The 57,671-nt window shown below is 39.5% G+C and carries 55 protein-coding genes, 1 tRNA gene, 6 pseudogenes and 2 riboswitches (1 of these 64 running past the window's edge); of the genes and pseudogenes, 47 read left to right on the top strand and 15 right to left on the bottom strand.

What is annotated here, in order from left to right; genetic code table 11:
* From E4K68_RS06780 to E4K68_RS21000, 4 genes are all read left to right on the top strand, one after another.
* Positions 1-103, top strand: partial view of a hypothetical protein gene (locus tag E4K68_RS06780; RefSeq protein WP_135378189.1) — the 3' portion only. 482 nt of this gene lie to the left of the window's left edge; the window shows 103 of its 585 coding nt (coding positions 483-585); its start codon lies beyond the left edge, outside the window; its stop codon occupies positions 101-103.
* 902 nt (positions 104-1,005) lie between these two features.
* A complete protein-coding gene (locus E4K68_RS06770) occupies positions 1,006-1,956 on the top strand; it encodes an ADP-ribosylglycohydrolase family protein (protein ID WP_243450287.1) in 951 nt (316 codons plus the stop codon).
* 281 nt (positions 1,957-2,237) lie between these two features.
* A tRNA-Pro gene (locus E4K68_RS06765) sits at positions 2,238-2,315 on the top strand.
* Positions 2,316-2,828: 513 nt separating this feature from the next.
* Complete coding sequence (locus E4K68_RS21000; protein WP_243450286.1) at positions 2,829-3,161, top strand: IS110 family transposase; 333 nt, start codon at positions 2,829-2,831, stop codon at positions 3,159-3,161.
* A gap of 380 nt (positions 3,162-3,541) precedes the next feature.
* Here E4K68_RS21000 and E4K68_RS06755 read toward each other — a convergent pair whose 3' ends face one another.
* Positions 3,542-4,114 carry a GNAT family N-acetyltransferase gene (locus E4K68_RS06755; protein WP_135378186.1) on the bottom strand — a complete coding sequence of 191 codons (573 nt, stop codon included), beginning with the start codon at positions 4,112-4,114 and terminating at the stop codon, positions 3,542-3,544.
* 779 nt (positions 4,115-4,893) lie between these two features.
* On the opposite strand from E4K68_RS06755, the gene E4K68_RS06750 reads away from it, so the two are divergent.
* From E4K68_RS06750 to E4K68_RS06730, 4 genes are all read left to right on the top strand, one after another.
* The gene (locus E4K68_RS06750) at positions 4,894-6,048 is read left to right on the top strand and encodes a DUF4317 family protein (RefSeq protein WP_135378185.1); all 1,155 of its coding nucleotides are present in this window, start codon (positions 4,894-4,896) and stop codon (positions 6,046-6,048) included.
* 1,593 nt (positions 6,049-7,641) lie between these two features.
* Positions 7,642-9,561: an OPT/YSL family transporter gene (locus E4K68_RS06740; protein WP_135378184.1), complete on the top strand. Its 1,920-nt coding sequence runs from the start codon at positions 7,642-7,644 to the stop codon at positions 9,559-9,561.
* Positions 9,551-9,901 (top strand): PqqD family peptide modification chaperone, encoded by a 351-nt coding sequence (locus E4K68_RS06735; RefSeq protein WP_135378183.1) that lies wholly within the window; start codon positions 9,551-9,553, stop codon positions 9,899-9,901. Before E4K68_RS06740 ends, E4K68_RS06735 begins: the two co-directional genes overlap by 11 nt.
* 506 nt (positions 9,902-10,407) lie before the next feature.
* Positions 10,408-10,626, top strand: coding sequence for a hypothetical protein (locus tag E4K68_RS06730; protein WP_199241709.1), 219 nt, complete (start codon positions 10,408-10,410; stop codon positions 10,624-10,626).
* Between the two features lie 384 nt (positions 10,627-11,010).
* On the opposite strand, the gene E4K68_RS06725 is transcribed toward E4K68_RS06730, so the two are convergent.
* Positions 11,011-11,913 carry an RluA family pseudouridine synthase gene (locus E4K68_RS06725; protein WP_158291379.1) on the bottom strand — a complete coding sequence of 301 codons (903 nt, stop codon included), beginning with the start codon at positions 11,911-11,913 and terminating at the stop codon, positions 11,011-11,013.
* 134 nt (positions 11,914-12,047) lie between these two features.
* Here E4K68_RS06725 and E4K68_RS06720 point away from each other — a divergent pair, with 134 nt between their 5' ends.
* The 8 genes and pseudogenes from E4K68_RS06720 (at position 12,048) to E4K68_RS06690 (ending at position 18,248) form a co-directional block, all read left to right on the top strand.
* Complete coding sequence (locus E4K68_RS06720) at positions 12,048-12,419, top strand: hypothetical protein (RefSeq protein WP_135378181.1); 372 nt, start codon at positions 12,048-12,050, stop codon at positions 12,417-12,419.
* On the top strand, positions 12,409-12,837 hold the full coding sequence (locus E4K68_RS06715; protein ID WP_158291378.1) for a transposase: 429 nt from the start codon (positions 12,409-12,411) through the stop codon (positions 12,835-12,837). Before E4K68_RS06720 ends, E4K68_RS06715 begins: the two co-directional genes overlap by 11 nt.
* Before the next feature lie 344 nt (positions 12,838-13,181).
* On the top strand, positions 13,182-13,703 hold the full coding sequence (locus E4K68_RS06710; RefSeq protein ID WP_135378179.1) for a DUF1456 family protein: 522 nt from the start codon (positions 13,182-13,184) through the stop codon (positions 13,701-13,703).
* A 287-nt stretch (positions 13,704-13,990) separates the two neighbouring features.
* A complete protein-coding gene (locus E4K68_RS06705; protein WP_135378178.1) occupies positions 13,991-15,115 on the top strand; it encodes an iron-containing alcohol dehydrogenase family protein in 1,125 nt (374 codons plus the stop codon).
* Positions 15,116-15,398: 283 nt separating this feature from the next.
* Positions 15,399-15,617 (top strand): annotated as a pseudogene (locus E4K68_RS06700) (YjbQ family protein); the annotation flags it as partial.
* A gap of 27 nt (positions 15,618-15,644) precedes the next feature.
* Complete coding sequence (locus E4K68_RS20300) at positions 15,645-15,782, top strand: hypothetical protein (RefSeq protein ID WP_158291377.1); 138 nt, start codon at positions 15,645-15,647, stop codon at positions 15,780-15,782.
* 549 nt (positions 15,783-16,331) lie between these two features.
* Positions 16,332-17,120, top strand: coding sequence for a TIM barrel protein (locus tag E4K68_RS06695; protein WP_135378177.1), 789 nt, complete (start codon positions 16,332-16,334; stop codon positions 17,118-17,120).
* 564 nt (positions 17,121-17,684) lie between these two features.
* Entirely contained in the window at positions 17,685-18,248 is a 564-nt protein-coding gene (locus tag E4K68_RS06690; protein ID WP_135378176.1) for a flavin reductase family protein, read from the top strand.
* Between the two features lie 492 nt (positions 18,249-18,740).
* On the opposite strand, the gene E4K68_RS21385 is transcribed toward E4K68_RS06690, so the two are convergent.
* The gene (locus E4K68_RS21385; protein WP_282432974.1) at positions 18,741-18,869 is read right to left on the bottom strand and encodes a hypothetical protein; all 129 of its coding nucleotides are present in this window, start codon (positions 18,867-18,869) and stop codon (positions 18,741-18,743) included.
* On the opposite strand from E4K68_RS21385, the gene E4K68_RS06685 reads away from it, so the two are divergent.
* From E4K68_RS06685 to E4K68_RS06675, 3 genes are all read left to right on the top strand, one after another.
* Positions 18,822-18,983 (top strand): hypothetical protein, encoded by a 162-nt coding sequence (locus E4K68_RS06685; RefSeq protein WP_243450285.1) that lies wholly within the window; start codon positions 18,822-18,824, stop codon positions 18,981-18,983. The genes E4K68_RS21385 and E4K68_RS06685 overlap by 48 nt on opposite strands.
* A gap of 110 nt (positions 18,984-19,093) precedes the next feature.
* Positions 19,094-19,291, top strand: coding sequence for a hypothetical protein (locus tag E4K68_RS06680; protein ID WP_135378174.1), 198 nt, complete (start codon positions 19,094-19,096; stop codon positions 19,289-19,291).
* 61 nt (positions 19,292-19,352) lie between these two features.
* Positions 19,353-19,604, top strand: coding sequence for a hypothetical protein (locus E4K68_RS06675; RefSeq protein ID WP_135378173.1), 252 nt, complete (start codon positions 19,353-19,355; stop codon positions 19,602-19,604).
* A gap of 220 nt (positions 19,605-19,824) precedes the next feature.
* On the opposite strand, the gene E4K68_RS06670 is transcribed toward E4K68_RS06675, so the two are convergent.
* Positions 19,825-20,277, bottom strand: coding sequence for a hypothetical protein (locus tag E4K68_RS06670; RefSeq protein ID WP_135378172.1), 453 nt, complete (start codon positions 20,275-20,277; stop codon positions 19,825-19,827).
* A gap of 168 nt (positions 20,278-20,445) precedes the next feature.
* A riboswitch (cyclic di-GMP riboswitch) is annotated at positions 20,446-20,535 on the top strand.
* Between the two features lie 306 nt (positions 20,536-20,841).
* Positions 20,842-20,925: riboswitch (cyclic di-GMP riboswitch) on the top strand.
* A 24-nt stretch (positions 20,926-20,949) separates the two neighbouring features.
* Here E4K68_RS06670 and E4K68_RS06665 point away from each other — a divergent pair.
* The gene (locus E4K68_RS06665; RefSeq protein ID WP_158291376.1) at positions 20,950-22,062 is read left to right on the top strand and encodes a hypothetical protein; all 1,113 of its coding nucleotides are present in this window, start codon (positions 20,950-20,952) and stop codon (positions 22,060-22,062) included.
* 909 nt (positions 22,063-22,971) lie between these two features.
* Here the strand turns inward: E4K68_RS06665 and E4K68_RS20995 are convergent.
* Positions 22,972-23,814, bottom strand: a pseudogene (locus E4K68_RS20995) (sulfite exporter TauE/SafE family protein).
* A 51-nt stretch (positions 23,815-23,865) separates the two neighbouring features.
* Positions 23,866-24,783 (bottom strand): annotated as a pseudogene (selD, locus tag E4K68_RS06645) (selenide, water dikinase SelD); the annotation flags it as partial.
* A gap of 34 nt (positions 24,784-24,817) precedes the next feature.
* Here selD and E4K68_RS06640 point away from each other — a divergent pair.
* The 6 genes and pseudogenes from E4K68_RS06640 to E4K68_RS06610 all read left to right on the top strand — a co-directional run bounded on the left by E4K68_RS06640 (position 24,818) and on the right by E4K68_RS06610 (position 30,210).
* On the top strand, positions 24,818-25,255 hold the full coding sequence (locus tag E4K68_RS06640; RefSeq protein ID WP_135378166.1) for a LysR substrate-binding domain-containing protein: 438 nt from the start codon (positions 24,818-24,820) through the stop codon (positions 25,253-25,255).
* Complete coding sequence (locus E4K68_RS06635; RefSeq protein ID WP_135378165.1) at positions 25,252-25,485, top strand: LysR substrate-binding domain-containing protein; 234 nt, start codon at positions 25,252-25,254, stop codon at positions 25,483-25,485. Before E4K68_RS06640 ends, E4K68_RS06635 begins: the two co-directional genes overlap by 4 nt.
* Before the next feature lie 952 nt (positions 25,486-26,437).
* Complete coding sequence (locus tag E4K68_RS06625) at positions 26,438-28,705, top strand: PAS domain-containing protein (protein ID WP_158291375.1); 2,268 nt, start codon at positions 26,438-26,440, stop codon at positions 28,703-28,705.
* Between the two features lie 279 nt (positions 28,706-28,984).
* Positions 28,985-29,197, top strand: coding sequence for an Lrp/AsnC ligand binding domain-containing protein (locus tag E4K68_RS06620; RefSeq protein ID WP_282432971.1), 213 nt, complete (start codon positions 28,985-28,987; stop codon positions 29,195-29,197).
* Between the two features lie 12 nt (positions 29,198-29,209).
* Positions 29,210-29,888, top strand: a pseudogene (locus E4K68_RS06615) (AzlC family ABC transporter permease).
* A gap of 13 nt (positions 29,889-29,901) precedes the next feature.
* Positions 29,902-30,210 (top strand): AzlD domain-containing protein, encoded by a 309-nt coding sequence (locus tag E4K68_RS06610; protein WP_348982846.1) that lies wholly within the window; start codon positions 29,902-29,904, stop codon positions 30,208-30,210.
* 265 nt (positions 30,211-30,475) lie between these two features.
* Here the strand turns inward: E4K68_RS06610 and E4K68_RS06605 are convergent, their stop codons facing one another.
* Positions 30,476-30,850 (bottom strand): pyridoxamine 5'-phosphate oxidase family protein, encoded by a 375-nt coding sequence (locus E4K68_RS06605; RefSeq protein ID WP_135378161.1) that lies wholly within the window; start codon positions 30,848-30,850, stop codon positions 30,476-30,478.
* Positions 30,851-31,065: 215 nt separating this feature from the next.
* Between E4K68_RS06605 and E4K68_RS06600 the strand changes: the two genes are divergently transcribed.
* The 3 genes from E4K68_RS06600 to E4K68_RS06590 all read left to right on the top strand — a co-directional run bounded on the left by E4K68_RS06600 (position 31,066) and on the right by E4K68_RS06590 (position 33,439).
* The gene (locus E4K68_RS06600; RefSeq protein WP_135378160.1) at positions 31,066-31,569 is read left to right on the top strand and encodes an Rrf2 family transcriptional regulator; all 504 of its coding nucleotides are present in this window, start codon (positions 31,066-31,068) and stop codon (positions 31,567-31,569) included.
* A 663-nt stretch (positions 31,570-32,232) separates the two neighbouring features.
* The gene (locus E4K68_RS06595; RefSeq protein WP_135378159.1) at positions 32,233-32,769 is read left to right on the top strand and encodes a hypothetical protein; all 537 of its coding nucleotides are present in this window, start codon (positions 32,233-32,235) and stop codon (positions 32,767-32,769) included.
* Between the two features lie 148 nt (positions 32,770-32,917).
* Positions 32,918-33,439 carry a phage head closure protein gene (locus E4K68_RS06590; protein WP_135378158.1) on the top strand — a complete coding sequence of 174 codons (522 nt, stop codon included), beginning with the start codon at positions 32,918-32,920 and terminating at the stop codon, positions 33,437-33,439.
* Positions 33,440-34,357: 918 nt separating this feature from the next.
* Here the strand turns inward: E4K68_RS06590 and E4K68_RS21635 are convergent.
* Positions 34,358-34,582, bottom strand: coding sequence for a DUF2935 domain-containing protein (locus tag E4K68_RS21635; RefSeq protein ID WP_348982845.1), 225 nt, complete (start codon positions 34,580-34,582; stop codon positions 34,358-34,360).
* A 55-nt stretch (positions 34,583-34,637) separates the two neighbouring features.
* Positions 34,638-35,168, bottom strand: a pseudogene (locus E4K68_RS21630) (DUF2935 domain-containing protein).
* A gap of 842 nt (positions 35,169-36,010) precedes the next feature.
* On the opposite strand from E4K68_RS21630, the gene E4K68_RS20595 reads away from it, so the two are divergent.
* Positions 36,011-36,616, top strand: coding sequence for a hypothetical protein (locus E4K68_RS20595; protein WP_199241708.1), 606 nt, complete (start codon positions 36,011-36,013; stop codon positions 36,614-36,616).
* A gap of 234 nt (positions 36,617-36,850) precedes the next feature.
* Here the strand turns inward: E4K68_RS20595 and E4K68_RS06570 are convergent, their stop codons facing one another.
* The gene (locus E4K68_RS06570) at positions 36,851-38,056 is read right to left on the bottom strand and encodes a multidrug efflux MFS transporter (RefSeq protein WP_135378156.1); all 1,206 of its coding nucleotides are present in this window, start codon (positions 38,054-38,056) and stop codon (positions 36,851-36,853) included.
* Between the two features lie 220 nt (positions 38,057-38,276).
* On the bottom strand, positions 38,277-38,843 hold the full coding sequence (locus tag E4K68_RS06565; protein ID WP_135378155.1) for a cysteine hydrolase: 567 nt from the start codon (positions 38,841-38,843) through the stop codon (positions 38,277-38,279).
* 122 nt (positions 38,844-38,965) lie between these two features.
* On the opposite strand from E4K68_RS06565, the gene E4K68_RS06560 reads away from it, so the two are divergent.
* A complete protein-coding gene (locus tag E4K68_RS06560; RefSeq protein WP_135378154.1) occupies positions 38,966-39,574 on the top strand; it encodes a TetR/AcrR family transcriptional regulator in 609 nt (202 codons plus the stop codon).
* A 256-nt stretch (positions 39,575-39,830) separates the two neighbouring features.
* Here the strand turns inward: E4K68_RS06560 and E4K68_RS21380 are convergent, their stop codons facing one another.
* The gene (locus E4K68_RS21380) at positions 39,831-39,962 is read right to left on the bottom strand and encodes a hypothetical protein (RefSeq protein ID WP_282432973.1); all 132 of its coding nucleotides are present in this window, start codon (positions 39,960-39,962) and stop codon (positions 39,831-39,833) included.
* Between E4K68_RS21380 and E4K68_RS06555 the strand changes: the two are divergent.
* The 10 genes and pseudogenes from E4K68_RS06555 (at position 39,938) to E4K68_RS20295 (ending at position 47,452) form a co-directional block, all read left to right on the top strand.
* A pseudogene (locus tag E4K68_RS06555) lies at positions 39,938-41,097 on the top strand (iron-containing alcohol dehydrogenase). The gene E4K68_RS21380 and the pseudogene E4K68_RS06555 sit on opposite strands and share 25 nt — an antisense overlap.
* Before the next feature lie 266 nt (positions 41,098-41,363).
* A complete protein-coding gene (locus E4K68_RS20990) occupies positions 41,364-41,687 on the top strand; it encodes a hypothetical protein (RefSeq protein WP_243450283.1) in 324 nt (107 codons plus the stop codon).
* A gap of 60 nt (positions 41,688-41,747) precedes the next feature.
* Positions 41,748-42,002, top strand: coding sequence for a transposase (locus E4K68_RS20985; protein WP_243450282.1), 255 nt, complete (start codon positions 41,748-41,750; stop codon positions 42,000-42,002).
* Positions 42,003-42,182: 180 nt separating this feature from the next.
* Positions 42,183-42,389: a hypothetical protein gene (locus E4K68_RS06545; protein WP_135378153.1), complete on the top strand. Its 207-nt coding sequence runs from the start codon at positions 42,183-42,185 to the stop codon at positions 42,387-42,389.
* A gap of 81 nt (positions 42,390-42,470) precedes the next feature.
* The gene (locus E4K68_RS06540) at positions 42,471-42,788 is read left to right on the top strand and encodes a metalloregulator ArsR/SmtB family transcription factor (protein ID WP_135378152.1); all 318 of its coding nucleotides are present in this window, start codon (positions 42,471-42,473) and stop codon (positions 42,786-42,788) included.
* 67 nt (positions 42,789-42,855) lie between these two features.
* Positions 42,856-43,248, top strand: coding sequence for an arsenite efflux transporter metallochaperone ArsD (arsD, locus tag E4K68_RS06535; protein ID WP_135378151.1), 393 nt, complete (start codon positions 42,856-42,858; stop codon positions 43,246-43,248).
* 40 nt (positions 43,249-43,288) lie between these two features.
* Positions 43,289-45,025, top strand: coding sequence for an arsenical pump-driving ATPase (gene arsA / locus E4K68_RS06530; protein WP_135378150.1), 1,737 nt, complete (start codon positions 43,289-43,291; stop codon positions 45,023-45,025).
* Positions 45,026-45,068: 43 nt separating this feature from the next.
* Positions 45,069-45,785 (top strand): metallophosphoesterase family protein, encoded by a 717-nt coding sequence (locus E4K68_RS06525; protein WP_135378149.1) that lies wholly within the window; start codon positions 45,069-45,071, stop codon positions 45,783-45,785.
* Between the two features lie 48 nt (positions 45,786-45,833).
* Complete coding sequence (arsB, locus tag E4K68_RS06520; RefSeq protein ID WP_135378148.1) at positions 45,834-46,910, top strand: ACR3 family arsenite efflux transporter; 1,077 nt, start codon at positions 45,834-45,836, stop codon at positions 46,908-46,910.
* Positions 46,911-47,314: 404 nt separating this feature from the next.
* Complete coding sequence (locus E4K68_RS20295) at positions 47,315-47,452, top strand: hypothetical protein (RefSeq protein WP_158291374.1); 138 nt, start codon at positions 47,315-47,317, stop codon at positions 47,450-47,452.
* Positions 47,453-48,099: 647 nt separating this feature from the next.
* Here E4K68_RS20295 and E4K68_RS06515 read toward each other — a convergent pair.
* Positions 48,100-48,678: a hypothetical protein gene (locus tag E4K68_RS06515; protein WP_199241707.1), complete on the bottom strand. Its 579-nt coding sequence runs from the start codon at positions 48,676-48,678 to the stop codon at positions 48,100-48,102.
* A 268-nt stretch (positions 48,679-48,946) separates the two neighbouring features.
* Here E4K68_RS06515 and E4K68_RS20980 point away from each other — a divergent pair, with 268 nt between their 5' ends.
* Positions 48,947-49,453 (top strand): CBO0543 family protein, encoded by a 507-nt coding sequence (locus tag E4K68_RS20980; protein ID WP_135378147.1) that lies wholly within the window; start codon positions 48,947-48,949, stop codon positions 49,451-49,453.
* 455 nt (positions 49,454-49,908) lie between these two features.
* Here the strand turns inward: E4K68_RS20980 and E4K68_RS06505 are convergent, their stop codons facing one another.
* Positions 49,909-51,204, bottom strand: a complete 1,296-nt coding sequence (locus tag E4K68_RS06505) for an Ig-like domain-containing protein (protein ID WP_135378146.1) — start codon at positions 51,202-51,204, stop codon at positions 49,909-49,911.
* 308 nt (positions 51,205-51,512) lie between these two features.
* Between E4K68_RS06505 and E4K68_RS06500 the strand changes: the two genes are divergently transcribed.
* The gene (locus E4K68_RS06500) at positions 51,513-51,692 is read left to right on the top strand and encodes a hypothetical protein (RefSeq protein ID WP_135378145.1); all 180 of its coding nucleotides are present in this window, start codon (positions 51,513-51,515) and stop codon (positions 51,690-51,692) included.
* A gap of 422 nt (positions 51,693-52,114) precedes the next feature.
* Here the strand turns inward: E4K68_RS06500 and E4K68_RS06495 are convergent, their stop codons facing one another.
* Positions 52,115-52,672, bottom strand: a complete 558-nt coding sequence (locus E4K68_RS06495; protein ID WP_135378144.1) for a flavodoxin family protein — start codon at positions 52,670-52,672, stop codon at positions 52,115-52,117.
* Between the two features lie 244 nt (positions 52,673-52,916).
* On the opposite strand from E4K68_RS06495, the gene E4K68_RS21625 reads away from it, so the two are divergent.
* The 4 genes from E4K68_RS21625 to E4K68_RS06475 all read left to right on the top strand — a co-directional run bounded on the left by E4K68_RS21625 (position 52,917) and on the right by E4K68_RS06475 (position 56,939).
* Positions 52,917-53,018: an SHOCT domain-containing protein gene (locus E4K68_RS21625; RefSeq protein WP_348982842.1), complete on the top strand. Its 102-nt coding sequence runs from the start codon at positions 52,917-52,919 to the stop codon at positions 53,016-53,018.
* Positions 53,019-53,991: 973 nt separating this feature from the next.
* Positions 53,992-54,378: a GntR family transcriptional regulator gene (locus E4K68_RS06485; RefSeq protein ID WP_135378143.1), complete on the top strand. Its 387-nt coding sequence runs from the start codon at positions 53,992-53,994 to the stop codon at positions 54,376-54,378.
* Positions 54,371-55,234: an ABC transporter ATP-binding protein gene (locus tag E4K68_RS06480; RefSeq protein WP_135378142.1), complete on the top strand. Its 864-nt coding sequence runs from the start codon at positions 54,371-54,373 to the stop codon at positions 55,232-55,234. Before E4K68_RS06485 ends, E4K68_RS06480 begins: the two co-directional genes overlap by 8 nt.
* On the top strand, positions 55,227-56,939 hold the full coding sequence (locus E4K68_RS06475; RefSeq protein ID WP_135378141.1) for an acyltransferase family protein: 1,713 nt from the start codon (positions 55,227-55,229) through the stop codon (positions 56,937-56,939). The genes E4K68_RS06480 and E4K68_RS06475 overlap by 8 nt, the downstream gene beginning before the upstream one ends.
* Positions 56,940-57,671 lie beyond the last annotated feature (732 nt).

Below are 57,671 nucleotides of genomic sequence, written 5' to 3'. Positions count from 1 at the left end.
TAGCACAGCTTATACTCTTTCCGTTAAAAAGGAGAGGGAAACTTGGAAGATAGGCAAGTTTGAAGCTTCTGAGGGAAATATAAAAACGGGAACGAATTTATAGTCATTTACTGCAAAAGTCTAATAAATAAGTTAAAGCATTTATAGCTAGCCACAAGGCATAAATGTCCATTTTGCAGATTTGGTGTATTGGCCAGATTTCGCTAAATCATCGGATAACCAAATGGAAGTAGTTAAGCCAGCCAGCAATGTTACTTCCGACCAACAATAATAGGCCGCCTACTTGTGGTCAGGCGGCCTTTGCTAAATTAATTGTCTGGGATGTTGTCGGATTGTCTACCTGAGTTGAAAACATTGCGTGCTGATAAGGTTTGACAAGTCAGGTCAAGTTATTCTGCCTGTGCTTTTTGGTTTTTTGCTTAGGATAAAAAGCTTTAATAAGTTGAGTTCCATGATAAAGAATCATGAGTTTAGTAAACTGGTTCCCCGAGGAACAAAGCTGGCGCAGGTTGATGCAATAAGTGATACACTTAAAGTAATTGATAGAAACAGACTAATAATTGGAAAAAAGCCTGTCCCCTACGTGCTTCATAAAGCAGAACCTTTAACTATTATAGCTACGCTGATGCACAAAGACGGGGAATTATGAATGAATCAAATGGGTCTTGTTAAATTTCTTTATTCCGTTTATTGGGGCACTAATTTGTCTATGGAGGCGACCCAAGCAAGTAGTTACCACGGAATATCAAAAACGAATCCTCATGGAAAAAGGAAAGTTTTTAGAGGAGATGAACTCAATGGATGCAAATAAAACGAAGTCCGGACTCGAAAGGTGTAGTGGAATGTTTGCTAAATCGTAAACTCTGCTTAGTGAAAAGTCCTAAAGATGGATATAATTGATGGAATAATACTGAATCAATAATAGTCTGTTGTTAGAGGGTTCGACTAAAGAATGAAAGTAAACAAAACATGTCTCAGAACAATAAAGGGAGGGGATTCAAAATTTTGAAACAAGATGCAATAAATGGTGGAGTCATGGGGGTTATTATCGGTGACGCTTTAGGATTACCTGTCCAGTTCATGACGAAAACAGAAATAAGGAAAAACCCAATCACGGATATGACGGGAGGAGGTGCTTTCGGACTTGAACCGGGTGCGTGGTCGGACGATAGTTCTCTTACATTATGTCTGGCTGAAAGTCTGTACGAGGTAGGTTATAATCCTGCAGATATTGCTCGGCGATTTGTGGAGTGGTATCGTGATGGCTATATGACCCCGTTGGGTGAGTCCTTTGATATAGGCGGTACTACAGCAATAGCCATGAAGAGATTAATCCATGGGGTTGCTCCATTTAAAGCGGGTCCCACTGATGCTGAGAGTAATGGAAATGGAAGCCTGATGCGAATTCTCCCAGCAACCCTATTTTTTGCCCATGAATCCGATTACACTATGATTCAAAGGATATGTGAAGTTTCCAAGATAACGCACGGACATCCGCGTAGTCAATTAGCGTGTAGTCTTTATTCTCTGTTCGTGAAGGAATTGTTAAGAGGGAGTAGTCCCCAAAAAGCCTATGACACTATGAGATTGAAATCTCAAACCGTTTTTTTTGTAAACCCCAAAATAGGTAAGCAGTTACGTCATTTCAAGCGTATTATTAGCGGCGAACTTCCCAATCTTCCTGAGAGTGAAATAAAATCTGGGGGCTATGTAGTTGAATCCTTGGAAGCTGCTCTCTGGAGCTTTCTCACCACATCGTCGTTTAAGGACGCTGTGCTGAAAGCAGTTAACTTGGGCTGGGATACCGATACAGTGGGAGCCATCACTGGTAGTATGGCTGGCGTTTATTATGGGTTTTCTAACATTCCTGCTCAGTGGCTTAGTAAATTATTAGACTATGAAAAAGTACTAAGTCTAACCAACCGTTTTGCTGAACGGGTGCTGCAAACGAAGTAATTAACTCAAGGCTTGAGTGGCGCGAACAGAGCTTAACCTATTAAGGTGGTTTTTGCATGGCAAAGTACGAGCATCCATCTATTGTATTAAAAAGTCTAATACAATGCGAAGAGATGTAGCGGCAAACTGATTGTATTAGAAGCGAAAAAGCGAGAGGTGAAAATCGCCGAAAGTATAAGTCGGGTAAGGTGATCGCCAGCGCCTGAAGGCTCGGCGCTCTTTATGTCTTCTTGACGAATAGACTGAAATGAGCTATACTTGTGTTCGATCAAATTATCAATCGGGGCATAGCGCAGCTTGGCTAGCGCGCCTGCCTTGGGAGCAGGAGGCCGGGGGTTCGAATCCCTCTGCCCCGACCATGATTTCCCAATCTTCCTCGGTTGAAATGGTAACTTGGGTTGACAATCGTAATCCTTGAACTGCGCCTGAGCTCAGTTGGATACAGCATCTGCCTTAGAAGTAGGTTATCGGGGTTTCGAAGTTAACACGCTGGTATGTGGTCCAGCATTCGTGGGCTTGAGACCCATCATCCACCCCCAATACTCGCACTAATTATGTAACCAAATGTTCTACATATACGATTACATACAAAAATAACGCGCAAGGCCTTCTGTTTTAGTCAGGAGGCCTTGCGCGTTTATAATGATATGGATATTGTTATTGAATTGATAGCCGGGAAACATTATCAAACATACGCATGAAACTTGGCGCAAGGTCGCCGTCAAATAGGGCTTGGGCGTCCTTTATCGGATCTCATGTGCCCTGAGAAAGCAGCACTTTAGCCTCCAGCACAGTCAAGCCATTCGTGTCATAACATTTTTACACAAAACGAAAAACTAAATCAACTATCCGAAACGAGTATTGTCATCGGCGTGGACATAGCCAGCGAACTTCATTATGCCAGAGTGTTCGACTGGTGGGGAGAAGAGTTAGGCAAAGTCTTTAAGTTTGCAAACAGTGCAGAGAGATTCAAGGATTTATCCGCATGGATTGGACGGCTAAAAAAGCAGACAAAAAAGGACATCATTGTAATCGGAGTAGAGCCAACTGGTCATTACTGGTTTGGCCTAGCATCCTACCTGAAAGAACACAGTATAAAGCTAGTCCTGGTCAACCCATTCCATGTAAAGCGGAATATAAAATTTGATGACAATCACCCGAGCAAAACTGATGCCAAAGATCCCAAAACCATTGCCAAGCTGTAATCGAGGGCAGATACAATGAGCCCTATATTCCATAAGGCATCTATGCAGAACTGCGAATAGCAACGGCTTGCAGACTGCGCATCCAGAAGGAAATGAACAGCATAAAGAATCGCATACAAAGGTGGCTGAAATATACTTTCGCAATTTTTTGATTTTTGATTAAGATGCTGTAAAATTCATACAGAGGCCAAATTGCTGCAAAATACCCAATTGTGATACCGTGACGTGACTGTAAGTGTCGAATGAGTTGCACTTAATTCCATAGTTTCCAAATGAAGGCCCATCGAACACAGTTCTCATACAACCATAAGCTGGCTTATTCCGGACAACATCATCGAGGGTGAATAAGCTGTTTACAATACTCCTTACACTCAGGTTTCTTATTCCATAGCTTCATTTAATAGAACCATATGAATATGGTCTTCCCATGCTCCGTTAATTCGAAGGTATTTTTTTGCTAAGCCTTCGTTATAAAATCCAAGCTTTTCAACTACCCTCATTGACCGTACATTTCGAGGCAAGATATTGGCCTCAATACGATGAAGTCCTAAAGTGACGAAGGCAAATTCAACAACTTTATTTAAAGCCTCCGTCATATAGCCTTGATTTATTTCATTCGTGTCTAGTTTATAGCCAAGATGGCATGAGAGAAAAGCGCCACGGATGATATTGTTTAAACCAATTGATCCAATAGTTCTGGAAAAGGCATTCTCCTTTTTAAAAATCCAGACTCTAAATGCCCCACCATCAGTCATTTTGGACAACTCCTTGCGAAGTGTTTCCCGATGGTAATCAACTGTATAGAATTCACGATCTTTTAATGCCTCCCATTCTTTGAGAAACTCATCATTTCGATCATAATAATCCAAAACTAAACCCGCAGAGTTCTCATCCAACAATCTTAATACCAATCGTTCGGTTTCCAGCTGAAGTAATTTAAAGTCAAGTACCATTTCTCCTACCTCCACTTCTGAGTTTGAGAGAATAAGTATATCACTCAACCCTGCTTGTACAAAAGGAAATCCTTAATATAGCGCTATTTAAATTGAAATTTACATAGCCCCTAGCTTCAAGTGTTTTAATTAAATACTTGAATTCCCTGCTTTCCAATGGAAGACCCCTTTTGAAGTTGGAGAGTTGGTTGGGGTAAAACTATACAGGTACACTTGAGCTGGATTGATGGGACGGTGGCGAAAGTATGCGAATGTCCAAAAAGTGAGTATTCGCCAGGAAAAATTTGATCCACTAACACCAGTATAAAAGTGATCCATATTAGTGAAAACGCTGGAAGAATATTGAGCCACTTACTGGTATAGATATGCGCTGTAAATCGGAAAATGGGCGTAGCCCGAATGGAGATTTTACAGGCGCGCGCGGCTTGGTTGCATGCCTGTATTCACTTATTTTGCTTTGGCGCGAGATGGTTAGGCTGCTGAGACTTTGTGTTGACCATGGAGAGTATAAGGTTCTGATAGCTATAGGCTTTCTGAAAAACCCTGAACTATCGAGCAGATACGAGCCTTTCTAAAACCGTCAATACACCGGGAAAGATACCTGTAGAAATAGATATCCAGGTGCCAAAGCCTCAGTTTGATAAGTATAACGCTCTGATGAACAGGGGGATTTGACAGAACGAGTATTTTAATTACGATTATGACCAATTTGTATGTTAAAATAGAAACCGTCTACGGAAAATCACCAGTTATACCACTGATAAAAGGGAGATAGATGAATGAACAAAGAAGATATTGCTAGTATTCGCAGAGAACTTAAAACAAACAACTCGAAATTGAAGATTCAAGAAATTTGCAGTTATTATATCAAACAAGATAGCAAGGCCATCCTTTGTTCGGAAGAATTGTATTTTGACGTGATGGATGAAGAAAGAAAAGAATTGTATTTAGAAAACTTTAAAAAGGTATTGTCAGGAAAGATTGATTCTAAGATTTTTGAGTTAGAGTTCAAAGACAATAAACTGGGTGAAAATGTAACACAAAAGCATATGTTTCATACCTTAAGTACCAAGGATTTTAGAGAGGCAACCTTAACTATTGTGAATAAAATTCTGGAAGAAACGTGTGAGACTTATGAGAAGGATTTTATGATCAGCTTTGTACGCGGTGAGGCTTATAAATCTAAAAAGAGAGATAGCGAACTTGATGATGATGCCGAAGCCTATGTACTACAATTTTTCATAGGTAGTATCAGTCCTATCATTATTCCTAAAAAGTCACTTAAATTTGATTTTGAGGAAAGGGAGTTCAAAACAAGCGTTCCTATGAACGTAATTATTAATACAGAGGCTCCTTCTGAGGGCTTTATGTTTCCTTCGTTTAGTGAAAATGCAGCAGATACTGATAAGGTTGTTTATTATACCAAAACTGAAAACAAGCCCAATTCGTTGTTTGTAGAAAATATTCTTGATTGTGAATTGAAGTCGACAGCGAAGGATGACAAAGAGCGTTTTCTAGAAGTTGTGCGAGATGTTGCAGGAGCAGAAATTCAGCCAGAAGTTGTTTCGAACATTTATGAGGAACTTGGTCGTCGGCTTGAAGAAGAGGCTGAAAGCGGAGAAGTTTCTATGATCGGTTTGAAAGATATGGAGAGAATCTTAGAAAATAGCGGAGTTAACACCGCAGATAAGTTAAGATCCTCTTATTTGGGAATTATGGGTCGGGAAAACTACGAGTTTAAAGCATCGAGTATTACCCCTAATCAGGCAACGAAGTCGATTAAAATTGATACTAACACAGCGGCAATTTCGATCTACCCTCAAGAACTGAAAAATATTAAGCAAGTAACCAAGGATGGTATACGATATTTGATGATTCGAATTGATGACACGGCTATGCTAGAAGGCTTTGATTTGGTAACTGAGAAGTTGTGATGACGCAACAGCGAGGGAATTGTAGGGTTATCATAATTCGATAAGTTATAGATAGGGAATGTAGTAGCAATAACTAGACGATATTTCTTAAGCGCATGTCCGATTGCTCTCGCTTGAACAATAACCCAGTCACAAGCAGAACTTTAGCTTCTACCACAGCCGGATCATTAATTTATCTGGTATCAACTTTCCCGATTTCTAAAGCGTATCAAATTCGGAGATTTTCAAGCTTCTGTCAGACCTTCTTTCTGCTAAAATCAGAGGGAAAGAGCGGAATAACATGAGAAATAGCTACTTTGCTAAATTGGTAAGGTATATAAAGTATGTTTATCAAATTGAACGAGGGTTGAATAAGCTTTCAGATGGAAGAGTTAACCCCACTTATAGCACAGGCGAATTTATTCTGCCTGTGTTTTTGGTTTTCTGCTTAGGATAAAAAGCTTTAATGAGCTAAATTCTATGATTAAGAATAATGAGTTTAGTAAACTTTTTCCCCAAGGAACAAAACTACCTCAAATCGATGCGATCAGGGATACACTTAAAGTAATTGATATGAACGGACTAAGCCAAATAAATTATTACATCGTAAAAAAAAGTAAGTTGAGAATAAGGTTTTTGGAAACGGTACAATCGACGGATATACTGTGACTGCAATCGATAGAACAAAATTCTTCGGGAGCAATAAGAAAAGCTGCCAGAATGCCTGAAGAATACCAAAGGTGAAAAGACTCAGTACTTCCATAGTGGCGCTGTCAAGTCAACAGTAGGGATCGGTCCAAAACAGATGATTGGCTTTGAGCAGACATAACAAAACCTCCTACTGTAGATTTTAAAATTCTACAATAGGAGGTCTATTTCTTTCAATGTCCGTTTTTAGGGGTAGTTCACTTGGAACTGCTTTGACTTTTCTAGCGGTAACGGGCTCAAAATGATTCTGAGACTATTCATGGAGAAAAATAACTAAAAAAACTTGCTACTTTGTAAAAACCTGTGCAGAAGCGAGTGAATAGAGTTAAGAAAAAACGAAGATTTAGTATAAGTAGTACATATTACTGGCTAAGCCAGATATATCAAGGTATAAGATAGAAATAAAATAGGATTAAGAATTAGGTTTCCTTACTCCTATTTTTATACTTTTTTCATGGGGAAGCTAGGATAAGAAGATATAAAAAAATAAATAAAATCATCAGTTTCTACTAATAATGTATATGTTAGTAGTTATTAATATGTTATTGATGAATCACAAATGGTTACAAATGGGTATCGAGTGCATACTAAGCTTATTCAGTAACTTAATTGATCAAATTTATTGCTGTACATAAATGAATTTGTGGTATAGATGTTTGCGGACAATATCCATATAGCCCAATAGCAAACTTTGGTGGGCCATTGAAGCAATACACAGAATGATAGAGCTAATTTTAAGATTTTAAACACAATGAGTATTGAGTGCGTAATAATTAGAGATAAAAAATTAAAATTAATGATGTCTTTTTAGGGAATAATGAGTATGCTCAATAATTTAAGCGGTCGGCTACAGAATTCTAAAAGCGACTAACACTATAAAAAAATATAAAAGGAGGTACACGTCTTATGGATAATAAATTATCTAAAGATGCATATGGTGGCGTGGCTGGTAAAGACTACGTTCCTTACGTTTCCAGTGGTTCTAAATCTGGTGGAAACGTTGCCGTATTAATAATAGGTATTATTTTGGCTGCGTTATTCGCAGCATCTACTGCTTATTCAGGTATGAAATCAGGGCTTACAGTTGCAGCTGGTATACCTGGTTCTATAATAGGTTCAGCTTTTATAGCAGCATTTGCTAAACAAAAAAGTATCCTTGGCAAAAACTTAGTTCAAGGTATGTCAAGTGGAGGAGAATCAGTTGCTAGCGGTATGATATTCGTTTTACCAGCAGTTCTTTTAATAGGCTCCAAAGTTTCTTTCTTTGAAGGCTTTGCTATTGGTGTAGGTGGAGTTTTATTCGGCATAGGAATAGCTTCTCTTGTTTACAATTACTTATTAGTTGAAGAACATGGTAAATTAATGTACCCTGAGTCAATGGCTATATCTGAAACACTTGTTGCTTCAGAGGGTGCTGGAGAATCAATGAAGTATATGGGAATCGGGTTCGGAGTAAGTGGTGTTATTACTGTTATAACTGGTTCATTTTTAAATGTGGCTAACAACGTAATAAGCTATATAAACGAATCTTTCTTCAAGTGGAAATTTGAAATTGAAGTTAATCCTCTATTATTAGGTATAGGTTTCATAGTTGGTTCGGAAGTTTCTTTAACTATGTTTGCTGGTTCTTTATTAGCTAACTTCGGTATTATGCCTTTAATAGGTTACTTCTCTTCTTTTGCAAAAGACGGTGCAACTGTATGGAATAATCCTAATGTTGCTATAAATGTTATGCACGTTAAAAATATAGCTGGTAGTTATGTAAAATATATTGGCGCTGGTATGATGCTTTCTGGTGGTCTAATAGGTGCTATAAGGCTCATACCCACTATAATATCTTCTATAAAAGAAACTCTTAATGCTAAGTCTTCAAATAGTTCTAGTAATTCATCTTATACGAACTTAATATTAATTAGTGGTGTAATAGTAGGTTTTATTGCAGGATTCTTGATATCTGGTGGTAATATATTTATGGCAATAACTGCTTCTATTTTATCATTATTCTTATCATTACTATTTGTTATAGTTTCTGGTCGTTTAACTGGTACTATAGGAACTTCAAACCTTCCTGTATCAGGTATGACTATAGCTTCTTTAGTTCTTGTAACATCATTATTCGTTGTAATGGGATGGAAAAATCCTGAAAACAACAGATCTTTACTTTTATTCGGTACATTTATAGTTATTGCTATATCTATAGCTGGTGGTTACTGTCAATCCCAAAAAGTTGCTTTCATCATAGGTGGTAACAAAAACGAAATGGATAAATACTTCGCTATAGCTAGTATAGTTGGTGTTGCGGTAGTTGTTGGTGTTATATTATTACTTTCTAGCCAACTAGCAATGACAGGTGATAACGTTCCATTTGCACTACCTCAAGCTAACTTAATGTCAACATTAACTGCTGGTATAATGTCAGGTCAATTACCTTGGCCTATGATAATTGTTGGTGCTGTTATGGGCGTTGTTTTATACTTATTAAACCTTCCTATAATGACAGTTGCTATAGGATTCTACTTACCAATATCTACAACTTCTATAATATTAATAGGTGCATTAGTTCGTTTATTTATAGAAAGAAGTTCTAAATCTAAACAAGAAAAAGAAGTTAAAGTTGCTAATGGTATAAGCTTATCTTCTGGACTTGTTGCTGGTGGTTCTATAATAGGACTTGTCGGTATAATACTTCAAATATCAGGTGTTATAAAAGGAAGTGGCCCAAGTGGATTCACTGCTTCTAATGGTATGGCATTTGTACTATTAGTAGCTCTAATAATAGCTACTATACTACCTTTACTAAACAGTAAGGTGAAAGATGCCAAATAACAACGAAGAAGTTCTAAATATAGTATTTAAAACTTCTGATAATTTAGAGTATGAAGTTGATAAAGACAATATTGTGATTATACTTAAAAAACAAGATCATAAAGTTCAAAAGTTCTTTAGAAAACTTAAATTTAGAATTCCAGAATATACAAAAATTTCCCTAGATGAATATGGAAGTTGTGTATTTTTACAAATAGATGGCATGAAAACTATAAAAGATATTGGAGAAAATCTAGAAACAAAGTATGGTGATAAAGCTCACCCACTTTATGAAAGATTATTGTTATTCTTAAACCATATCAACGTTAATTGTCACTATATAGAAAAAACAAATTTCTAAATACAAAAGATGGCACTGCACTGTAGTTTCAGCACTTTAGCCCCTACCACAGTCAGACCATTGATTCCACTTGTATTTTTTCCGATTTCAAAAGGGTATCAAATTCGAAGTTTTTCAGAGTCTATGTCAGCCCTCTCTTTCTGCTAAAATCAGAGGGAAGAGAGGATAAAATGAGAAATAACTACTTTGCAAAATTAGTTAGCTATATGAAAAATGTTTACCACATGAACGTGGTTTGAATGAACTCTCTGACGGAAGAGTTAACCAACTTATAGCACGGGTTAAGTAATTCTATCTGTGCGTTTTGGTTTTTGCTTAGGCCAAAAAGCTTTATAATAAAACCTGTCCAGAATGCTTGAATAATACCAAAGGTGAAAAGACCCATTGCTTCCATAGTGGAACTGTCATGTCAACAGTAGGGATTGGTCCAAAACTAGTGTTTGGCTTTTGAGATGTACAAGCCCTGACAAGATTCCACGTCAAAGAATGAAGGCGAGTTGAACGTAGTGAAAAGACTAATTTCAAGCGTCGTGAAGAGTCAGAGAAACTTGATGGATGTTGTAGTTTATGATCTGGCCTGTAATTCCATCTGGATTAACCACTGCAATAATTTGGGTATTGAAACAATTGTCCAAGCAAAAAACAATAACAGTTTACGGTTAGCAAGAAAGACAGTAAATAAGACGGAGGCAGTAGAGGTTTGGGAGTGCGAAAAGGGATTTTGAGCATTGCTTTGTGCATAGAGGGAAGGCAGTTGAAGCTGTGCTTTATTTGATCTTCATTGCATCGAATATCATGCAATTTTTTTAGTTAGAGTACTGAGAAAACATTTTACAACTCAACGAGAAATCGTAAGGCTTTTATTAAAAGGACTATATCTGCTGAAGTATAAAACCGAATTGGTTTTTAGCAGCTTATAGAAATGAGCAATAAATAAGCATATACAATTTGGGGGTAGGGGAAGGTGTATCCAAAATGAGATAAATGGGAGGATGATTCACAAAATAAATGGATTTAACAATAAGAGGCTGTGAAATTCTTACAGAGGTTAAATTGCTGTTTGAGACTGGAATGATCGTTAATGGGCACATCAAAAACAATATCAATAATTATACCCGGTTAACCAGATAGTCAACAGCTGTTTGAATGTCTTCCGCTAAGGGGATATCTAAAATTACTTCTTTGCCGCTACGGGGGTGGGTGAAACGTATCCTGTCGGCGTGCAGAGCTTGTCGTTTTATTAAAGGCGAAGCAAATCCGTACAGGAGGTCACCGCATACCGGGTGACCGATAAAACTTAGATGAACCCTTATCTGATGGGTGCGACCGGTCTCTAACTTTAGTGACAAGAGGGTGTGGTCAGGATACTTGTCAAGTACCTGATAATGGGTTGTTGCTGACTGACCAGTTGGATGGACAATTCGCTGGCGCTTTTTATCATCCAGCCGGGCGATTGGTTGGTCAATATGACCATTATCTTTTGCCATCGATCTCTCTACCAAAGCAACATACCTTCGGTCAATTGTGTGTTGCTTTAGCTGATTGAAGATGCCTTGGTGGGCAAACTGACTTTTCCCTATGAGGACCAAGCCGGAAGTGTCCTTATCAAGGCGGTTAATCGGGCGGAAAAGGATGTTCCTTCCCAACCCTTGCCAGTAATAAGTTACCGCATTAGCCAAGGTTCCGGTGCCCCCCAGGCGGGATGGGTGAGTGGACATGCCCGCAGGCTTGTTCACCACCATAAAGTCCTCATCTTCGTAAACGATGTCTAGAGAAATCGACTCTGGAATGATATTGCTCTCCTCAATGAGGTCAATATCTATGGTGACAAAATCTCCCGCTTGGATGCGATAGTTGGTATGAACCAATTGCCCGTTCACGTGTATTTTGTTCTGGTGCTTAAGGTGAACAACCAAAGAATGGGACAACAAAAGTTTTGAGGCGAGTAGGTCACGCAAAAAAGTATTCTCATCTTGTGCACCTGCTGTGTATGATAGCTGTGTATTATTCAATTTCCCCTCACTGCTTATGATTAATTATTTTAATGCAATAATAACACAAAGCCAGGCAGAGGGACAGGAACTTATATACCAAGTCAAATCCGTTGATATAACACAACAAAGTAAAGGGAAATTAAGCCGCCTATTTGAGATCAGGCTGTCTTGCGAATCTGTCGGTTTGTCCATCCGTCCTGACGCTCCTAATAACGATGTTGCCGGGCACACCCGGTGGATTTGAAGGAATGTTGGCGGATTGGGTGTCCACTAGAATTGGGAAGACGTCTTATGAGGTAGGCTTAGTATTTTTAAAAAAGTCCGTTGAGAATAAGGTTTTTGAAAATAGTACTATTGACGGATATACTGTGGTTGCTATCGATAGAACAAAATTCTTCGGGAGCAATAAGAAAAGCTGTCCAAAATGCTTGAAGAATTCAAAAGGTGAAAGGACCCATTGCTTCCATAGTGGCGCTGTCATGTCAACAGTAGGGATTGGTCCAAAACTAGTGTTTGGCTTTTGAGAAAGTAGAAGTTTACGAGTCAACCTTTACTATGGACAACGTGGAACAACCGTTGCGATTTATGAAATTTGCGATGAAACATAAGAACAAGAAACGCACACAGATTATGACTGTAACGACTTGTATGGACATGACGCTTAAAACATTGTTTAAAATAATCAGAGCACGTTGGAATATTGAGAACTCGATTTTTAATAACGTGAAACGCGAATGTGGCTCAGAGCATTGCTTTGTGCATGGAGGGAAGGCAGTTGAAGCTGTGCTTTATTTGATCTTCATTGCGTCGAATACCATGCAATTATTTTTAGTTAGACGATTGAAAAAACGTTTTACAACTCAACGAGAAATCGTAAGGCTTTTATTAAAAGGACTATATCTGCGGAAGTATATAGCCGAATTGGTTTTTAGCAGCTCGTAGAAATTAGTCAATTTAATATGGATCTATGATTTTGGGGTAGGGGGAGGTGTATCCAAAATGGGACAAATGGGAGGATAATTCACAAAATAAATGAATTTAAATAATAAGAGGCTGTGAGATTAATACAAAGGCTAAATTGCTGACATTGGGGTTAAGTGAAAGCCTTGATTATTGACCCAGCCTCTATATCTAGTTTTGATTAGCATTAGAATTGCAAATTTTACCCGTTTCCCTCTTTAGAGCAGCTATATATACCATATTGAATGGCTGTCCCCGCCTCTGCCACGCCAAGCTATTCATGCTATAATGAAAATATATTTTAGAAAGGCATAGGAGGATTACAAATGGATAACAACGATATATTAATCAGATTAAGATATGCACTAGACATCCGGGACGTAGATATGCAGAAGATATTTAAACTTGGTGGCGCTGATTTCACACAAGAAGAAGTGAGAAAGCTACTCATAAAATCAAAAGAAACTTACCGTTACGATAATGAAGTTGTCGACAAAATAAATGAAAAAGATGAGAATATAAAATGCAAGAATAGTACATTTGAGGCTTTTTTAAATGGCTTTATTATCTTGAAAAGAGGAAAACAAGAGCCCAAACCAGGGCTGCCTGAAACACTAGAACTGACTAATAATGATAAGCCAAATAATATGCTGCTTAAGAAATTGAAAATAGCTCTATCATTGACAAGTGAGGATATGCTGGATATATTCCAAAAAGCAGGAGTCATTATAACAAAGGGAGAATTGAGCGCTCTCTTAAGAAAAGTAGGTCACAACAATTATAAAGAGTGTGGGGATAAATTCGCTAGAAATTTCTTAAAGGGATTAGCTATAAAAATCAGGGGATAGCTTTCTAAAGATGAATCAGCTCAAGGATAGTGTTTGCCAACTGGGTAACCAGGAGGAGCGTTCAACTTTCTTAGTCGTCTTGTGGACGTGAGGCCGCAAGAGAATGACGGGTATCCTTCCATCGACGATAAAAGATATCGTATCAAAACTCAATCCTTCCACCTCGACACATTTCTACTCCCGCCAAATCCCGCCGGAGTAAAGTCTACGAAACTGGGGGGATATAGGCGAAGTGACTGGTGAGAGGTATTCAGATCTTACAACGATAGGTTTAATAAGGAGGAAACATGATGAACAAATATTATATGCCAACCAGGGTCATCATGGGGAATGACTGCATCGCCATGAACAGCGAATTATTCATAACCCTTGGGAAGAAAGCGTTGATCGTGACCGGAGCCCAATCGGCGAAAAGAAACGGTGCGGAAAAAGACGTTAGAACCGCCTTAGAATCTGTAGGTATCCCCTATCTGGTATTTGATAAGGTTATGAGCAATCCGACCATCGCCTGTGTCTACGAAGGTGCCACATTTGCCAAGGAAAATAGAGCGGATTTCATTATCGCCATTGGTGGGGGCTCACCAATGGATGCTGGTAAAGCCATTGCCTTACTGGCTTCCCAAGATATTATGGAGGGGAGCTTATTTTCAGGAAATTATGAAAAAAAGGTGTTGCCCATGGCCTTTGTCCCAACTACGGCAGGGACAGGGTCAGAAGTGACGCAGTATTCAATTTTAACCAATAATAAGGCCCAGACTAAAACAAGTATTGCCTCTGATTTATTGTTTCCAACTATCGCTTTCCTGGATGCCAAATATACGGAGCATTTGGGGATAATTACCACAATATATACCACGATTGACGCCTTATCCCATGCCGTGGAAGGCATGTTGTCCGCAAGAGCATCAATTGTTTCCGATGCTTTGGCGGTTACCAGTATCCAGATGATCATAAACTGTGTGCCCGACATGCTGCAGGCTTTAAAATCAGGGTCTAAGGTTGTCTTTAACATGAAGCAAAGGGAGCAATTGTTGCAGGCCTCCTTCTTGGCAGGAATGGTTATTGCCCAAACCGGAACAACGGCAGTACACTCGATGGGGTATTCCCTTACTTACTTTAAGAATATTGAACATGGCCGCGCCAACGGGCTTCTCTTGGGCGAGTACCTGAAACTTGTGGAAAAAGTACAGCCAGATTTAGCTGGAAGGATATTAGAAACGATGAACTTTTCAGAAGCAGAGCAATTCCAAGAATTACTGAACAAACTTTTGGGCGAAAAAGAAGAAATTAGTTCCGAAGAAATTAGGCAATATAGCAAGATGGCCATCCAAACTAAAAACATTGCCAATTGTGTGGTCAAACCGACAGAAGAAGATATAATCACGATGTTTGCACTGTCATTTACAAAATAACCATGGAGGGTTTCTTGTGTCGTGGGTATCGTAGTATCGGAAATACACCTTGACCCAAGCTTGGTTACAGGGTTAACTGGAATAGTTAATTTCATCACATAATTGTTGTTTTCTACTTGGATAAGTCTAGTTTTAACTGAAAAAAGATTTAGTAGCGACCACAGGGACGTTCAGACATGCAAGAGGTAGGCTTATTATTCAATCCTAAAAGCTCTCTAAATTCCACCCCTACCATAACCTGCTGGGAGGGCTTGTGCCAAGAACGTGCTCGAAGAGCACATGTCTGGAAGGATTTGCACCAGAGAAGCCATACGATCGCTACCGACACAACGATTACAAAGACAATGCTGACGCTCATCTGAAACGTTCAGTTATGGGCAGGGAAGTGGTTGTAGCGATTACGCAAGGAAAATTGGACTTCGGACCTTGGGAACAGACTTTTTACGGCGAATTTGATGGTGGTCGCCGTAAACGTGTATTGATCAAGATTATTGGCGAATAATGGTAGAATAGTAGAATGCAGTTGCAGATGCTATACGCAAAAAAGACGGCCGATAAGACCGAGGCTGTTGAGGTTTGGGTAGATGAAAAAGGATTTGAGAAAGTAGAAGTTTACCAGTCAACGTTCACAATGGACAACGTGGAGCAACCGTTGAGTTTTGTATAGTTTGCAATTAAGCATAAGAACAAGCAGCGCACACAGATTATGATTGTAACGATTTGCACGGATATGGCGCTGAAAACATTATTTAAAGTAATAAGAGCACGCTGGGATATTGAGAACTCAATTTCAACTACTTGAAACGCGAATGTGGCTTAGAGCATTGCTTTGTGCATGGAGGGAAAGCAGTCGAAGCTGTGCTTTATTTGATATTTATTGCATCGAATATCATGCAATTACTTTTAGTTTGACGATTGAAAAAACGTTTTACTAATCAACGAGAAATCGTAAGGCTTTTATTGAAAGGACCATATCTGCTAAAGTATATAGCCGAATTGGTTTTTAGTAGCGCATAGAGACCAGACAACTTAATAAGGAGATTGGAGTAGAGGAGGTGCACGCTTTTTTACGGAAAATCAGGCAAATGGGAGGATAATTCACTAAGTAATTGAATTTAACGATAAGTGGCTAATCATACAAAGGCTAAAGTGCTGCGGATAGAACGATAACGGGTATTCTCGAACTTGCGTAATTTTTGATTGGGGGAAAATGGGTATGCTAATCGAAAAAGAAAAACTGGTTGCGAATTTGTCCTTTCTTTTTCTAGAAAAACCGTTCATGGAACGTTTTGCTGAGGTAAAAAAAGCAGGGCTTAAACGTGTCGAATTTATGTTTCCTTATGACTATAACCTTGACGAAATTGAGTTTCAGCTCAAGACTTACGACTTAGAATTCATACTCTTCAATTTGCCGGCTGGGGATTGGGACAACGGAGAACGTGGAATTGCTGTTGACCCCCGTCGTAAGGACGAGTTTCGTGCAGGAGTAGCTCAAGCAATTGAGGCCGCTCGCAAGTTTAAGGTGAAGCAAGTCAATTCTCTCGTAGGTAAGGTTTTACCTGAGATTCCACGGGAGGAACAATGGTCGACTTTAATTCAAAATATTCGCTATGCTGCTGAGCAACTTCAACCTGAGGGAATCCGGCTTCTTCTTGAACCACTAAATCACCTAGATAACCCTAGTTTCTTTCTCAATACGACCGATGATGTACTTAAGCTAATCGCTGAAGTCAATCACGAAAATGTTTATCTGCAATATGATGTTTACCATGCAGCTCGTGAAGGCGAGGATATCCTAAACGTTCTCCACGAAGCTTTGCCTAAGATTGCTCACATTCAAATCGCAGATAACCCGGGTCGACATCAACCAGGCTCAGGGTCGATCGACTACAAGTCCTTTTTCGCAGCTTTAAAAGAGGTTGGGTACTCTAATGCCGTTGCCATGGAATATGTTCCAGATCCAAGCACAGTTGCTTCTTTAGAATGGATTAAAGATTTTGAGTAACTTTTTAGGACCTTAACGAAACGGTGTGATAATCTTGAGTAAAATAGGATTTATTGGCTTAGGAATCATGGGAAAACCATAAACAGCCGTAAGCTGTTTCAGTCCGAAAGGCTGCGGTGTTGAATGTCACGGTAAAAGCCGAGGAAAATCTCGGGTACGTATGAATTAGGGGGACAACGACGCTTATATCGAAAGGTCTATTCACTGTTCTATAGGCGGCTGGTGGTGAAATTCCTGCGTCCGACTTGTTGTCTGCCGTAACATGTTCATTTGCATATATTTTGGTTACCAGTATTTCTACTACATAGTTCGTTTTTGTATATTTTTGTTACTAGTTTCTCTACATTTAGATAAAAAGACATCCAGTCCATGGCGTAGCCTAAGCCGGGGTGGCCGTTCTCCGAACTGTATTGCTATGAACGAACATAACATATCAATCAGTGTGTATTTTGGGGATAATGTGGATAAAGTTTAAACGATTGCCTAATAAAATTAGTTATTTTTGTTGCGATTAACGAAGAAAACCTGGAGGAAGACTAGGTCAATAATTTAAGAGGTGAAAATATGAAGAAAAGTTTGGGCGCCAAAACTTTGGTTTACCCTACACCGGTTTTGGTTATATGTACCTATGATAATGAAGGCAATCCAAATGCCATGACTGCTGCATGGGGAGGTATTTGCTGCTCATCTCCGCCTTGTGTAGCGATTTCATTACGCAAAGCCACTTATACGTATGGTAACCTTATGGACAAAAAGGCTTTCACAATAAATATTCCTTCAGAAAACTATGTTAGAGAAGCCGACTATTTTGGAATAGTATCTGGAAAAATGGAAGATAAATTTGCTAAGACTGGTCTTACACCGGTAAAAAGTGATACTGTTGATGCCCCATATATTAGAGAATTTCCAGTTAATTTAGAGTGTAAAATTATACAGGTTATTGAAATTGGCCTACACACCCAGTTTATCGGAGAGGTTATGGATGTTAAAATTGATGATACCATACAAGAAGATCAGCCGATTATAGAACAAATACAACCTTTAATATTTGCCCCCGACAGTAGAAATTACTATGTTATTGGGAAACAAATTGCCAAGGCATTTTCTATTGGCAATGAAATAGGGTAAGGAATTTATGATGCCCATATGTAGGCTACGGGCCTAATGAACACCTCGCCTCCAACCCGTATTAGAAGTACTATCTTGGCAAAGAAGAACTGCGGCAAGTTAAGGGATGTTTTGGGTGGGGTGAATCTGAAATCATTACTGTGGCAAACTGTCAATTATATTTGTAAACAGGGTTCTCCCCTATACTCATGAAGTGTGGGGGTGTTTTTTGTCCCTAATTCACTTTATCGACATGTTTCGCCATCAAACCGGAATATAGTTATCGTAAGCACAACTTTGCTTGGCGATTTAAGCGTGAAAAGAAAATTCCTATGAGAAATAACTATGAGAAATAACTACTTATAGAATTGGTCAGGTATATGAAGAATGTTTACCACATAGAACGTGGTTTGAATAAACTCTCCGACGAAAGAGTAAACCCAACGCATAGCACAGGGCAAGTAATTCTGACTGTGCTTTTTGGTTTTCTTAAAAGCCTTAATGAACTAAATTTCATGATAAAGAATAATGAGTCCAACGCTCGATCAGGTCATCGTCGAAGATTGTTTCCGGGTTGCCATCCAGAAGTTCGGTTTGCCGGAATCGGTATACTTCGACAATGGCAAACAATATCGTACCCACTGGATGGCGCGAACCTGCTCAGAATTAGGTATTCGGCTTCTTTATGCTAAACCGTATTCCCCCGGGCCACTGGAAAGATTGAGCGTTTTAACCGAGTGGTTGATGCTTTCATAAGTAAAGCCTCGCTGGAAAAACCAAAAACGCTAAACCATCTCAACGAACTTTTTTAAGTATGACTTACCGAATGCTACCAAAACAAGCTCCACTCAGCCTTCGAAAACAAAATGAATTCGGAAACAGCCTTTCGCAGTGGCAATCAGGCTCTTCGTTTTGCGGACCTGGAGGTACTAAAGAATGCTTTCCTCCATTGTGAGTCACACCAAGTGGACAAATTCGGCTGCATTAGTTTCATGGGTAAAAAATATGAAGTCGGATTAACCTTCATCGGTTGTGTGGAAGAACAGAATATGTTGCCCCATTAGATAATGGTGAGGAATTAAGGAAAATGAATCCTTGGATTCTTTTCTCAGAATGGTGGGAGGAATGAATGTTTTATCTGATGGAAATATAAAGTTTAATAGAAGAACACTGATATTATCTCTAGCCGATCAAGATGGTGGTGCTCATGTAGACCCTACCTTAGATGAAGCATATGTCAATCTCTCAAGAAATAATTCATTGAATGTTTTCCACGAGTATAAGCCTGTAAAAGGAGTTGTACTTGCAAGTGTTAGGCAAATAGCTTTTGATATTACTAGAACCTTGAAGGACAAATATCCATTATGCTTTCAATGATCACTTTGGCTACATAAATGGAATGCACCACCTTCCTTCATTAAAGGCTTATTTGCTGCGTAACCACCAGCGCTTAAGCCTCTGGCAACATTCAACCCATTAAATTCACTGGTATTATAGTAATTTGCGATAACCCGCCGGGGTGGCTGTCTTGGAAAACTGGTTTGTTTTTCTGGATAGGCTAACAAAATAAATTAGCCATTATCATTTTGGCCAAGAGCTATCGACCAATTCCAGTCTCTTTACTTCGGAGGATTACAGATACTACATGGCCCGTATCCTTAACTTTCTGCATCCGATAGACTAATGAGATTTTACTCTTTGATAAGTACTGACATCCATCTCGATAATACTTTTTGCCAGTTTTAGTTATGTATACCGTCAAAGTTTGAAGAGTTTGTTTGGGGGGAGACGAATTCACAACATGGGGCGTGACTGTAGGGGCAGCGGTAACGGCAGGCTTAGGATCTGGTATGGCGTTTGAGTAACGGTGGTAGGCGTAACTACTGAAGTTGGTGTGGGAGCTTGACTTACGGCAGGAACGAAACTGTGGTAGTTTGGACCTGTTTTGATTCCTCTGCTTTTGTGGGACTTGTTGCAGGAATAGAATTACTAGAGCATTCGCTAAAGCTATTAAGAGTGCAATGAATATACGAGCAATTTTATGTTTCATGGGGTTTTCAAAATTTATCTAACTCCTTTATAAAATGTTTATATCGAACATATGTTATTCTTAGAACTTTGGTTTTAGAATTAGAGAAGCGCAAAATTTGTCGCAATACAAGGAGAGGTTTATATGGATTTTTTTGACTATTTGAAGTAAAATACAAATGCACACACTGAGAATGATTAGCAAACTCATCGAAAGATGGGGACGCAAAGCTACGGGCCTAATCTCTTGCTAAGGGGGAATGGCAGCCGGGTTACCTAGTTTATAACTAGATAGCCCGGCTTTTTTGTCATTATCAAACACAAAGGGGGCTGATAAGACGTCTAATGCTGATTACCCCAGATAAAAAGTAGGCGAGAGATGAACTCTTAGAAGGTGTAGGAATTGAATCCTTTTGATTCACTCTGTGGCAATCATGGTCAATCAAAAAGGTAAGGGAAAGGACCCTTGCCCTCAAGTGCAAATAATCACTTGGGTTACCAATCTTAGTCGGAGGGAGAGTCAGTCTTGAAGCTGAATATCTCTTAGACACACGAAAGAATCGTAGTTCCACGCCGACTGGTTTCGGTAAATTAGGGGAGCTGAGAAGTGTGGTCTGTACGTGGACACTTAGACCACATGGAGCTATTAGTGTAACCGACCCTCTTAAACAAATAAATTTAAGAGGTGCAAAGAATGAAATTAAAGAAAACGTTAGTAGCAACCCTATCAACCACATTATTATTGACTGGAATGGTTCAATCAGTTATGGCAGCAAAACCTGCGGAAAAGACCGCGCCAAGTGTAAGCATTACGGCTCAACGCTGGACCAACTGCCAAACCATACCTGTTTCGTGGAAAACAGCCACTACTTCCGGTAGCCCTGCTGCCATTCTATCCTCTTGGAAGTTAGATAAAGGTGTATGGTCAGATTATGACCCTAAAATAACATCTACGTCATACCTTCTAACTGAAGGCGACCATATGTTTTCTCTTCAGGCGAAGCAAGAAGGAGTAGTTTCAGCTGTTGCTACACAACAATTAGGGGTTGATTTGACAGCTCCTGTTGTAACAGCGACTCCTATTAGTGCTAGTCAACTTAATGCTAATGGATGGTATAACAAAGATGTTACCGTAAGGTTTAATGGTACCGATGCTTTATCAGGTATAGCGAAGACTGACGATGCTGTCACAAAGAGTGAAGGCATCAACTCCGATATTAAAGGCTCAGCTACCGATAATGCAGGTAATATCGGCTATAGCGATGCTCTTACAGTTAAAGTTGATGAGACAGCCCCGACTATTGATATAAGCGGAATTGCTACAGCATATACTGTTGGGGATGCGCAACCTACAGTTACTTGGACTGCAACGGACGCTTTATCAGGTATTGACACCTCTTCAGGAACACTTCCAACGGGTTCGCAAATTGATATCAGCACTCCTGGAGATAAGACATTTACAGTTATTGCAACAGATAACGCAGGAAATACCGCTTCAAAAACCGTAAGTTATGCGGTTGCACCTAAACCTATTTTAGACCCAACCCCTATCGTTATTAAGGAAATTAATGGAGCTTCTGTCATAATTAAAGGCGGTTGGATTCCTACGTACAGCAATGGAAGAACACCAGAACTTAACGGTTACGATGCAACTGGAGAAGTTTATGCTCTTTACAATATCGGAGATCCAGTTAACACCGGCGATACAATGCAAATCCATTTTAGTCTTCCAAATTGGAATACTGGAAGTAAAACCGTCGATGTAACTATAGCTGGTACTCCTTATAAAGTACTAGTAACCAAATAAATATTCTCATCTGGGGTGATTCCCTCGAGTTTTGCCCCCCTCAAGAACCGACAATTTTAAAAAAATCATTTAAAATCCCTGGAAGCAGATATATTAAGCATTCCAGGGATTCTTTTATGCATATTGTAATAAAATCAAAATTTTAATAATAGGGAATAAAGCAAACTAGGGAATAGCAATCAAAAAACAATAACCATTTAAATTTTATTGGTTGTATTAAGGACATAGGCCATTGGACACAGTTTACAGGATTATCGTCTCATTTATTAACCATTTGTGTTTACTAAAAATGTAAGTTAGCATATAGTAAAATATAAATAAAAATAAAAATGTCAAGGGCAAAGTCACTGAAAGGTGATGACGCTGAATATTTCGATGTGGCAGCACCACCATTTTACAACTCAACGGGGAATAGTAAGGCCCTTATTAAAAGGGCTATATCTGCAGTAATAATTTAATTATGCTTAAAATTTTAAAGAAATGATTTTTGTCATGGTATTTTCAGCAAGAGATGATAATGAGTGTGCACTACTTTTATATGAATATTTTATATAATCACTGAGCAAATATATTATTAAATGGCTATGGCGTAAGAAAATGTAAGGATGGACCGCACTACCTAGTTAATCCCACTTCAGCTAGAATGGCTTATTAAAAGTCTAGCCAAACCTACATAAAGAGCTGGCACAAACACTGCCAGCTCTTTATGTAGGTTTGGCTTTTAATAGTTATTTCTTGAGTAATCTCCCGAGGTTTTTTCGTGTTTTGCGGTAACTCTAAAGAAAAGGAAGGGCATGCACCAACACATAGGCCACATTGAGTACAGTGGGTAGAACCTTTGTGAAACCGACATAGGTCACTCTCGAAAAGTGGATGGATTATCTGGATGAGACGAGTTCCATTGTCCACTCAAGTTTTGGTTGTTAGTTTATTTATCTCTTTTTGTTTCCTTTTTGCATTAAGGAATACTAGCATCAAAAGTGCTAACCCTATCGTGAAAAGGTAGCCTACAATGGGGCTTAATTCAAACCACATCTTTAAAGCCGTAAAAGCAATAAGTAGACTTAAAATTATTCGAAGACTTGCCGTTTTTAACCGGCTACTTAAACGTCCCCCCAGTTGCGCCCCCATCAATGCACCGGCAACCAGGACTGTAGCCATTACGAAGGGGATTTGTCCCGTTCCCCACTTTCCAATGAATCCTGCCAATGCGGAAAGAAACGTTATTGCCACTGAAGTGCCAAGTGCAATCCTTGTAGGTATTTTAAGAACATAGAGCATCAGCGGAATTAAAATAAACGCACCGCCTTGGCCAACAATTCCTCCTTATATGCCTACCAACAAAGCAACGAAAAAAGCGATATATTTGTTAAACTACACGTTTTCAACCGGTAAATCATCATCTTTTTTAATAGGTATAAACATTAACACGGTAGCTATTAGTGCCATACCTGCAAAGATTCCCAGCATTACCTCACCGTTAATCTGCTTGGAGAAATAAGAGCTCATCAGCGCACCAAAAACAACACCACTACCCATATAAATAATGAGTTTTGGGTGAACAAACTTGTTTTTTTTATGAACAACTAGCCACGAAAAAGACCCGGCCATACTTTGAACTATTGTAATAGCGGCAGCCGTTTTCATAGAAATGGCTTCAAGGCCGATTAATGAAGGCACATAAAGTAATAAGGGGACCATGATGATTCCTCCACCAATCCCTAGAAGCCTGGAAAAAAACCTCCAATTAATCCCAGGGCAAAAAGAACGAATAGCAATAAAGTCGTCATATTATGACCTCGATTACTTAGATATTTCCAACTTAAATGCATCATCCTGTACCATTTTACCCACGACAGCGATTGTTTGAACTCCAGCCTTTTTCAGGCTCTGGAGAAGGTTTGACAACTTTTCTTCATTTACTGAGATCAATAGACCGCCAGAGGTTTGGGCGTCTGCCAAAACGAGTAAATCGTTTTCAGTGATGTCTTGGGTTATAATTAGGTCTTCTTTAAGGAAATCTAAGTTCTTGCGTGTGCCGCCAGGTACGACTCCGGAATTATTCTTAATCAGATTCCAGGCCTCATGAATCACTGGCACATCAGACAGGAAAATCTTCGCCCCCAGACGACTGGCTTTCGCCATTTCATGTAAATGTCCAAGAAAGCCGAAACCTGTAATGTCAGTACAAGCGTTAACGCCGACCTTCACCATAGCTTCAGCCGCACGCTTATTAAGGGTACTCATAACCCCAATCGCTTCAGACATAACCTCCTGACTAACAAGGCCTTTTTTCATAGCTGTGGTTATGATCCCCAGCCCCAAAGGTTTGGTTAAAACGAGCATATCTCCAGCTTTGGCTCCAGCATTCGTAACTACCTGAGATGGATTAATGACTGCCGTAACGACCATTCCATATTTAGGTTCAGGATCGTCGATAGTGTGACCACCTATAACGCTAATCCCAGCTTCAGCGGCCTTCGCTGCTCCACCCTTTAAAATCTCCGCAAGCACGTCCATGGGAAGTTTTTTAGAAGGGAAGCCAACAATATTTAGCGCGAAAAGCGGCTGAGCACCCATCGCATAAATGTCACTTAAAGAATTCGCTGCTGTGATTAAACCAAATGTATATGGATCATCTACGACAGGAGTAAAGTAATCCACTGATTGCACAATAGCTAGAGAATCATTCACTTTATAGACTGCAGCGTCGTCGGCTGAGGCCGGAACGACGCTTTTTCTTTATTCCCAAAAGATTTCCTTTTTAATTGACGAGGATATACATGCCATTGAAGAACTAAATGGATGCCACAAGGGCAGATTATTAATAGGTGCAAGCACAACTCCAGGTGTCTATTTATTACCTAAGACTTTGGGCATTTACAAATCTATTTATCCAGGAATTGTTCCTAAATTAGAGATAGCCAACAGTCAGAGAATAGTAGAGATGGTTAATGCAAATAGTCTCGATATCGGCATCATCGGAGAAGAAATAATTTGTCCACCAGAGCTCCGTGTAGAACCGTGGCTGAAAGATGAATTGTTCTTAGTCGTCCCAGATAAGCATCCATGGGTTAATAAAGCCAGCGTTCACGTAAGTGACTTAGAAAATGAACAATTTATATTTAGTGAGCGCGGTTCAAGCACTAGGTCAATTATCGAGAATATCCTTGCCAACCATGGGTTAAAGTGAGCATTTCTTTAGAATTAAACAATACCGAAGCGGTAAAACAAGCAGTAAGTGCCGGTTTAGGAGTCTCCATAGTTTCTGGATTTACGGTTATCAGTAATTCGGGAATTGTCTGTATTCCAATAGAAGGATTAGGCTTCTATAGAATGTTTAATATTATTTATCATAAGAACAAGATATTTTCTCCAGCCACCAGAAGTTTCTCGATCTTTCTCAAATCGAAATCGTTCTAATCTAATTATTCAGCAGCAAAAAGTGGTCTAGCAGAACCGTCCCTTTGTTTCCACTTTTCCAAAGACGAATATATACCGGTTGATTAATCAATTGTTAAGGGCAAGGGTCAGGGTTCTTCAGATAGATAGCTATATGACGGAAAAAGTAAGATGTGGTACCCTGAAGACAGAACGGATGATTAAGGAGTGACACTCATGAAGCCAGAAGTGATTATGTATACTGTACCCCTTTGACCAAACTGTTTTCGCGCCAAGCAATTCCTTTCGGGTAAAGGAATTTCATTTACTGAGAAAAATGTTCTAATTCCCAAAAACTTAAAAGAAAGGTTAAAAGTGGCCAGTGCACCTGGCGGACCCGTAACCGTTGTGGGAGAACGAATTTTAATGCGTTTCTCGTCCGCTGAATTCGAAGAGGTCTTCCAAGATTTCTGAGAACAGGCGGGACTGTAACGAAACTCAGCCCTAAAAGTCGCCTATAACTATTGTTTAGGTGACTTTTCTATTACATTGAAGTAACGTCAACGCACGTGGAGTGCTTAATAGTTCTATATCGGGGTTGAGTGAAAGCCTTGGTATGAGCGGATTATAGAGTAAGATGTTGTTTTTATGGTGTCATAGTGTACAGGGGAATATATTGAGCCTGATCGTTCAATAAACGAACTGGCATTTTTTGTTTTTTCTTAGGTTATTTTTGCTATCATGGAGGGATATGAGAGGAAAATGTAGAAATGTTAGATTGGAAAAGTCTGGCCGATCCGAAAGTACTCTTACGGAAGGAAATTGATTTGTATCATTGCGAGCGATGTATGTGTGGAAAATTAGCCTCGGTATAATTCGACAATTTCTATTCAAACATATGATTAGATACAAATGACTAGTTACGATAATCGGAGAAGAGAGTTTACATTTTCAAATGTTTTACAAGGGCTTCTTAAGTTGTATCTCTAATGCCATGTCAAAGGATTGGGTTACTCGTATGCCTTTTGATATAATGAATCTAAAGTTCATTTTGGGGGAATATAAAGTGAAATCTAAAGTAGATATTTTAAATACTGAAGATTCTTATATAGTTTCATCTCATAATATCGTAACCGAAATAGGAAATGGTTTTCTCGAGCTTACTGGGCGTTCAATGGATGAACCTATGGATAATCTGATAGGAAAATCACTCGTGGAAATAGGAGAGATGTTAAGAATTAATTCACAAATTCTTCTTGAGAATATCCACAATTATTATGCTGGGTATATATTTACAAAGTTCCTTGAACCGCGAGAAGTAAACATATCACTTTTTTATGATAAAGATACAAATGAGCAAATATATACTTTTGTTGAAAAACCAAATTCCCGACTTGACGACAAGCTCAGCTTCGTGAAACAAACATTACTTGATAATATAGTGGGTGCAGCTATTTACAGTGTACCAGATTCAATAATGCTTAGAGTAAATCAAAACTATCTTGATTTTCATGATTCTCCATTCAATGAAGAAACTAGTTTAGGTTTACCTATTAGTAAGATCATAACCGGATATGTAGGAACCGAATCTGAAGTTGTTACTAATACTGCCCTTGAAACAGGAAAGACCAGCTATCATAGAGAAATAAGATTAAATAAATTTGCAAGAGGCATAACTTATTGGGATACCATTAGAACACCTATATTTGAAAGTGGAAAGATAAAATACATGTTGTTAACTACTACAGAGGCAACGGAAAGGGTTTTGAAAAATCAAATAATAGAACAACAAAATGAGATTATAATTCAACAGAAACAAGAACTAATCCAACAGCAAAAGGAATTATTGAATAGGCAGAAGAACATGTTAGACCTTTCTACTGAAGCGATTTTTGCATGGGACTTAAATGGAGGTATTATATATTGGAATAAAGGAGCAGAGCTGATGTATGGGTATAGCTGTGAAGAGGTTATCGGACACATCAGTCAGGACCTGTTTAAAACCTTATATCCAAGTAATATTGATAATATTAAATCGATCTTGAAAAGAGATAGCTTTTGGAACGGTGAAATAGAACACACTAGAAAAGATGGAAAAAAATTACTTGTCGAGACGAGACATCAGGTCATTTTGAATGAACTAGGGCACAAAATTGTGATTGAAACCAACCATGATATTACGGGACGCAATTGGATGGAAGAGGAGTTAGATAAATCTCAACGCCTTAATACTGAAATTATAGAGAGTATTAATGACGGGTTCTTTTATCTTAGTAAAGAATGGCGTTTTATATTTATCAACAACCGAGCAGCTAATAATATGGGTTATGAGCCTCATGAACTTTTAAACATAAATATCTGGGATAAGTTCTTACATCTAAAAGGTTCACAAATTGAAAACAACTTTCGTTATGTAATGTCTGAGCGCGAGAGTATCCAATTTGAATTATCAGGTATATTAACCGATAGATATTATGAGTACAATGTCTATCCTACAAGTGAAGGTATTTCGGTTTATTGGATTGATATTACAGAAAAAAAGGCAAAAGAAAAAGAACTAATCGAGTCTAAAGAAGAAGTAATGAAAAATAGAATGGATAAAGAAATGGCTCGCCTAGATAAATTGAGCCTTGTGGGTGCGGTGGCAGCAGGCATCGGCCATGAAGTCAGGAACCCGATGACTACCATTCGAGGGTATCTGCAACTGCTTGGTAGTAAGCAAGAGTTTTCTAAATATAATAGCCAGTTTGCTCTAATGATTGATGAGCTAGACAGGGCAAATTCAATTATTACAGAGTTCCTTTCCTTAGCGAAAGATAGGGTTGTAGAATTAAAAGTGCAAAGCCTAAAAGAAATAGTTGAACACATATTCCCGTTAATCCAAGCGGATGGATTGGTTACCGACAAATACATACAAATGGAACTAGAAGAAGTCTCGGAAATCCCTCTAGACGAAAAGGAAATCCGACAATTAATTCTCAACTTTGTTCTAAACGGCTCGCAAGCAATGTCCCCTGGTGGAACTATGAAAATAAGAACGTTTATGGAGGAAGATGAAATTGTATTGTCGGTAGAGGATGATGGTAAAGGAATAACACCAGAAGTGCTTGGGAAAATCGGCACCCCATTTTTTACAACAAAGGAAAATGGAACAGGTCTAGGATTAGCGGTTTGTTACAGCATTGTAGCAAGACATAATGCGAAAATTGAAATTGAAACTGGTACAACAGGGACAACATTTTTTGTTCGATTTAGAAAGTAATTAACTTTGAAGAAAGATTTGATTACAGGAACGAACCGTGTCTAAATCTCTCGTTGTTCACGGACCACAGTTACAAGAGCACAAGGTAGCTGGTATCTGCCATACGACGATGCAGATTACAAGACTGTTCAGACCTCCATGGGTGCGCCCACCAGCCGGTCGTCTTGTGGAGTACGTAATAATGCTCTATATAGGTGTTAAGCAGAAAGCCTTGATATGAGCGGGTTTGTGAGAGTGATTGTCTTTTATAGTGACAGAGTGTAAGTTCGAACGCCATCGCTGGGTTTACAGCGGTTACCACAGGTTCAAGAATGTTACACACTTACAGGAAGCCACGACTATCTGCTTAAGATTGTTGCAAAGGATATGTCGAGCTATAGGGATTTTATTATTGATTCATTAATGCAGAATCCCACTGTTAGCAAGGTTGAAACAAGTATGGTTATGGGAACTGAAAAAAGAACGGTCTATGTGCCCATTGATGAAGTGTAATGAGGTGCTGAAATTGAAAGAAAAACCAAAGCATTAAAAGCTGCTTTCCCCCATACCATCCCTGTATTTACTGGATTTACGTTCTTAGGTATCGCCTATGACATCTTAATGAACATCAAGGGTTATGGCTTTGGCTGGACAGTGTTAATGAGCTTTATGTCGTTTGCTGGGTCTGCACAATATGTAGCAATTACTTTACTCACTTCGATTTATAATCCCGTGTACGCCTTGCTATTAAAGTTAATGGTCAGTGCACGGCATTTGTTTTATGGCATTTCTATGTTGGATAAGTACAGAGGCACTGGTAAATTCAAACCATATCTTATCTTTGGTTTGTGCGATGAAACATTCTCCATTATCTGCTCCACAGAGCCACCATAGGGAATAAATCGTAACTGGTTTATGTTTTTCATTACACTACCTAACCATGCTTATTGGGTGCTCGGTTCAGCTCTTGGCGGTTTTCCTTTGATACAAAGGTCTTGATTTTGTGTTAACTGCACTTTTTGTTGTTATATTTCTAGGACAATGGAAAACTTCGAATAACCACAAACCTGCTGTTATCGGTGTTGTATGTTCTGTTATCTGTTTGGTTGTTTTTGGGCCAAGTTATTTCATTATTCCTTCCATGATTGCGATATTGGCAGTGTTGACCATCTTTCAAAGGAAACTGGCAGTGGAGGGATTATAATGATTTAACCTATATTGAAACCTTCATTATTATTACCATGGTAACGCTTGGCACGGTTATAACAAGTTTTTTGCCGTTTATTCTATTTCTGAATAACAGTGGAAATCATCCCTATATCACTTACCTCGGAAAGGTTTTACCCAATGACGCAATCGGTTTGTTGGTTGTATATTGCCTTAAGGGTATCAATTTGATGAACCCATCCCTTGTGTTTCCAGAGGTAGCATCCATTCTCTGCATCATGGTGCTACATTATTGGAAAAACAATGCGCTACTAAGCATTGGTGCTGGAACAGTGATTTATATGTCAATTATTCACTAGATAATTAGCCGATAAGGCCAGTATTCTTATCCAAGTAACCATCCATGACAATAATCTAAACTCCCTGTTATAGACATTCACGCCTGTTTCCTTAAACTCCCATTATTCTTATAATGCGACGCATCAGTAGTGAATGAGGTCTTAGTTTTATTTTCTAAATATGTGTTTAAAGAAACCTTTGAAATATAGTAAAATATCGCAAAGGTTTCTTTGTCAGTTGGGTTAAAAATTATTCAAGAAAATAAACATCAGAAAACAATAACAATTAAAGCATTTGCTTTGCTGATGTAACTGTTATCTCTAACACTCTAGTTAAAAAAGAGAACTTTTCTTTCATCATATCGAATTCTGAACCTGACTCAAGGTATTTTGCAGTACCTTCAATCATGAAGCCTGTTCCCTGGTAATCTTTATAGCCCAAAACTTCTTTACTACCCAAAGCGATCTTTATTTTATTATTTTGATTTACGTTTTTTTCTGTTCTACGCATTGCATAAGCAGGAATTAAAATTCTTTCATCAGATGTTACCTCTAAATATGAGTTCCAAGTGTTAACCACATGCGGTTCATCTATCCCCCATGACACTATTGAAACTACACCTTCCTTTTTTAGTACATCAAAAAACTTTTCTGTAAGCATTTGTATATTTCCCCCTAATAATTAATTAACAATACAAATCTCAACAAGATACAAGATATATCGTCGATATGTATTGTCTACTTTAATATATATTGACTTTATAAAAAAGTCAATATATATTAAAGATAGTTATTATCTACTATTAGATCATGTTATATTGACAAAAAATAATTAAGTGTTATGTGGGGACTTTATTATTTAGGAGGTGGATTGTATTGCAATTTTCCATAGGAGTAGAGTATGCATTACATTGTTTATTATATATGGTAGATATTCCATCAGGAAAGGCTGTTGGAATTAAAGATTTAGCGAAATTTCAGGGAGTTTCAGAAACTTATTTATCAAAAGTATATACAAAATTGAGGAAAGCCGGGATTGTGAAGTCAATTCCAGGTGTTAATGGGGGATATGAGTTGGCACGTATTCCAGAAAGCATAACCTTTTGGAATATAGTTGAAGCAGTAGAAGGGATGACTCCATTATTTCAATGTGCAGAGATTAGACAAAATGAGATATTGTTAGATAAACATAATCTACCTGATACATATACAAAATGTCCTTGCTTGATAAAAGTTGTAATGGTAGAAGCAGAAGACCAGATGAGACAGTATTTGAACAATAAGACTTTAGGATGGCTTCATGAACAAGTTAGTAACAAGATTCCTGAAGAGCATGGAAAAGCAACGATTGAATGGTTCAATAATACTAAATCGCGATAAAATTTAAGAAGCATAAAATCGCCACATCAGATTTCTCCAAAACGATTGTTTAATATGCGTGTGTTTGAATTGTCGAGACGAACATTCAAATTACTGAGAAGAGAACAGTACTATATTGGTGTGGCTTTTTTGTAGAAATTAAAACGTAATTCGCTACGTCGCATTATTCTTAGTACCCTGTTCGGTCGTCCTGTGATTAAAGTCGAGCAAGCGAACACCATAAGATCCCTTGGAGATATTTCCCTAGTTGACCTTTCGCAATACCTCCTAATCGACAAGGGCGGCATCAATGCTACCGATAGTAATAACTAATTGGGTGGTGGGTATGAATCTACTTGTAGCCAATGCGGTCAAAAATATGGGTGAAACCGTCTAGATTTGATCAACAGAATCATTTTGTAGTAAAACCTGTCATTACTGGATATGGCTTTGTCCGACTAAATCTACGGAGGTAGTAGTGGGAGCAATAGCTGGCGAGGTTGTTGCAGTATTAACCGATGGTCGGTTTGAAAGTGAAGTACCAGATACAGGCTTAGTTTAGTAGTATTCAGGGCTGTGACGAAACTTAGTTTGGATATTCTATAATTACTATTAATATTTAAACATTTATTTTTAAATTGAGGGCATACTGACTAAGGAAAAGATTTTAAGGGAGGTTTTTAAATGAGCAACGCTAAAGACAAAATGGAAGCTGAAATTAAAGAAATTAAAACAATTGCATCGAAAGATATGGGGATTGATATGGAGGTAGCTACTGAATTAACACAGCTGAAAAATCAATTACAGCAGATGGAGCAAGCCTTCTCCGGCTTAAAAAATATTCAACAGTCTTCACAGAATCAAATCCAACAAACTCAAGTTCAAGCTCAAGGGCAACAACAATTAAACCAATTAGTACAACACATGACTCAATTTAAGACCCAATCGCAACAACAGCAACAGCAAGCTTTTAATCAATTACAGCAATCTATCCAGCAAGGCATACAAGCTTTGAGTCAAGCAGATCAATATATTCAATCCACCCAGGTTCTTAATCAAATGAATAACTTTATCGAACAGGCTCAACAACAACTTCAAAATATGAGTCAACAAGAACAAATGCAGCAAAGTCAGGGTCAACAAGTGCAGCAAAGTATGAATCAACAAAACCAGCTAAAGTCAGGTTGGACAAACCAACAGCCTTCGCCTTCGTTCCAATAAGATGCGTTTCTAGCAACGGTTTTTAGGGAAACCATTTGTAGAGGTTTGACAAATGGATCAAATAAAGGGGGGCTGTAACAAACTGAAACAGTTTTGTTACAGCCCCTTATGATTTAACGATGTCGTTATCGACAACAGGAAGGGTGCCATGAATTTAGTCTTAAAGACAACTCTTGAACCCTTGGAGATTCGGGAAGTAAAGAATTATCTCAGACTGGACGATGTGATAGATACCTCCGAAGATGACTATCTCTTAATTATTGCTTCCCGTGAATATTGTGAAGGGGTTCAGAACCGCGCCTATATCATGCAGGTGTGGCAACTGAGCTTTGATAATTGGCCAAGTCGAGTGATTGAATTACCTAAGGGCAATCTTCAAACCGTTAATTTGGTCACTTATAAGCACTCCGCCGGGGTTGTGACAACACTGACTGAAACTCAAGATTATGCTGCAAGTGCGCGCGGAGTTTCAGTCAGGATATCACCTGTGGCTTTTTTATCGGGCATTTGGGCCTCGATCGAGCCCCTGAGTGGTCGAGAGTATTATGCAGCCCAGCAAGTCAACGCCGAAATCACCCACCGGATCAAGATCAGGTATAGGGCCCAAACAAACCAAAAATGCGAGTTAAATTCGACAAGGCTCGTTACTTTAACATTATCTCGGTGGTAGATATTAATGAAAGCCACCGGGAAATACACTTAATGTGTACTGAGGTGATTGCTTAATATCCAACTCGATCATTGAATTAAAGATGTCAAAAGGCACTTTGAAGAAGTGGGAGAGGCCCCAGCAAAGGTATTGACCTCATCCACAAGAAAGGGCGCAAAAATCGCCTTGGCCTACGCCAAAGCAAATTGCCCTGAAGGAACAGAGTGGACAAACGGCAGGTACGCCCACGAACCAGGGACTCTCAAGGCCTTAAACTAAAAAAAGAAAAGCAAAAAACGGGCAAGTCAGTGTAGCATAGGCTCAGGGCCAGAGGGCTGGTACGCTCACTTTGCCGACTATGGATTCACCACAAGAAATGGTCGGTATGTCCCAGGGAATCAGTTTCTGAGGGACTCGGTCGACAAGAACCGCGGCCAGATCCAAACCGTAATGCTCACGGAAATGGCCTCAGAGCTGGAATAATTGAGGTGAGAACCTTATCCGGTTTCAGGTAGGCAATAACGTCGATTCTGAGGTTTATAATGAGGAGTACAAAAGCATAACTGAAGAACTGGGGGAGGTACGGAAGAAAAGATTGGTGTATGATAAGGTAATCGAATCAAAGGACGGTTTGAAACAAAGGTTTGATGAAATCATAGAGACAATAAACAGCTGGGATTCACTATTGGAAGAGTTCGATGAAGAAATATTTAATGCGTGGTTGAGAAGATAGAAATTCTCACGCCAACGCATTTTGTTTTTGAATTAAGGAGCGGGATACGGATGGGGTCGTGATAGAATGAATAAGGAAAGAAATGAGGGTACAAAAGGGCCTTGTCCATTGAGACTATAAAGGTGGATTATAAATTTCATCCCGCCAGATAATATTAGCGTAAGCTACGTGGATTTGTTAGGATTCTTAAAAAATGATTAGCCTCCCTAAAGCACGTGGTCTCCTAACAGCGGGATTATTATTGATCTTATCTGACAAGCTAAAAGCCCCTCGGTAGCAGTTGCTTTGAAATCCCTTATTTCCCTGGTTGCTCTAGTTTCTTCTCTGATTAAACCTCCAAGTAAAAGCTGAGCAAAAATATTTTTCTCTATTCTCTGAACTTTAGCTTGAAGTAAAGTAAATAAATCTGCAAACTCATCAGCAGTATCTATTAAAGCGACTTCGGTTGATCTAGTAAGTGAGCGATAAATTGAGCATATTCTTTCATTATTCTATCCCAAAAGACCTTTTCCGCAATAATTTCCCGGGTAAGATCAACCTGTTCCCTTCTTTGTAGACGTTGCAACTGTTCAACAAAGAATATTGCTTCCGTCTGATGTGGTCAATTAACAAGGGAAAGTTAGACGTAAATAAAGTGCAATTTAGAATTTCATTAAGAATTCTAGTTTTAAACTAAATTAGCTCTTGGGTCAAGGCGATAGCTCGTTGATTCAAGTTTGCTACGGCGGTCTCTAGTCTCGGGCTTGGAACACAAGGCTCAAGCCTTAGTTCCTCTGAAGTTAATTCGGTATCGATTGCTATGCCTGAAAGTTCGATCGTTTTTTGCTCTGCTCTGAGGGTCTTGTCAGATACCACTTCCCCGGAAGAAAGGACCACTCTACTGACATTTCTATTAGCTAAACTTACAGCCTCCCGTAAAAGCGCATCGAATTGTTCCTTAAATAGGTCAGCTTGACGGGCTAAGTTTGAATCCTTTGGCAAAAACCCTGCTTCAAGGAAAAACGAATGTTCCTTCATAATGCGTAAAAAGAATAGGTTTGACTCAAGGGACAAACGTACAAAATCCATTACCGATATCCTACGATCCATTATTCTACCCCCTATCCAAGCCTTAGTACATATTATTCAATCCTAGGACAAGGGTGACAAACCTTGAGGGGGAAAATAAAAAGAGCCAAATCATGGCTGATTGACAAATTTAGCTTAAATATAGAAAGAAATAGAATTTATGCTGCTGTACGTAATTTAGGTTATCGTATCCAAAAGGAGAGGATAAGCGTTGTCAATGGAAAAATTCTTACGGATTGTGTTACACCATATCTATAGTGGAAGCAGAAATTCAAATTTTCGATAATACTTAATTCCACATTCAGTTTATTTATGATTATTATCTATTGGACTATCAATTATTTTAGATTAGCAAAGTCCTTCCCCAATGAAAAACAATTTGCAATAAGGTATATGACAAATAATATGGGAACAAAAAACCAAATAGTCCAGGGAAGAATAATTAATAGCACGGATAACTACCATCGCCATGTGAATAGAATATGGTTACGCCAAAGATAATAAAACTCAATGTGAGTTTCATGAAGCTTTTCAAATAGATTATCTGATTGTTCTTTCACAGCATTAAAATCCACAATCATTTAGCTCCCAAATGCTTTTTATTTCTAACCAATTTTAGGCATAATAGATTTATGGCATTATATTCAATCTTCTTTTTAGTCCCGACCTCACCGCAAATGGTGGAGTTTCTTGTGCTCTTTAGGGCCTTTATATTAATTTTGTCCTGTGAATTTTTTTCATTTAAAGAGGAATTCTATGTCTAGGAGAAAAGCATAAAGGAGGATAAACCAATGGCGCAATTAAACAATCTATTTGGATTTTTAAAAACAATACAAAGGGCTCTAAAAATCAAAGATTCCCTGGCAGTTAGTTTATTATCAGGTTTATTAGGAACCTTAGCGATGGATGCTTCAAACTTATTATTTTGGAGAGCAAAGAAAACCGAAGCCCTTTATGGACATATCGCTGGTTCTATTTATGTGCGTCCGTTTAGGACAAACCAATCAAAGAACTTCTGGTTAGGCCAAATAACGCATTTAATAACGGGGGCTACATTAGCCTACCCATTAAAACTATTATTTCAAAAAACAGGAAATGATCACCCAACATTAAAGGGAGCATTCTTTGGTGGCGTTACTTGGGAAATAATCTATGGTATTGGTCAAAGATTCGGAGTGTATTCCACTAAACCTCACATGACAAAAACGCACTTCGCTGAGTTATTTAATAACATCATATATGGAATTACTACTGCTCAAGCTTTAGCTGCGTTTTCGGAACCATCATTGTTTTCGGATTCCCAAAGCAAAATCAGTGTTCAAGGTAGAAATATAAATGCAGTTCAACCTATCTATTCAGATGTAGATTACAATAAAGAGAATCCAAATTACATGTAATTTGGATTCTCCAAGGCCACAACATTTGGGCATTGTTTATCTCTATCATAAAACTCTAGTTCGAGGGATACTCTATTTGTTGTGCTCTATCTTTTACCTCTTTTTTTACTTCGCTCTCACCGGTGACGGTGGGGACTTTTTCTCAAAGGGCAAAGTCCGTCACACCAGCGCATTTTGTTTTTGAGTTAAAAAGGATGAGGGTGGAGGAGATAGTGAAGTAAAAATGTATGCCAACTAAATAGTGAATTCTTCTTTTAAGCAAAGCTTTCTATATACTTTAAAATACACCCAAACAGCATTGATCAACAACAATGCACTGGTAACAAAAAAGACATATCTAATACCCAAGTAGGCTGCCACTTGTCCGCCTAAAACAGCACCTCCAAATACGCCCAAATATCCTGCCGACATGGTAAAACCAAAAACACCGCCTACAAGAGAATCTGGTGTAATTTTCTTAACAAGAGTATTAATAGAAGGATTTAGCCCTGCTATCGTTAATCCTAATAAAAAACGAAGTCCCATCAATTGCCATGGATTTTTTACAAATGCTTGCGGTATATAAATGATTCCGGCAACGACAAGTGCGACTAATATGACTTTATGCGCTCCTATTTTATCAGAAAGTTTTCCCAGTCTCGGAGCGGCAATTATATTTGCCAGCCCTGAGGCTGAGAATACCAATCCGGCCACCAGAGCGACATGACTGGTATCTTTAGTTAATTGGGCGACATACACTGTTACAATGGGTTCTATAGAATACAGCCCAAAAGTTAATACAAAAAAGGTCACAAGCAAGATAATAGTCAAACTCTTTTCAGGAATACTCTTCCACTGCTCCTTGATACTAACCGTCTTTTTATCTTGAGGGGTAAAAGATTCCTTTACAAATAAAGCGGTCAGAATAAATGCAATCATCAGCATTGCACCCGTTATGAAAAATACAGGTTGAAAACCAAGGTTCTCTTCGATAAAACCGCCAATAATTGGACCTAGTAAAGAACCTGCAATACTTCCTGTTGAAAGTGTCCCTAAAGCGTATCCTGCGTGTTCCTTATCCGTCTGAGTTGCAATCAGTGTAGTACAAGCTGTGCTAAAACCTGTGATAGCACCCTGCAATAATCTTAACCCGATCAGTACATATACATTCACCGCAAAACCCATGCAACCTATAACTAGCGCCATACCAAGGCTTGCCCGCAAAATCATTGGCTTTCGCCCAAATTTGTCAGCAAAATGACCCCAAATAGGTGAGAAAACAGCAGAAATTATATAGGTAACTCCAAAAGCAATTCCTGAAAGTTGTGCAATTGAAGATGTATTATGAACTCCAAGATGCTGTATATAAAGCGGCAATACAGGGGTAATCTGACTCATTCCTATACCTGTTACAAACATTCCAAACCAGCAAACGAATAAATTTCTTTTCCAAATCGTCATGAATATAGACCTCTCTTTTGTTTTTTAGCTTTCGGGGTACAGCAGTCTGTACTATAATTTTCTAAATTTAATTGAGATATACCCAACGCTTTTCTGCTGGAAGATTTTCTAAAGTAGATTCATCATGTTCTACTCACATGGCAAGCGCCTCTTTGGGACAAAATCCTTAGAGGCGCTTGCATTTTGTTCGATTATCTAGTAGAGCATGGGTACCTGATTTTTAATCCAAGGTGTCGATCCAAGCGTCGACAGTAAGCACATCTGCCTGACGAGGAAACACCTTCTCGGTAAGAACGCGGTGAACTTCAGGATCGGCATCGAGACATGCATCCGAAAGCACCTTGAGTGCATAATCTTTATCCGCCGCTTCTCGCAATGTTGATAAAACAACGCCACTTGTAGCAATTCCACTTAAAATTAACGTATTGATATGGTGAGATCGGAGAATGACTTCGAGGCTACTGCCAGCGAAAGCACTGACTCGAAACTTTGTAACTACTGGTTCGTTTGGTTCGGGATGAACGGATTCGTGAATCTGTGTTGCTATGTCGGAGACCGTCATTCCTCTGGATTTAGAAATTGCTGAGAACGATTTGTTTTGAGGATTGATTTCGGGATAACCTTCGCTAAATGCGACTCGCACAAAAATAACTGGAATAGAATGTCGGCGTGCGGCTTCGACGGCTTTTTGGAACGGAATCAGTTTCCCATCTTCTGCAAAACGCGATACAATACCATTTTGCATATCCATGACCAACAGGGCCGTCTTATTGTAATGATTATGCATGTGCTGTACAACTCCTTTTCATAATGCTAATATAAGTGGAGTATTCTCCATATAATATAAGCGGAGAGTAATCCACTTGTCAAGAAAGGTTTTGTAATTAAATTTTAGGAAGTGATGAAATAGTGAATGGTTCAGACACAATCCAAATTCGTTCTGAACGTCGTGATGCTGCTGAGAATCGCCAAAGAATATTGAATGCAGCTTTAAAGCTATTTGAGCAATATGGTGTTGAACAAGTTAGTATGAATCAAATTGCCAATGAAGCCCAGGTAGGCCCAGGAACACTTTATCGCCGTTATAGAAATAAAGGTGAATTATGTATGGATTTAATTAAAGACAACATTGTTTTATTTTTTGATGATATTGAAACCTACTTAAAGGGGAATTGCTGTTATCCGCCAAGTCAACGATTAAAAGGAATTCTCAACCTATTTATCCGTTTCAGAGAAAAAAAAGCACAATTACTTACAGGAGTTGAGGAGTCTTCGTCAACCAATCCACTTAGATATCGAATGCGGAGCCCTCTATATGACGAATTGCACCAACTGTTGGTTGAATTGTTTGACGAGATGAATGCGACTGAGCAGACCCATTTCAACAGTGTCTTTAGAGCGGATATTTTGCTAACGGCTTTAAGGAGTGATTCATACTTGTTTCAAAGAGATGTACGTGATTATTCACCAGAGATGATTTTGGAACAACTCTGCGCATTATTTATTTTGCATAAATGAAACTATCGGTTGGTTGCAAATGACGCCTGTTGCCATTTATCTCTTTGTTTAAAAGAGGCTGGTTTTTATGGTACCGAAGGTATAGTTATTTCTGATCGACAAAATAAAAAGTTTTATAAAACGATATTTCTCAGTCACTATATGTTTTCTAGCGAGACACTTTAGGACATTGTGCCCAGACAACGAACCCTGGTTACGATAAAATGACTATAAAAAATATAGCACTTTTGTAGTGACAAGTTTTCTCTCCTTTTCTTTATTCTTCTTCCTTTGGTGGACGTCCAAAGGTGTTACCTACAATTTCAATATGGGACAATGCTTCATTCAGACCAGCCAGTTCCTCAGCAGTCAGCACCTCATCAGCTGCACCAGAATTCTCTACCAACAAAAGTTTATTTTGGAGAGAATCAGCTTGAAAACCTGGGGAGTGAACTAAAACAGTATGGTTATAGGGTTCTCGTGACTTACGGAGGAGGCGCAATCAAAAAGATCGGTTTGTACGATAAGATCATGGCTGAACTGAACAAAGCCGGACTTGAAGTACATGAATTTGGCGGAATCGAACCAAATCCACGTCATACTTCTGTCAACCAAGGGGCTGCTATCTGTAAAGAGAAAAAGATAGATGTTTTATTGGCTGTCGGTGGTGGTTCTACGATTGATGCAACAAAGGTTATTGGAGCTGCAGCTTTTTATGATGGTGACTGCTGGGATCTTGTAACCCATAAAGCACATGTTACTGCACTGCCTATACTGACCGTGCTTACCATTGCGGCAACCGGTTCTGAAATGGACTGTGGCGGTGTAATTTCCAACATTGAAACCAATGATAAGTTGGGACTTATTCATCCTCTGATGCTTCCAAAGGTATCCTTCTTAGACCCAGCCAACACTTATTCCGTTAGTGCTTTTCAGACTGCCTGTGGTGGAGTTGACATTCTATCCCATATATTTGATACAGCTTATTTCAGTAAACAGGACACCCTATATATGGTTGATTACTTCATGGAAGGGTTGATTAAGACCGTCATCAAATATGCTCCTGTTGCAATAAAAGAGCCTGACAATTTTGAGGCAAGGGCTAACCTGATGTGGGCTTCCTCATGGGCACTGAATGGTTTTATTGGTGCTGGAAAACAGCAGGCTCCAAGCTGCCATATGATGGAACACGAACTTTCCGCTTTCTATGATATCACGCATGGATTGGGACTTGCTATTTTGACTCCTAAATGGATGGAGTATATTCTTGACGAGACCACAGCACAAAATTTTATCAGTTTGGTGTAAATGTGTTTGGCATTGACAAGGATCTTCCTGCACTGGAAGTTGGCAAAAAGGCAATTGAAATGCTGTCCGATTTCTTCTTTGATACCCTCGGCTTAAAGAGTACATTGACGGAAATTGGCATTGATGATTCCAAATTTGAAATTATGGCAAAGAAAGCCTGTAGAAACGGAATTATGCCGGGCTTCAAGACACTGAATCAGCAGGATGTTGAAAATATCTTTAAGATGTGTCTTTAAATCGAAGCAATAAAAGGAATTATGGTCTAATGTAGTTGGCTATAAAACTATAAAGGAGGCTGTCATGCTCGTGCATACTGATCTGGAAACGGTCAAGATGTTCTCCAAACCATTTCCTGGCCGAAAACAACACATAAAGTGAAGTGTCTGGAAAATATGGAAAGAGGAACAATTATCATGTCAACAGTGTGGATTAACCCAAAACTGGTAATTGGCTTTGAGACTTACAAGCCCGGACAAGGTTCTGCTTCAAAGGATGAGGTGAGTTGAACGTAGCGAAAAGGCTGATTTCAAGTGTTGTGAAGAGTCATAGAAACTTGATGGATGTTGTAGTTTATGATGCCCTGGCTTGTAATTCCATCTGGTTTAACCACTTCAAGGCTTTAGGTATTGATGCAATTGTCGGGGCAAAAAACAATAATAGTTTGCGGTTAGCAAGAAAAACGGTCAATAAGACGAAGGTAGTTGAAGTTTGGGAAGATGAAAAAGGATTTGAGAAAGTTGAAGTTTACGAGTCAACTTTTACTATGGACAACGTGGAGCCGTCATTGCGTTTTGTTAAATTTGCCATTAAACATACTAACAAGTAACGAACACAGATAATGATTGTAACGACATGTATGGAGATGGCGCTGAAGACATTATTCAAAATGATAAGAGCACGTTGGGATATAGAAAACTCAATTTTTAATAACTTGAAACGAGAATGTGGTCTAGAGCATTGCTTTGTTCATGGAGAGAAGGCAGTAGAAGCAGTGCTCTATTTGATATTTATTGCATCGAACATCTTGCAATTATTCTTAGCTAGGCGACTGAGAAAGCATTTTACAACTCAAAGAGAAATGGTTAGGCTTTTATTAAAAGGACTATATTTGCTGAAGTATAAAGCTGAATTGGTTTTTTAGTGCTCATAGAAATTGAGCAATTGAATAAGAATCTTAAATCATGGGGTAGGGGGAGATATATCCAATTTCGACTAAAGTTAGAGGATTGAGAGGAGAATTCGTAAAGGTAATTGAAATATAGGAGATGAGGTGGCAAAACTCAAGCAGAGGCTAAATTGCTGTCATCGGGTGGGATAAGACATGGCTACCTCAATTATTCCTCTTGATTGGGGAACTTCACTTATTGATGCTAATAGAATTAAGTCCGATTTCTCTGAAGATCCATACTATTTTGATGCGTTGGTTGAGAAGATAGAAATTCTCACACCAGCGCATTTTATTTTTGAGTTAAAGAGTGGGAGAGGGGAGGAAAGAGTGGAGTTGCACGAGATTCTTACTGAATGTTGATTTACCCTCAGTCACATTGACATTCATCGATATGAAACATATAATATTACATATCGATGAATATAGATTCGAGGTGGCCTGATGGAAAGCAAATATGAAACTAACGCGAAAGTATTTCAAGCACTCAGCGATCCCAACCGGCTTAAGATCATTGAAATGTTACAAAGCAGAGAGAGGTGTGCCTGCGAAATCTTAGCAGATCTGAAAATTGCGCAATCAACCTTATCGCACCACATGAAGATATTATGTGATTCAGGACTTGTTGACAGTCGCCGTCATGGAAAATGGATGTACTATTCATTAAGTAAAGAGGTCTGTGAAGCAGCAAAGAACTTACTCGCTGAAATTACTAAGATAGCTGATAATTACGCTGTGAGAGACCCTATAGAAGGATGTTGAAATTATGTTCAACTTATAAATCAGAGGGAGTTGTTTCATTAAAATTTAAAAGGAGGAGCGATTATTTATGAAAAAGATGCAAATCTTTGAGCCAGCTATGTGCTGTTCAACAGGTCTATGTGGTGTCGGTGTAGACACTGAATTGCTTCGGATTTCAACTGTTCTTAATTCACTCAAGAAAAATGGTATTGAGGTTGACCGTTTTAATCTTACAAACGCACCCATGGAATTTGTCAACAATAATGCAGTGAATGACCTTCTCAATACCAAAGGGGTTGATAATCTACCGGCTATTGTCTTAGAGGGTGCAATTATGATCACTGGTAGATACCCTAGCAATGAGGAATTTGCGGAGCTCCTCAATATTCCAGTTAGATTTTTAGGTGAGCAACCAAAGGAATTTAAAATGATTCCTCAAGGTTCTGGAGGATGTGGTTGTTCTAACGGAAATTGCTGCTAATCTTAAGATGGCTCAATAATCCAAACGGAGGTAATTAAGTATGGAGATTTTCAATCCACAAAGGATTATGCTTACAAAATATCTCTTTTATACAGGCAAAGGCGGTGTAGGTAAAACTTCTACTGCTTGCGCTACCGCAGTCACCCTTGCGGACACTGGCAAAAAGGTGCTTCTCATCAGCACCGATCCAGCTTCAAACTTGCAGGACGTGTTTAACACTGAGCTGACGAATAAAGGTACTCCTATCAAAGAAGTACCGAATCTTGTAGTAGCTAACCTTGATCCCATCCAGGCGGCAGCAGAACACAGGGAAGGTGTCATTGCTCCCTACCGTGGGAAACTGCCCGATGCAGTGCTTAACAATATGGAGGAACAGCTTTCCGGTTCTTGTACAGTCGAAATTGCTGCATTTAATGAGTTTTCAAACCTCATAACCGATGAAAAGACGCAGAAAGAATACGACCATATCATTTTTGATACTGCGCCGACAGGCCACACCCTCAGAATGTTGCAACTTCCATCTGCATGGAGCAATTTTATCAGTGAAAGTACCCACGGCGCATCCTGCTTGGGGCAGCTGTCTGGATTGGAAAGCAGAAAAGAAATTTATAAAAAAGTTGTTGAAACTTTAGCCGACGGCAAACTGACAACACTCATTCTGGTTTCACGTCCAGAAAACGCGCCTCTCAAGGAAGCAGAAAGAGCGTCTAGAGAGCTTGCTGAGATTGGCGTAAACAATCAGACGATGATCATTAACGGTGTACTGACCTCGTATGATGATATTATTTCTGAGAGTCTCTATCACAAGCAACAGAATGCGCTTGCTGAAATGCCGCAGGGTTTAAAAAACCTTATTACTTACGCTGTGCCTCTCAGGGCCTATACCATTGCAGGAATGGACAATGTAAGAGCATTGCTTACTAAGGATAATTATATTGTCCTTGATGAAACGATACAGGCTCAGACAATCCCACAGCTTAAGGATGTCATTGAGGATTTGTACAACACCAATAAAAAGGTCATATTTACAATGGGCAAAGGTGGTGTTGGTAAGACTACCATTGCGGCGGCAATTGCTATAGGATTATCCGCAAGAGGTAGAAAGGTACACCTTACCACGACTGATCCTGCTGCACATCTCAAATTCGTAATTGATGAAACCAGTGGCATCACTATGAGTCATATTGACGAGCACGCTGAACTAAAAAAATATCAAGAGGAAGTGCTTTTCAAGGCAAGAGAAACCATGGCCGATGAGGATATTGCCTATATTGAAGAAGATTTGCGTTCCCCTTGTACGCAGGAGATTGCAGTATTCAGAGCCTTTGCACAAATAGTAGAGAAAGCAGAAGATCAGGTTGTTGTTATTGACACTGCACCGACCGGTCACACTCTCCTGCTGCTTGATTCAACGCAAAGCTATCACAAGGAAATCCAACGTTCACAAGGAGATATTCCCGAATCTGTAAAAAACCTGCTGCCACGCCTCCGCAATGATGAAGAAACCGAGGTCATTATTGTTACGCTTGCTGAAGCCACACCCGTGTATGAAGCAATGCGCCTCGAAGTAGATTTGATACGTGCAGGTATTGCGACCAAATGGTGGGTCATCAATTCCTCGCTGTATCACGCCGGCACAACAAATCAATTGTTATCAGCCAAGTCAAGCAACGAGATTGAGTGGATCAACAAAGTCGATAAACATTCAGGTGGAAACTTTGCCGTCATTGCTTGGAGTGCCGATGAAATCAAAGGTGATAAGTTGCTTACCCTCTGAAAAGGCTCAATAGCTAGTTTAAAACAATAGGAGGGATTTTGCTGTGAAGGTTGCAATAATATCAGATATTCACGCCAACGTCATTGCTTTAAAGGCTGTACTCAAAGACATTGAAGAACAACAAGTTGACAGTATTTATTGTGTTGGCGATTTAGTAGGATATGCCCCGTTCCCCAATGAAGTCGTAGATTTAATTAAAGAAAAGAACATTCCCACAGTCATGGGTAACTATGATGATGGAATTGGTTATCAGAGATTTATTTGTGGTTGTGACTATAAGGATGCTGAAGCTGAGGCTTTAGGACATGAATCTATAGCGTGGACAAAGGGGCACACTTCTGAAGAAAATAAAGAGTTCTTGAGAAATCTTCCCAAAGAAATACGAGTTGATATTGCAGGTAAACGATTTCTGTTGGTTCATGGTAGCCCAAATAAGTTAAATGAATACGTTACCGAAGAAATTTCTCAAGATTATGCCAGTGAAATTATTACTCTTGCTGACACCGACATTCTTGTCTGTGGTCATACCCATCTTCCCTTTACCATGGTCTTGAAAGATAAATCGCTAATTAACGTAGGCAGCGTTGGAAAACCAAAGCATGGAGACCCTCAAGCTATATACGCACTTATATCTTTTGAAAGGGGCGTAACGGTTGATTTTCGAAAAGTACCTTATGATTATGAGGCAACGGCAACGGCAATTGAGGCCTCTGAGTTACCGAATGAGTTTGCCCAAATGATTCGGACGGGAAAATATTAATGATCTTCCCGAACCATTTTGATAACAATAGAAGGAGTTGTATAGAGCATGAGTATTGAATTACCAGTAAGCCGCAAGTTATCATTCCTAGATCGCTACTTAACCTTGTGGATTTTTTTAGCAATGGCAGTGGGTGTTGGTATAGGTTATGTATTCCCTGGTACCTCTACGTTTATTAATCAATTTCAAATGGGGACGACCAATATTCTGATTGCCATTGGTCTAATCGTGATGATGTATCCACCACTAGCAAAAGTGAAATATGAGGAAATTGGACGTGTCTTTAAAAATGGCAAAGTCATGACCCTATCTTTAGTTCAAAACTGGATTATTGGGCCCATTTTAATGTTTGCTCTCGCTGTAATCTTTTTGCATAATTACCCAGAGTATATGGTTGGACTTATACTGATCGGCTTAGCCCGTTGTATCGCCATGGTCATTCTCTGGAACAGTCTTGCTAAAGGAGACTCGGAGTATGCTGCAGCGTTGGTTGCTCTGAATTCTGTTTTTCAGGTTATCTTTTATTCAGTCTATACCTACATCTTTCTTACTCTCCTTCCAGACTGGCTCGGTTTATCCCTGAATATTAACGTTAACATTAGTATGTGGGAGATCGCCCAAAGTGTTCTCATTTATTTGGGAATTCCTTTCTTTGCTGGGATGCTTACGCGTTTTATGCTTTTACCAATCAAAGGAAAAGAGTGGTACGAAAAAAAATTTATCCCTAAGATTAGCCCACTTGCGCTCATCGCCTTGCTATTCACGATTGTTATAATGTTCTCACTCAAAGGCCAGACGATTGTTACCGTACCAATGGATGTCATACGAATTGCGATACCGCTCTTGGTTTACTTTGCAATTATGTATTTTGTCTCCTTCTATATGGCTTGGCGACAAGGACTTCCTTATGGTCAAACTGTCACCTTAGCCTTTACAGCGGCGAGCAATAACTTTGAACTGGCTATTGCAGTTGCTGTTGCAGTATTTGGAATTAAATCTGGAGCCGCGTTCGCTGCAGTCATCGGCCCGCTCATCGAAGTGCCAGTCATGATTGCCTTAGTTAATGTAAGTTTGTTCTTTGGAAAGAAGTATTTTAACAAAAAGGGCATGCCGATTAGAGGATAGCGTCAACCATAGTAGCGTATTTGAGAACCAGGCACATTTTTATCAGTCCCGGCAAAAAAAATTGGGCTTCGTAAAGTTATTGACCTAGGGCATCAGATGTAATTGCCGTTGAAGGTTGTCCACTCCAATGTGCCACCGAAACAATCTCGTAAAAGAATTCAAAACTTTTGCCCCCGCCATCGTCGATAGCTTTATTGAAGCAAAACTTCGAAATCTTGAGAATCGCTCAGATATTGAAGACCACGGTGTAGAAAGTAGCCGGATTAATCCACCGAGCACTTTATAAGCAAATGGAGGTATAGTTTATGGACCTTGATAAAAAGACTTATGAATTAATTGCAATTGGTGCAGCTATAGCTGGTGACTGCCAACCATGACTGGAATACCACTTTAGCGCTGCCCGTGTGGCTGGCGCAACTACTGTAGAAATAAATGCATCAATAGAAATTGGCAAAATGGTTAGAGAAAAGCCGAAAGAGCATATGGATGTATTGATTAAGAGGTTGAGCGAAATCAATTCTGATCCAGCCTGTGGCGGATGAGGACCCTAACATAAACACTACAGTTTGTAGTGAAATAATTATGTATAAAAGAACACAAATTTCCCTGGGCAAGAACCATTAATACTGGCTTGCCTTTTTTACTTAATCGGCGTAGTTACATGCAGGACAATGTGGAATTAAGTTAAACCCAGAAATCGGCCAGTAATTGTTATTAGGTGAGATTTAATGGGAAGTGGATATTCGTAAGATATAAGGATAGAAGTACATGGGAAACTCCAGGTGGACATAGGGAGAAAAATGAACATATAAACTTTACTGCGTCAAGAGAGTTAATTGAGAAACTGGTGCAAAGAATTTCAGCATTATCCAGTATCTTATTATTCAATTAACGAAGAGGAAGATGAAGAGGAAGTTTTGAGATTTACCTATGCGAGGCTAAATTTCTTGAACAAGGTCTTTTTATTTCTAGGGTATTCTTGAGCTAACGTACCCGTATGCGCAAGTAGATTTGCAACTAGGTTGACACTAAAATAGCAGGTCTCGCATTTTCGCGAGACCTGCTATTTTAATGAATTGATTTACTTATGCCGCAGTGTTGTGCCGCTCCAGCGCTCCACTTGCTTCATGAGCATGAATCATCCTACCCACACTTTTGATTGTCATGAGTAGTAACTCTAAGCCTCAAATCAGCTGGTGAAGTAGTGGCCCTGTTCGAGATCCGGAATCAGTCCAGGGTGAACCGGTTGCCATCCCAAGAGTTCCTGGGGCATTGCGCTCGACTTATGGAGATCGAGCGCAGCAATGGCGCCGAGAAAGCCGAAGTGGGCGTCTGCCTCTTCACGGGAAATGCTGACTACCGGCAGGTTCAGGTGGCGACCAATGACGCAGGCGATGTCGCAGAATGGCACGCCCTCGTCGCCGACCCCGTCAAGCCGTGACCCCGCCGGGGCGGCTTCCAGCGCCAAGCGGAACAGGCGCGCCGCATCGAGGCGATGTACGGCCGGCCAGCGGTTGGACCCGTTACCGATGTAGGCAGAGACGCCCTTCGTGCGGGCGATGTTGATCAGTCTCGGCACGAAGGCCTTGTCGCCCTCGCCGTGCACGGACGGACAAAGCGCCACGATCAATGTCCGCACCCCGCGCTCAACCAGCGCGATGGCCTCGTTGTTCGATGCCTCCCCGTTTGAAATATAGAATGGGATGAGGGTGGAGGAATTAGTTAACTGTGAGTCGGAAGGGGGATCAGGATAAGCGGTGTTTAACAAGAATCTACGAATGAGTCACATCATATGGATAATTTTGCTTGTGCTTTTATAGTACCACTGGGAAGTGGCATTTATACAGGATATCCTACGTTTATTAAGAATGTTGCGCATTATGGGCAGTCTATGACATCCAAAATGGATACTTCTAGGATCGAGGGGAATGCTAGTAGGGGTAAGTTTTAGCCAGTTTATAGTTTAAAGAGCTAGGGGATCATAATTACATCCTCCCTTGGCTCTTTTTAAAACGGAAAGGAACATATAAATATTCATGAACAAAGATGTATTAATTCTGGTTGCAGCTTGGGTTGCAACAGTTATAATGCTCATATTATTTATCCCAAAAAAGAAAATTCGTGAAGCTCAACTTATTTTCCTTTTTAAGCAATTCATCACATGGTTGATAGGTCTCCTAGTTGTAGAACTTCGATTAATAGAATATCCTGTTAGGCTTTTTAAATATGCAAACAAGACAAGTTTTACATTTGAATACTTTATTTATCCTGCCATTTGTACTGTGTTTAATATCAATTACCCAGTTGGGAAAAGTAATATAAGAAAATTTATGCATTATTTTTATTTCTGTACAACAATGACAGTGCTTGAAGTTTTGTGTGTAAAATATACGAATATTATTGTGTACCTTCATTGGACATGGTATATAACATGGATTACTCTTTTCATAACATTCTTTATTTCCAGGAAGTACTATCTTTGGTTCTTCAGCTACAACAAGTACACAGAAGGGGAATTACTCATAGATAAATTTATGAAATAAAAAAAGGCTAGGTGCTTTTTTGTATATACTGAATCCAAACAGGAGTTTTGATCGTTCATCTTCTGAATTCGACGTCGCATTATAGACCTAAAAATATAGCTCTTTCAACCGGACAGGGCACGTTGGTGTTACTTCATTGTAGGCTAATATGGACCATATGTTCCCACAAACAGGCACGTGGAATGCTTGGTAGTGCTATATCGGTGTTGAGTTAAAGCCATTGATATAAGCGGGTCGTAGAGTAGGTTGTTATTTTTTGTGTCGTGGTGTGAGGGAATATATGTAATTGTATTGCCAGATAGGTATTGCCTAGTTCTAGGGACCATGCGCTTACGATATTTAGTGGCGAGACGACAAAAGAGCCCTCCGTATAGCGAAAGCTCTTTTGAAATAATCTATTTTAATCTAAAGAGAGTACGACTTCGGGGAAGATTCCTTGTGGTGAAATCTTACAATTACTGAATAGTGACAGTACTTCCATCTGATGTTGTTTCAACAGTTGGTGAGTAAATCCCTGCTGTGTTGTCCACATTTATCTGGAATGTTGCAGGTGTATTAGTAACGGGATCTCCAGAATCTACTAAATGTATAGCAGTATTAGTGTAAGTTCCGTCATTATTATTGACTTCTACAAAACTATCAGGATTGCTACTGTTAATCTTGAAGTTGCTTAGTTTTGTGACCGCCTCATCAGTAGTGAATTTTAAAGTAATCGTATCTCCAATCGTGGCTTTTGTAGGATCAGGAGTATTATTAGATGAAATCATTACTTTAGATATTCTGGCATATTCAGCTATTATAGTAACAGCACTTCCATCTGATGTTGTTTCAACAGTTTGCGAGTACAGACCTGCTGCGTCCTTTACATTAATTTGGAATGTTGCTGGTAAACCTGTAATTATATCTCCAGAATCCACCAAATGTGTTGCAGTATATGCATTACCGATATTTGTAAATGTATTGGGATTACTACCATTAATCTTAAAGTTACTTAATTTTGTAACTGGCTCACTTGATGTAAAGGTTAGAATAATAGTATCTCCATTCATAGCTTTTGTATTGTCTGCATTATTAGATGAAATCGTTACATTGCTAATGACCGGTGCCACTGCTACCACATTTACAGTGCAGGTAGCTGTCTTTGATCCATCCGCTGTTGTGGCAGTAATCTTTGCCGTTCCGGCTACAACTGGAGTTACCACACCATTTGCATCAACAGTTGCTACATTTGGATCACTGGATGTCCATGTTACATTTTGGTTTGAAGTTAAAGGAACTACTGTCGCTGTTAGTGTTCCTGTTGCGCCACCCGCTATCAGCTTCAGAGTATATTGATTCAATGTTACACCCGTTAATGCTACGTTTGCTCCACCAACAGTTACAGTGCAGGTAGCTGCCTTTGATCCATCCGCAGTTGTGACAGTGACATAGGCTGTTCCTGTACTGACACCTACTACTTCGCCGTTTGAATCTACCGTTGCAACTGCTGTGTTAGTTGATGCCCAAGTTACATTATTATCAGCTTTAGCGGGAGCTATTTTTACGGCAAGGGTTTCACTATGTCCAACGGTAAGGGTCATTCTCTTTTTAATAATTACTGCAGATACTTTATGAGTTGCACTACTTGATGAAATGCTTTGGGTATGTTTTTGAGTTATCGAAGGTGGCGATGATAGCGCAGGTAATGAAGAAGATAAGAAAAAACTCACAAGACAGACCGTTGAGCATAAAGCTTTAGTCTTTTGTTTCACTAGTTATTCCTCCTTTAAATTACTAAAAACCAACTTTCATTGAAGGTCGCACTATTTTTCCTTTCATGCATTTATCTATTTAATACGTAAGATATTTGTATTTTATGGGGGTATTCCCATATTATATTCTACGATGAAACCTACAATTAAGAAAACTCAGCATATTAGCAACCACTAAAACAAAACTGTGGCCATCCGTTCATGCGGGCGTGTCTGTAAAATTACAATTAAATAATTGCTAATTATGTTAATATGGTCCCGTAACAGGGCACGTTGGTGTTACTTCATTGTATGTATGGTCACAGTATATGATGGACGTAACCGGTCAGACCGCAATGTGTGGTTGTTTAAGAGGTAAGGCTATTCGTCGCAGCGTGGACATAACCGAACATTACCGTATTTCAATAAATGTGGCCACTCCTCAACAAGTCACTTCTCCGCCCCGACCTGACCCAGTCAGTGATTCTCCGATGGAGGTGGCAAGTTAAGATGAAAGATATAAATGATGTATGTGTTGAATGCAATCGAGAGTCTTATTGCTTAGAACCGTGCAAACAGTGGTTAATTGAGAACAACAAATGCCCTGTTTGCCAAAACAAACTCATCCGGGTTGGAGGCTGTACTGAATGCATAACTGGTGATTGGTCGAAGTGTGGATAATATAAAACCAATTAAAATGATTACTGGTTTGCGCAGTATTATGTGAATTATATTGTATTAAAACACTTAAAAGACAAAACATAAAGACACCGAAATCAGCTATCAAACCTGATTTCGGTGTCTATTGATGTGATGCGTGTTAAGTAGACTTATCATATTGTGAGTTAAAGGACCAAAAAGGGATTGTCATCTATGCACTAATTATCGGAATCCCAAAAAATGAAATAGGCTTACTGCGAATATGTTCCTATTATGAAAGTAACTCTCCTGCAGAAAATGCCTGTTTTAATAATTCTTCCGATAGCTTCAAATTAGGTGAACTTGTATTAGAACAAAGCAAACTGTCTATAAGCTCCCAACCGAACATGGAAAAGGCGTTATTGACGGACTGGATAGGAGCTTGAAACGCGTCTTTGTTCTCATTTCCTTGTGAGAAGATAGTAACTGCTTTTTTTCCAGGATAACGAGCTTGGAATGGGAATGAAGAGCCTCCGATCATAGGGAACATTCTATCAAGCCACTGCTTGGATTGTCCTGAAATTTGCATGAAATAAATGGGTGAACCAAAAATGATACCGTCAGCGTTTTTAATATCTTCATACATTGGTTGTAAATAATCTTTTGTCGCGCAACCCTCATGGATCCTACAATAGAAACAGCCTTGGCATCCCTTGATGCCATCATCATTAAGATCATAGATTTTTACTTCAGCACCTTTTGACCTGGCTCCTTTGATTACTTCCTCAATTAGTAAAGAGGTATATCCATTTTTTCTTGGACTACCAACAAATGCGATAATTTTACTCATGTTGAGACCCTGCCTTTCAAAACGATCTTTTTACACAATAGTATTATAGCAAGATAATATCCATATCGATATATATGAACTGAAATATTGAAAATTAAAGTTAATTTTATAGCTTTACTTATGTTCCCATTCTTCGCTTCTTAAGTTTCCTTCTATATGAGTAGTGTCTATTAGAGTTTTATGGGCTTGCCAAGGTGGCAAGCCCTTTTATTTTAGGAGGAGAAATTAATTGATTAATTATCTTATGAGTTTGCATATATTGCAGATGCTCAAGCGAGAGAATCTGATTACCGAAGAAGAATTTAGAGCCATAGATCATGAAAATAGAAAGTCCTTTTTGACTTGATTAGTGTCCCAAGCAATTATAACATGTCACCACAAAAGGAATATAAGGAAAAAGGAGAGGGGGTTTTATGGCGTTAAATTCAGGAGGGAAAGCAGTAGAAGCTGTGCTCTATTTGATCTTTATTGCATCGAATATAATGCAATTGTTTCTATTCAGACGACTGAAAAACCGCTTTACAACTCAACGAGAAATGGTAAGACTTTTATTAAAAGGTCTATATTTGCTCAAGTTTAAAGCTGAATTAGTTTTCAGCAGCTCATAGAGATTAGTCAATTTAATAAGAATATGGAATTTTGGGGTAGGGGGAGGCGTATCCATTTTTACGGAAAATCAGACAAATGGGAGGATAATTCACATGATAACTGAAATTAACAACACGAAGCTGTTGAATTCATACAGAGGCTTAATTGCTGTTGAGAAGATGGAAGTTCTCTCGCCAACGCATTTTGTTTTTTTAATAAAGGTTGCGAAGTCCATTTGAAAGTTGTTATAACGGGTATAGGCATACGAGATCATAGGGTTTTTGAATTCCTTTACTTTGATAAAAGAAATGACGGTCGGGGTTTAGGTGACTTCGACCTGCAGTGTTATATTAGTGAGTTTTTGGGATTAAACATAAACTTGATTTAGTAGTCCAAATAAAAGGAATAACCAGTTAATCAATTTCGGACAAGTGGTAGAAAAATTTCATCTACCACTTTCTCTAAGAAGTCCTGCGTAGTGGCAGGTCAACCACTATATGTAGTGGTTTTGGAGCGAAGAATGAACAAAAATCGGGCTGAAAAAGTGCAAATTTCAGACCGATTTTTTTACACGTTTTATAGATGACATCGGAGATATAGGGATAATAACCATTATTTTACAGAAACGTATAGAATCTAAAATAATTGACATACTAAAATGTAGGTGTTATTATCCGATACATACAGTGACTACACCGAGGACACCACTTTTTTGAGAAGAGGGTGATTATATATTACGGATCATTATTAGAAATACATCTGGGAAACCAATTTATGAACAGATTAAAGAACAAATTAAGGAAGCTATACTCAGCGATGAATTGAATGAAGGAGAGATTCTTCCATCCATCAGGCAGCTTGCCAGTGAATTAAAAATAAGCGTAGTTACTACAACAAGAGCTTATTCTGATTTGGAGCAGGAGGGTTTTATTGTAAGTATACAAGGTAAAGGCTGTTTTGTTTCCCCGAAAGACAGTGAGCTGGTACGTGAACAGCTTCTACGTAAAATTGAAGAGGGTTTTGCGGTTTCCATAAAGGCTGCAAAGATAGCTAAATTACCTCATAAAGAATTATTACAAATACTTAAATCTATGTTGGAGGGAAATCAATATGAATAACGCTATCGAAATACAAAATCTTTGTAAAAGCTTTAAGGATTTTTCATTGAATAATATCTCTTTTTCTTTACCAATGGGTTATATCATGGGATTTGTTGGTCAAAACGGCGCAGGTAAGACTACCACAATCCGGCTGATCCTTAATATGATTAACAGGGATGGCGGCGAAATAAAAATATTCGGACTGGACAATGTGCAGGACGAGCAGAAAATTAAGCAGGATATTGCAGTAGTTTTTGATGATATCTGTTTTGTTGACAGTTGGAAAGTCCGGGAAGTAGAAATAGCTATCAAAGGCTTTTACAGCAACTGGAGCAGTAAGTTATTCAATCAATATATAAGCAGCTTTCATCTGCCTATAGAAAAAAAGTTGAAAGAATTATCTCGTGGTATGAAAATGAAGCTAATGCTCGCTGTTGCGATGTCTCATGAGGCAAAGCTGCTGATATTTGATGAACCGACGAGCGGACTTGATCCTGTTGCACGAGACGAACTGCTTGGGATATTGAGCAAATATATCGCCGACGGGCAAAAAAGCATACTTTTTTCGACCCATATTACCTCTGACCTTGAAAAAATCGCCGACTATATTACGCTGATTGATCATGGAAATATTTTTTATTCTGGAACCAAAGATGATCTACAGGAAAACTTTTGCATCGTCAGGGGCGGCCCGCATGACCTGACGGATGAGCTGAAGAAAAGTATTATCGGGCTCACCACAAATATCGCAGGATTTGCGGGACTGTTGCCGACTTCCGAGATGAAACATTTGGCTCCGGAAATCGTTACTGAAACACCTTCTATAGACGAGATCTTAATATCAATAAGTAAAGGAGAAGGAAACCATGAGTAATATCCTCAAATCGATAAAGCTCGATCACCATATAATGAAGTCGCGTTATCCGATGTTCGTTATTGCTTACATTCTTGGAATTTTCCTCGCTGTGATTTCAAAAACGCCCATTTATGGCGCCTTGGTTGTCATGATTATTTCGGCGCCCCTTACCGGTCAGTACTTTTCCATATATGAAAAAAACAACCTCGAAAAACTGTATGGAGTATTGCCGCTCAAGAAATTCGAAGTCGTCATAGGCAGATACCTATATGCCCTGTGCATCGTCGTCATAAATGGTATCATCGCGACGATACTGGCCTATATCATTTCGTTTTTAACCAATAGGGGAATGAGCAGCCTTGAATCCCTGACCTATTTGTCCGGCGGCTTCTTTTATGTCTGCCTGATGCTCGCGGTGATATTTCCGCTGTATTTTAAATTTCCGTTCTCCAAAGTATATGTCTTTTCCAACTTGCCGTTTTATTTAGTTTTCATAATCACCTTCGCCTTTACGAGAAAAACGAATGTACTGAAACAGACGGGCCCGGTGGCCCAGTATCTCGCTTCCCACCTTATAATGATTGCGGCGATCGGGTTGAGCCTGGGGTTGATTCTGCTGGCACTTTCTTGCCTTTTATCCTGCGCTCTTATTGAGGGAAACCGGGCGGTAAGCCTACCGGCGGAAAAACCGGAAAAGCGCCTGTTTTTCGTCGACAACCTGCGCACATGGATGGTGATCCTCGTCGTGCTGCAGCACCTGGCCGAACTCAACAACACGTTGTATTTGTTCATGATGCTGAACTCTGCATACTTCATGGGCCTGCTCTTCCTGCTCGCGGGGTATTTCACGCCCGGATCATTCGAACGCAAGGGACCCGGAACCTTCCTGAAGGACAGGCTGCTGCGGCTCGGCGTCCCCACGCTCATTTACGCATTCATACTCAGCCCAATTGCGAGAATTGGCACGCATATGCAGCAGGCACTTGCGGGTAATATAACGGGCAGCCTGTTTGCCCTGGGGCCGATGTGGTTCGCAGTGATGTTGCTTGTATTCGACCTGGGCTACCTGGCGTGGCGCATGGCGGTCAGGAACAGTCCGGAGCACCCTGCGGCGGAGAATCGCCGTAGGCTCACGTTCCTCGCAGTTGCGCTCTTCATGCTGGCGTTGGCGGCGGCCAGTTACCTGCTTCGGTTCGTCATACCGTACGGCATGTCTATACTTGGTTTCCCGTCGCTTGATTATCTGCCCCAATATCTAAGCTTTTTCCTGATTGGAATGCTTGCCTTTCGGTGGGACTGGCTCCGGTCGATCCCCGGTTCGCTCGGGCAGCTGGGCTTCGTTTTGGCCGTGCTCGCGACGGTCATATTGTTCCCTGTGGCTCTTATCGGCGCGGGCAGTGCGTGGATAGGCCATGGCAGCTGGCAGTCGGTGGTCTTCGCCCTGTGGGACTCAATCTTCGCTGTGGGGATGAGCCTTGTGCTGGTCACGTTCTTTCGCCGCTTCCTCAACGGCGGGAAGAAGTTCGGCCGGTTCCTCTCGCAGCATTCCTTCACCGTATACCTCATCCACGCGCAGATCATCGTTTTCCTGATGCTGGCGCTGCGCGGCTTGCAGACGCAACCGCAGCTGAAGTTCTGCCTGGCGGCGATCGTGGGTTTACCGCTCTGCTTCGGTATAGCCTGGCTTATAAGGAAGATACCGTATGTGAAGAAAATATTATGAGTAGGCTTTAAATGGCAAGGCGCAAGTATTCGAACGAGGAAGTGGAACAGAGGCGCAAGAGCACCATCAGAGCATGTTTTATATCAACAAGAACGAATCGAACCTGTTTGTCAAAAGAAGGTACAGTTTCGGTTGGACATACAATCTTGCGCACCCGAGGGCATGGATAATCTATCTGGCTATAATAGCGCTCATACTTTTTGTAATATTCCGTAAAGCGATTCTGTGATGAAACGTAAAGACCGCGACAGCCTTTCCCATCCCGCTTGTACGTACGCGACAGGGGGGCTGTCAAGAGGCTGTATACATGTAAAGAAATAAATACGGAGGTGAACTTTTAATGGAAATTAGAATGCCGGTCGGGGTCGGGGTTGAGGTGACTTCGATCGGTAGTTTTCTAAGTGCACAAACTTATTAGTTTGCCAACTATTTGCTAAACTGACATTTTTCAGTCTCAAGGTGTTTGCTATCGAGACACTTTACTACATTGTTAAGCGTCCGGGCACGTTGGCGTTACTTCATTGTAAGTTTGTAGTACATTCAATTCGATGATGACATATTTAATGCGTTGGTTGAGTAGATAGAAATGGTATGCTACCCCCAGATAGGACAGTGAAATAAAAAACTGTTCAGTCTGGGGGTAATTATGTCACAACAGAGAAAAATTCCAGTAGATGAGATGGTACGAATAGTAGAATTGTATCTCTCGAAGAAAATAGGATATAAGTCAGC

This window comes from Desulfosporosinus sp. Sb-LF (genome assembly GCF_004766055.1).
In the GTDB taxonomy this organism is placed as follows: Bacteria; Bacillota; Desulfitobacteriia; order Desulfitobacteriales; family Desulfitobacteriaceae; genus Desulfosporosinus.
The sequence above is the reverse complement of the archived record's forward strand: the minus strand, read 5'-3'. Positions and strand labels throughout refer to the sequence as shown.

Bases quoted from the DNA above. Each gene is read 5' to 3' on its own strand.
- E4K68_RS06755 (WP_135378186.1), bottom strand. From the start codon at position 4,114: ATGGTACTTGACTTTAAATTACTTCAGCTGGAAACCGAACGATTGGTA.
- E4K68_RS06750 (WP_135378185.1), top strand. From the start codon at position 4,894: ATGAACAAAGAAGATATTGCTAGTATTCGCAGAGAACTTAAAACAAAC.
- E4K68_RS06740 (WP_135378184.1), top strand. From the start codon at position 7,642: ATGGATAATAAATTATCTAAAGATGCATATGGTGGCGTGGCTGGTAAA.
- E4K68_RS06735 (WP_135378183.1), top strand. From the start codon at position 9,551: ATGCCAAATAACAACGAAGAAGTTCTAAATATAGTATTTAAAACTTCT.
- E4K68_RS06710 (WP_135378179.1), top strand. From the start codon at position 13,182: ATGGATAACAACGATATATTAATCAGATTAAGATATGCACTAGACATC.
- E4K68_RS06705 (WP_135378178.1), top strand. From the start codon at position 13,991: ATGATGAACAAATATTATATGCCAACCAGGGTCATCATGGGGAATGAC.
- E4K68_RS20300 (WP_158291377.1), top strand. From the start codon at position 15,645: ATGCTATACGCAAAAAAGACGGCCGATAAGACCGAGGCTGTTGAGGTT.
- E4K68_RS06695 (WP_135378177.1), top strand. From the start codon at position 16,332: ATGCTAATCGAAAAAGAAAAACTGGTTGCGAATTTGTCCTTTCTTTTT.
- E4K68_RS06690 (WP_135378176.1), top strand. From the start codon at position 17,685: ATGAAGAAAAGTTTGGGCGCCAAAACTTTGGTTTACCCTACACCGGTT.
- E4K68_RS06680 (WP_135378174.1), top strand. From the start codon at position 19,094: ATGAATTCGGAAACAGCCTTTCGCAGTGGCAATCAGGCTCTTCGTTTT.
- E4K68_RS06675 (WP_135378173.1), top strand. From the start codon at position 19,353: ATGAATGTTTTATCTGATGGAAATATAAAGTTTAATAGAAGAACACTG.
- E4K68_RS06670 (WP_135378172.1), bottom strand. From the start codon at position 20,277: ATGAAACATAAAATTGCTCGTATATTCATTGCACTCTTAATAGCTTTA.
- E4K68_RS06665 (WP_158291376.1), top strand. From the start codon at position 20,950: ATGAAATTAAAGAAAACGTTAGTAGCAACCCTATCAACCACATTATTA.
- E4K68_RS06625 (WP_158291375.1), top strand. From the start codon at position 26,438: ATGTCAAAGGATTGGGTTACTCGTATGCCTTTTGATATAATGAATCTA.
- E4K68_RS06605 (WP_135378161.1), bottom strand. From the start codon at position 30,850: ATGCTTACAGAAAAGTTTTTTGATGTACTAAAAAAGGAAGGTGTAGTT.
- E4K68_RS06595 (WP_135378159.1), top strand. From the start codon at position 32,233: ATGAGCAACGCTAAAGACAAAATGGAAGCTGAAATTAAAGAAATTAAA.
- E4K68_RS06590 (WP_135378158.1), top strand. From the start codon at position 32,918: ATGAATTTAGTCTTAAAGACAACTCTTGAACCCTTGGAGATTCGGGAA.
- E4K68_RS20595 (WP_199241708.1), top strand. From the start codon at position 36,011: ATGGCGCAATTAAACAATCTATTTGGATTTTTAAAAACAATACAAAGG.
- E4K68_RS06570 (WP_135378156.1), bottom strand. From the start codon at position 38,056: ATGACGATTTGGAAAAGAAATTTATTCGTTTGCTGGTTTGGAATGTTT.
- E4K68_RS06565 (WP_135378155.1), bottom strand. From the start codon at position 38,843: ATGCATAATCATTACAATAAGACGGCCCTGTTGGTCATGGATATGCAA.
- E4K68_RS20985 (WP_243450282.1), top strand. From the start codon at position 41,748: ATGATAAGAGCACGTTGGGATATAGAAAACTCAATTTTTAATAACTTG.
- E4K68_RS06545 (WP_135378153.1), top strand. From the start codon at position 42,183: ATGGCTACCTCAATTATTCCTCTTGATTGGGGAACTTCACTTATTGAT.
- E4K68_RS06540 (WP_135378152.1), top strand. From the start codon at position 42,471: ATGGAAAGCAAATATGAAACTAACGCGAAAGTATTTCAAGCACTCAGC.
- arsD (WP_135378151.1), top strand. From the start codon at position 42,856: ATGAAAAAGATGCAAATCTTTGAGCCAGCTATGTGCTGTTCAACAGGT.
- arsA (WP_135378150.1), top strand. From the start codon at position 43,289: ATGGAGATTTTCAATCCACAAAGGATTATGCTTACAAAATATCTCTTT.
- arsB (WP_135378148.1), top strand. From the start codon at position 45,834: ATGAGTATTGAATTACCAGTAAGCCGCAAGTTATCATTCCTAGATCGC.
- E4K68_RS20980 (WP_135378147.1), top strand. From the start codon at position 48,947: ATGAACAAAGATGTATTAATTCTGGTTGCAGCTTGGGTTGCAACAGTT.
- E4K68_RS06500 (WP_135378145.1), top strand. From the start codon at position 51,513: ATGATGGACGTAACCGGTCAGACCGCAATGTGTGGTTGTTTAAGAGGT.
- E4K68_RS06495 (WP_135378144.1), bottom strand. From the start codon at position 52,672: ATGAGTAAAATTATCGCATTTGTTGGTAGTCCAAGAAAAAATGGATAT.
- E4K68_RS21625 (WP_348982842.1), top strand. From the start codon at position 52,917: ATGAGTTTGCATATATTGCAGATGCTCAAGCGAGAGAATCTGATTACC.
- E4K68_RS06480 (WP_135378142.1), top strand. From the start codon at position 54,371: ATGAATAACGCTATCGAAATACAAAATCTTTGTAAAAGCTTTAAGGAT.
- E4K68_RS06475 (WP_135378141.1), top strand. From the start codon at position 55,227: ATGAGTAATATCCTCAAATCGATAAAGCTCGATCACCATATAATGAAG.